Source organism: Arthrobacter sp. STN4 (genome assembly GCF_024539665.1).
Lineage (GTDB): Bacteria > Actinomycetota > Actinomycetes > Actinomycetales > Micrococcaceae > Specibacter.
On record NZ_JAKZGX010000014.1, the window covers coordinates 1 to 57,115 of the forward strand.

General features: G+C 67.7%; 54 protein-coding genes and 1 pseudogene (1 of these 55 cut by a window edge). 22 read left to right on the forward strand and 33 right to left on the reverse strand.

Annotated elements, in window-relative coordinates; genetic code table 11:
• Positions 1-321: pseudogene (locus MMF96_RS11410) on the forward strand (hypothetical protein); the annotation flags it as partial.
• Positions 322-386: 65 nt separating this feature from the next.
• Here the strand turns inward: MMF96_RS11410 and glgA are convergent.
• Positions 387-1,586 carry a glycogen synthase gene (gene glgA / locus MMF96_RS11415; RefSeq protein WP_256883605.1) on the reverse strand — a complete coding sequence of 400 codons (1,200 nt, stop codon included), beginning with the start codon at positions 1,584-1,586 and terminating at the stop codon, positions 387-389.
• Between the two features lie 103 nt (positions 1,587-1,689).
• Between glgA and glgC the strand changes: the two genes are divergently transcribed.
• Genes glgC through pepN form a run of 4 tightly spaced genes read left to right on the forward strand, consistent with a single transcriptional unit; the run spans position 1,690 to position 8,376 of the window.
• A complete protein-coding gene (glgC, locus tag MMF96_RS11420; RefSeq protein WP_306295854.1) occupies positions 1,690-3,168 on the forward strand; it encodes a glucose-1-phosphate adenylyltransferase in 1,479 nt (492 codons plus the stop codon).
• A complete protein-coding gene (locus tag MMF96_RS11425; protein ID WP_256883606.1) occupies positions 3,165-4,604 on the forward strand; it encodes an SDR family oxidoreductase in 1,440 nt (479 codons plus the stop codon). Before glgC ends, MMF96_RS11425 begins: the two co-directional genes overlap by 4 nt.
• Positions 4,598-5,665 carry a putative sulfate exporter family transporter gene (locus tag MMF96_RS11430; RefSeq protein WP_256883607.1) on the forward strand — a complete coding sequence of 356 codons (1,068 nt, stop codon included), beginning with the start codon at positions 4,598-4,600 and terminating at the stop codon, positions 5,663-5,665. Before MMF96_RS11425 ends, MMF96_RS11430 begins: the two co-directional genes overlap by 7 nt.
• 59 nt (positions 5,666-5,724) lie before the next feature.
• Positions 5,725-8,376, forward strand: coding sequence for an aminopeptidase N (gene pepN / locus MMF96_RS11435; RefSeq protein ID WP_256883608.1), 2,652 nt, complete (start codon positions 5,725-5,727; stop codon positions 8,374-8,376).
• Here pepN and MMF96_RS11440 read toward each other — a convergent pair.
• From MMF96_RS11440 to MMF96_RS11465, 6 genes are all read right to left on the reverse strand, one after another.
• Entirely contained in the window at positions 8,373-9,446 is a 1,074-nt protein-coding gene (locus MMF96_RS11440) for a tellurite resistance/C4-dicarboxylate transporter family protein (protein WP_256883609.1), read from the reverse strand. The two genes, pepN and MMF96_RS11440, sit on opposite strands and share 4 nt — an antisense overlap.
• Positions 9,443-10,504, reverse strand: coding sequence for a biotin/lipoate A/B protein ligase family protein (locus tag MMF96_RS11445; protein WP_256883610.1), 1,062 nt, complete (start codon positions 10,502-10,504; stop codon positions 9,443-9,445). Before MMF96_RS11445 ends, MMF96_RS11440 begins: the two co-directional genes overlap by 4 nt.
• Positions 10,505-10,688: 184 nt before the next feature.
• On the reverse strand, positions 10,689-10,943 hold the full coding sequence (locus tag MMF96_RS11450; RefSeq protein ID WP_176617152.1) for a type B 50S ribosomal protein L31: 255 nt from the start codon (positions 10,941-10,943) through the stop codon (positions 10,689-10,691).
• Between the two features lie 117 nt (positions 10,944-11,060).
• The gene (locus MMF96_RS11455) at positions 11,061-11,519 is read right to left on the reverse strand and encodes a peroxiredoxin (RefSeq protein ID WP_256883611.1); all 459 of its coding nucleotides are present in this window, start codon (positions 11,517-11,519) and stop codon (positions 11,061-11,063) included.
• 9 nt (positions 11,520-11,528) lie between these two features.
• Complete coding sequence (locus MMF96_RS11460; protein ID WP_256883612.1) at positions 11,529-12,347, reverse strand: RNA methyltransferase; 819 nt, start codon at positions 12,345-12,347, stop codon at positions 11,529-11,531.
• A gap of 37 nt (positions 12,348-12,384) precedes the next feature.
• Positions 12,385-13,170, reverse strand: coding sequence for an ABC transporter ATP-binding protein (locus MMF96_RS11465; RefSeq protein WP_176617154.1), 786 nt, complete (start codon positions 13,168-13,170; stop codon positions 12,385-12,387).
• A 111-nt stretch (positions 13,171-13,281) separates the two neighbouring features.
• Between MMF96_RS11465 and serB the strand changes: the two genes are divergently transcribed.
• Positions 13,282-14,187 (forward strand): phosphoserine phosphatase SerB, encoded by a 906-nt coding sequence (serB, locus tag MMF96_RS11470; RefSeq protein ID WP_256883613.1) that lies wholly within the window; start codon positions 13,282-13,284, stop codon positions 14,185-14,187.
• A gap of 7 nt (positions 14,188-14,194) precedes the next feature.
• On the opposite strand, the gene MMF96_RS11475 is transcribed toward serB, so the two are convergent.
• The gene (locus MMF96_RS11475) at positions 14,195-14,935 is read right to left on the reverse strand and encodes an SDR family oxidoreductase (RefSeq protein WP_176617156.1); all 741 of its coding nucleotides are present in this window, start codon (positions 14,933-14,935) and stop codon (positions 14,195-14,197) included.
• Between the two features lie 43 nt (positions 14,936-14,978).
• Positions 14,979-15,713 carry a beta-ketoacyl-ACP reductase gene (locus MMF96_RS11480; protein ID WP_256883614.1) on the reverse strand — a complete coding sequence of 245 codons (735 nt, stop codon included), beginning with the start codon at positions 15,711-15,713 and terminating at the stop codon, positions 14,979-14,981.
• Between the two features lie 121 nt (positions 15,714-15,834).
• Between MMF96_RS11480 and MMF96_RS11485 the strand changes: the two genes are divergently transcribed.
• The 4 genes from MMF96_RS11485 to MMF96_RS11500 are packed head-to-tail and all read left to right on the forward strand — an operon-like array spanning position 15,835 to position 17,961.
• Positions 15,835-16,299, forward strand: coding sequence for a DUF3099 domain-containing protein (locus tag MMF96_RS11485; protein WP_176617158.1), 465 nt, complete (start codon positions 15,835-15,837; stop codon positions 16,297-16,299).
• An 11-nt stretch (positions 16,300-16,310) separates the two neighbouring features.
• A complete protein-coding gene (locus tag MMF96_RS11490) occupies positions 16,311-16,529 on the forward strand; it encodes an acetone carboxylase (RefSeq protein ID WP_176617213.1) in 219 nt (72 codons plus the stop codon).
• Positions 16,530-16,532: 3 nt separating this feature from the next.
• Entirely contained in the window at positions 16,533-17,426 is an 894-nt protein-coding gene (locus tag MMF96_RS11495; protein WP_256883615.1) for an SURF1 family protein, read from the forward strand.
• A gap of 55 nt (positions 17,427-17,481) precedes the next feature.
• On the forward strand, positions 17,482-17,961 hold the full coding sequence (locus tag MMF96_RS11500; protein WP_176617214.1) for a YbaK/EbsC family protein: 480 nt from the start codon (positions 17,482-17,484) through the stop codon (positions 17,959-17,961).
• 6 nt (positions 17,962-17,967) lie between these two features.
• Here MMF96_RS11500 and abc-f read toward each other — a convergent pair whose 3' ends face one another.
• Positions 17,968-19,566, reverse strand: coding sequence for a ribosomal protection-like ABC-F family protein (abc-f, locus tag MMF96_RS11505; protein ID WP_176617160.1), 1,599 nt, complete (start codon positions 19,564-19,566; stop codon positions 17,968-17,970).
• Between the two features lie 135 nt (positions 19,567-19,701).
• On the opposite strand from abc-f, the gene MMF96_RS11510 reads away from it, so the two are divergent.
• Genes MMF96_RS11510 through MMF96_RS11520 form a run of 3 tightly spaced genes read left to right on the forward strand, consistent with a single transcriptional unit; the run spans position 19,702 to position 21,790 of the window.
• Positions 19,702-20,358, forward strand: coding sequence for a biotin transporter BioY (locus MMF96_RS11510; RefSeq protein WP_176617161.1), 657 nt, complete (start codon positions 19,702-19,704; stop codon positions 20,356-20,358).
• A 50-nt stretch (positions 20,359-20,408) separates the two neighbouring features.
• The gene (locus tag MMF96_RS11515) at positions 20,409-21,104 is read left to right on the forward strand and encodes an ABC transporter ATP-binding protein (RefSeq protein WP_176617215.1); all 696 of its coding nucleotides are present in this window, start codon (positions 20,409-20,411) and stop codon (positions 21,102-21,104) included.
• Positions 21,104-21,790: an energy-coupling factor transporter transmembrane protein EcfT gene (locus tag MMF96_RS11520; RefSeq protein ID WP_256883616.1), complete on the forward strand. Its 687-nt coding sequence runs from the start codon at positions 21,104-21,106 to the stop codon at positions 21,788-21,790. Before MMF96_RS11515 ends, MMF96_RS11520 begins: the two co-directional genes overlap by 1 nt.
• Here the strand turns inward: MMF96_RS11520 and MMF96_RS11525 are convergent.
• The 8 genes from MMF96_RS11525 to MMF96_RS11560 all read right to left on the reverse strand — a co-directional run bounded on the left by MMF96_RS11525 (position 21,787) and on the right by MMF96_RS11560 (position 29,614).
• Complete coding sequence (locus MMF96_RS11525) at positions 21,787-22,953, reverse strand: thiolase family protein (RefSeq protein ID WP_256883617.1); 1,167 nt, start codon at positions 22,951-22,953, stop codon at positions 21,787-21,789. The genes MMF96_RS11520 and MMF96_RS11525 overlap by 4 nt on opposite strands.
• Complete coding sequence (locus MMF96_RS11530) at positions 22,934-24,403, reverse strand: class I adenylate-forming enzyme family protein (protein WP_256883618.1); 1,470 nt, start codon at positions 24,401-24,403, stop codon at positions 22,934-22,936. The genes MMF96_RS11525 and MMF96_RS11530 overlap by 20 nt, the downstream gene beginning before the upstream one ends.
• 72 nt (positions 24,404-24,475) lie before the next feature.
• A complete protein-coding gene (locus tag MMF96_RS11535; RefSeq protein ID WP_176617165.1) occupies positions 24,476-24,826 on the reverse strand; it encodes a metal-sulfur cluster assembly factor in 351 nt (116 codons plus the stop codon).
• 38 nt (positions 24,827-24,864) lie between these two features.
• Positions 24,865-25,632 (reverse strand): Fe-S cluster assembly ATPase SufC, encoded by a 768-nt coding sequence (sufC, locus tag MMF96_RS11540; RefSeq protein ID WP_176617166.1) that lies wholly within the window; start codon positions 25,630-25,632, stop codon positions 24,865-24,867.
• Between the two features lie 51 nt (positions 25,633-25,683).
• Positions 25,684-26,046: a non-heme iron oxygenase ferredoxin subunit gene (locus tag MMF96_RS11545; protein ID WP_176617167.1), complete on the reverse strand. Its 363-nt coding sequence runs from the start codon at positions 26,044-26,046 to the stop codon at positions 25,684-25,686.
• Positions 26,046-27,368 carry a Fe-S cluster assembly protein SufD gene (sufD, locus tag MMF96_RS11550; RefSeq protein ID WP_256883619.1) on the reverse strand — a complete coding sequence of 441 codons (1,323 nt, stop codon included), beginning with the start codon at positions 27,366-27,368 and terminating at the stop codon, positions 26,046-26,048. Before sufD ends, MMF96_RS11545 begins: the two co-directional genes overlap by 1 nt.
• A complete protein-coding gene (sufB, locus tag MMF96_RS11555) occupies positions 27,369-28,844 on the reverse strand; it encodes a Fe-S cluster assembly protein SufB (protein ID WP_176617169.1) in 1,476 nt (491 codons plus the stop codon).
• Complete coding sequence (locus MMF96_RS11560; protein WP_256883620.1) at positions 28,844-29,614, reverse strand: metalloregulator ArsR/SmtB family transcription factor; 771 nt, start codon at positions 29,612-29,614, stop codon at positions 28,844-28,846. Before MMF96_RS11560 ends, sufB begins: the two co-directional genes overlap by 1 nt.
• A gap of 165 nt (positions 29,615-29,779) precedes the next feature.
• Here MMF96_RS11560 and MMF96_RS11565 point away from each other — a divergent pair, with 165 nt between their 5' ends.
• The 3 genes from MMF96_RS11565 to MMF96_RS11575 are packed head-to-tail and all read left to right on the forward strand — an operon-like array spanning position 29,780 to position 32,516.
• Positions 29,780-30,787: an ABC transporter ATP-binding protein gene (locus tag MMF96_RS11565; RefSeq protein WP_371130978.1), complete on the forward strand. Its 1,008-nt coding sequence runs from the start codon at positions 29,780-29,782 to the stop codon at positions 30,785-30,787.
• Positions 30,784-31,554, forward strand: a complete 771-nt coding sequence (locus MMF96_RS11570; RefSeq protein ID WP_176617171.1) for an ABC transporter permease — start codon at positions 30,784-30,786, stop codon at positions 31,552-31,554. The genes MMF96_RS11565 and MMF96_RS11570 overlap by 4 nt, the downstream gene beginning before the upstream one ends.
• 5 nt (positions 31,555-31,559) lie before the next feature.
• Positions 31,560-32,516 carry a COX15/CtaA family protein gene (locus MMF96_RS11575; protein WP_256883621.1) on the forward strand — a complete coding sequence of 319 codons (957 nt, stop codon included), beginning with the start codon at positions 31,560-31,562 and terminating at the stop codon, positions 32,514-32,516.
• 179 nt (positions 32,517-32,695) lie between these two features.
• Here the strand turns inward: MMF96_RS11575 and MMF96_RS11580 are convergent, their stop codons facing one another.
• The gene (locus MMF96_RS11580) at positions 32,696-33,676 is read right to left on the reverse strand and encodes a heme o synthase (RefSeq protein WP_371130983.1); all 981 of its coding nucleotides are present in this window, start codon (positions 33,674-33,676) and stop codon (positions 32,696-32,698) included.
• 360 nt (positions 33,677-34,036) lie between these two features.
• Here MMF96_RS11580 and tkt point away from each other — a divergent pair, with 360 nt between their 5' ends.
• From tkt to pgl, 6 genes are all read left to right on the forward strand, one after another.
• Positions 34,037-36,193 (forward strand): transketolase, encoded by a 2,157-nt coding sequence (tkt, locus tag MMF96_RS11585; protein ID WP_375141429.1) that lies wholly within the window; start codon positions 34,037-34,039, stop codon positions 36,191-36,193.
• 71 nt (positions 36,194-36,264) lie between these two features.
• The gene (gene tal, locus MMF96_RS11590; RefSeq protein WP_256883624.1) at positions 36,265-37,386 is read left to right on the forward strand and encodes a transaldolase; all 1,122 of its coding nucleotides are present in this window, start codon (positions 36,265-36,267) and stop codon (positions 37,384-37,386) included.
• Between the two features lie 2 nt (positions 37,387-37,388).
• Positions 37,389-39,026, forward strand: a complete 1,638-nt coding sequence (locus MMF96_RS11595) for a glucose-6-phosphate isomerase (protein WP_256883625.1) — start codon at positions 37,389-37,391, stop codon at positions 39,024-39,026.
• A 22-nt stretch (positions 39,027-39,048) separates the two neighbouring features.
• A complete protein-coding gene (zwf, locus tag MMF96_RS11600; RefSeq protein WP_256883626.1) occupies positions 39,049-40,587 on the forward strand; it encodes a glucose-6-phosphate dehydrogenase in 1,539 nt (512 codons plus the stop codon).
• Entirely contained in the window at positions 40,584-41,525 is a 942-nt protein-coding gene (locus tag MMF96_RS11605; RefSeq protein WP_176617178.1) for a glucose-6-phosphate dehydrogenase assembly protein OpcA, read from the forward strand. The genes zwf and MMF96_RS11605 overlap by 4 nt, the downstream gene beginning before the upstream one ends.
• Complete coding sequence (gene pgl, locus MMF96_RS11610) at positions 41,522-42,328, forward strand: 6-phosphogluconolactonase (protein ID WP_256883627.1); 807 nt, start codon at positions 41,522-41,524, stop codon at positions 42,326-42,328. Before MMF96_RS11605 ends, pgl begins: the two co-directional genes overlap by 4 nt.
• 166 nt (positions 42,329-42,494) lie before the next feature.
• Here pgl and secG read toward each other — a convergent pair whose 3' ends face one another.
• The 14 genes from secG to MMF96_RS11680 all read right to left on the reverse strand — a co-directional run.
• On the reverse strand, positions 42,495-42,740 hold the full coding sequence (secG, locus tag MMF96_RS11615) for a preprotein translocase subunit SecG (protein WP_176617180.1): 246 nt from the start codon (positions 42,738-42,740) through the stop codon (positions 42,495-42,497).
• A 129-nt stretch (positions 42,741-42,869) separates the two neighbouring features.
• Positions 42,870-43,685 carry a triose-phosphate isomerase gene (gene tpiA / locus MMF96_RS11620; RefSeq protein ID WP_256883628.1) on the reverse strand — a complete coding sequence of 272 codons (816 nt, stop codon included), beginning with the start codon at positions 43,683-43,685 and terminating at the stop codon, positions 42,870-42,872.
• 100 nt (positions 43,686-43,785) lie between these two features.
• The gene (locus tag MMF96_RS11625) at positions 43,786-45,024 is read right to left on the reverse strand and encodes a phosphoglycerate kinase (protein WP_256883629.1); all 1,239 of its coding nucleotides are present in this window, start codon (positions 45,022-45,024) and stop codon (positions 43,786-43,788) included.
• Positions 45,025-45,032: 8 nt separating this feature from the next.
• Positions 45,033-46,040, reverse strand: a complete 1,008-nt coding sequence (gene gap, locus MMF96_RS11630) for a type I glyceraldehyde-3-phosphate dehydrogenase (RefSeq protein WP_176617183.1) — start codon at positions 46,038-46,040, stop codon at positions 45,033-45,035.
• A 215-nt stretch (positions 46,041-46,255) separates the two neighbouring features.
• Positions 46,256-46,879 (reverse strand): superoxide dismutase, encoded by a 624-nt coding sequence (locus tag MMF96_RS11635; protein ID WP_176617184.1) that lies wholly within the window; start codon positions 46,877-46,879, stop codon positions 46,256-46,258.
• Between the two features lie 113 nt (positions 46,880-46,992).
• A complete protein-coding gene (whiA, locus tag MMF96_RS11640; protein WP_176617185.1) occupies positions 46,993-47,973 on the reverse strand; it encodes a DNA-binding protein WhiA in 981 nt (326 codons plus the stop codon).
• A 3-nt stretch (positions 47,974-47,976) separates the two neighbouring features.
• Positions 47,977-49,008: a uridine diphosphate-N-acetylglucosamine-binding protein YvcK gene (yvcK, locus tag MMF96_RS11645; protein WP_176617186.1), complete on the reverse strand. Its 1,032-nt coding sequence runs from the start codon at positions 49,006-49,008 to the stop codon at positions 47,977-47,979.
• A gap of 2 nt (positions 49,009-49,010) precedes the next feature.
• Entirely contained in the window at positions 49,011-49,931 is a 921-nt protein-coding gene (rapZ, locus tag MMF96_RS11650; RefSeq protein WP_176617187.1) for an RNase adapter RapZ, read from the reverse strand.
• 191 nt (positions 49,932-50,122) lie between these two features.
• A complete protein-coding gene (gene uvrC / locus MMF96_RS11655) occupies positions 50,123-52,093 on the reverse strand; it encodes an excinuclease ABC subunit UvrC (RefSeq protein ID WP_256883630.1) in 1,971 nt (656 codons plus the stop codon).
• 2 nt (positions 52,094-52,095) lie between these two features.
• Entirely contained in the window at positions 52,096-52,764 is a 669-nt protein-coding gene (locus tag MMF96_RS11660; protein ID WP_176617189.1) for a 1-acyl-sn-glycerol-3-phosphate acyltransferase, read from the reverse strand.
• Positions 52,751-53,539: an HAD hydrolase-like protein gene (locus MMF96_RS11665; RefSeq protein ID WP_256883631.1), complete on the reverse strand. Its 789-nt coding sequence runs from the start codon at positions 53,537-53,539 to the stop codon at positions 52,751-52,753. Before MMF96_RS11665 ends, MMF96_RS11660 begins: the two co-directional genes overlap by 14 nt.
• 95 nt (positions 53,540-53,634) lie before the next feature.
• Complete coding sequence (gene uvrA / locus MMF96_RS11670; RefSeq protein ID WP_176617190.1) at positions 53,635-56,523, reverse strand: excinuclease ABC subunit UvrA; 2,889 nt, start codon at positions 56,521-56,523, stop codon at positions 53,635-53,637.
• A 133-nt stretch (positions 56,524-56,656) separates the two neighbouring features.
• The gene (locus tag MMF96_RS11675) at positions 56,657-57,040 is read right to left on the reverse strand and encodes a GntR family transcriptional regulator (protein WP_176617218.1); all 384 of its coding nucleotides are present in this window, start codon (positions 57,038-57,040) and stop codon (positions 56,657-56,659) included.
• A gap of 5 nt (positions 57,041-57,045) precedes the next feature.
• A protein-coding gene (locus MMF96_RS11680) for an ABC transporter ATP-binding protein (RefSeq protein ID WP_176617191.1) crosses the window boundary here: on the reverse strand, positions 57,046-57,115 show its 3' end. Its footprint extends 1,862 nt past the window's final position; only the last 70 of its 1,932 coding nucleotides appear in the window; its start codon lies beyond the right edge, outside the window; the stop codon is at positions 57,046-57,048.

Below are 57,115 nucleotides of genomic sequence, written 5' to 3' on the forward strand. Positions count from 1 at the left end.
CACATCACCCCCTGGCAAGACGGCGGCGAAACCAACACCAACAACGGCACCCTCACCTGCCCCCTCCACCACCACCTCATCCACCAAGGCCTCTGGACCGTCCGCCTCCACAACGGCACCGCCCTCTACACCCCCACCAACACCCAAGACCCCCACCAAAAAGACCAATACAACCCCTACCACCACAACCTCCCCCACCCCTCAACCGAGCCAGCCACCACTGGCCGCAACGCCGCCGCAGAGCCAGCCGGGTGCAGGGCACCCGACCAACAGGGCGGCAAACCCAGGACCAGCCGGACGGCCAACTCAGGAAAGGCATGAATCGCGGACCCAAGGCTGAATACGGGCGCCGATCGATGGCCTGTTACCGGACGGGGGCTAGGAACCTACTTGGGGAGCACGCTTCGGTATACGTCCAGGGTCTTCTCAACAATGGACTCCCAAGAAAAGTTCTGTTGAGCCCGGACGCGGCCTTTCTCCCCCATCGAGCGGGCACGTACGGGGTCGCCCACCACTTCAACCAGGGCCTTGGCAAAGTCGGCAACAAACTTGTCCGGGTCCAGGGGCGTCCCGGTGCCATCGGCAAGCTGTTCCAAGGGCACCAGGAGCCCGGTCTCACCGTGGGCGACAACTTCCGGGATGCCACCAGTCGCGCTGGCCACGACAGCCGCGCCGCAGGCCATCGCCTCGAGATTCACGATGCCGAGGGGCTCGTAAATCGACGGGCAGGCAAAAACGGTCGCATGGCTGAGCACCTGGATCAGTTCATGGCGCGGCAGCATGCGTTCGATGACAATGACACCGTCGCGCTGGGCCTTGAGTCCGTCAATGAGCGAATTCACTTCTGCGCCCAGCTCAGGCGTGTCGGCGGCACCAGCGCACAGGACCAGCTGTACTTCCGGCGGAAGTTCCGCGGCCGCCTTCAACAAGTACGGAACACCTTTTTGCCGGGTGACCCGCCCCACCCACACCACGCTGGGACGGGAAGGATCAATGCCGAGGGAACGGACGACGTCGTCCTTCCCGTCCCGCTGCCAGGCCTCCACATCGATGCCGTTGTGGATCACCTTGACCTTGTCCGGGTCGACGTCGGGGTAGCTGCGCAGGATGTCCTGACGCATGCCATCGGACACGGCAATGATGGCCGCCGCTGCCTCGTAGGCGGTCTTCTCCACCCAGGACGAGAGGGCGTAGCCGCCGCCGAGCTGCTCCGCCTTCCAGGGGCGCAGCGGTTCCAGGCTGTGGGCGCTGAGTACGTGGGGAATTCCGTGGAGCAGCGACGCCAGATGCCCGGCCATGTTGGCGTACCAGGTGTGCGAGTGCACCAAGTCCGCTCCGGCAATGTCCGGCACGATCTGCAGGTCCACTCCCAGCGTCTGCATGGCGGGGTTGGCACCGTCCAGTTCGGGAAGGTTCCCATAACTCGACACGGTGGCGCCGTGGAAGTCAGGGTCGCGGTCCGCGCCAAAGGCATGGACCCGCAGGTCCACCTTCTCGGCCAGGACGCGGCTGAGCTCGGCGACGTGGACGCCGGCCCCGCCGTATATTTCGGGTGGAAATTCCTTAGTCACAATATCGATACGCACGATCCCAATGTAGTGTCTTCCAACACGTTGTTCTAGTGTGAAGGACATGGACCCGTTCGCGGGGACTAATTCTAGGCAATTTTAAGCTGTTGGAGGTTGGGGCATGTCTGTCAAAAAAGTACTTGCAATTGTATTGGCGGGCGGTGAGGGCAAACGTTTGATGCCCTTGACAACAGATCGGGCCAAGCCTGCAGTTCCTTTTGCAGGGTTCCGGCTCGTTGATTTCGCGCTGTCAAACTTGGTGAATTCCGGGTACTTGAAAATCGTGGTGCTGACGCAATATAAGTCCCACAGCATGGATCAGCACATCTCGCAGACGTGGCGGATGTCCACCCAGCTGGGCAACTACGTGGCCAGCGTGCCGGCGCAGCAGCGACGCGGCAAGAGCTGGTTTCTGGGAAGCGCCAATGCGATCTACCAGTCGATGAACCTGATTGTGGACGCGGCACCGGACATTGTGGTGGTGGTGGGAGCCGACCACGTGTACCGCATGGATTTTGAGCAGATGGTCCAAAGCCACATCAAGTCCGGGGCCCGGGCCACCGTTGCGGCCGTGCGGCAGCCGCTCAACATGGCCGACCAGTTCGGCGTCATCGAGGTGGACACCGCCACGGACACCGGCGTCACCGGGGCACACAAGATCTCAGCCTTCGTGGAAAAGCCGGCATCGACGCCGGGCCTGCCCGAAGCGCCCGACCAGTTCCTGGCGTCCATGGGCAATTATGTCTTTGACACCGATGCCCTGGTTGAGGCGCTTGAGGAGGACGCCATCAAGAGCGACACCAAAAATGACATGGGCGGGGACATCATCCCGCACTTCGTGGACCGCGGCGAAGCATACGTCTATGACTTCACCACCAACGACATCCCCGACGCCACGGACAGGGACCGCAACTATTGGCGGGACGTGGGGACAATCGACTCCTACTACGACGCCCACATGGACCTGATCTCGCCGCTGCCGGTCTTCAACCTCTACAACAGGTCCTGGCCGATCTACACCCGCAACACGACCTCGCCGCCGGCAAAGTTTGTCCATGGCCAGAACAACGAGGTGGGTACGGCCCTGGATTCAATCGTGGCGCCGGGCGTGGTGGTTTCCGGAGGCGTGGTGGAAAGCTCGGTGCTCTCCAAGGACGTGTTCGTCGGAGCCGGAGCACGCGTGATCGACTCGGTGGTCATGGACGGCGTGGTGGTGGGCGCAGGTGCCGTGGTGAGACGGGCCATCATCGACAAGGCCGTCCGCATTCCCGCCGGGGCCACGATCGGCGTGGACCCGAAACTGGACCTCGCCCGTGGCTTCGCGGTCACCGAATCGGGCCTGACCGTGCTCCGCAAGGGACAAGTGGTTCCGGCGCCGGATGAGCGCGAGCTGGCCCTGGGCAAGGCCGCCGCCGCCGGGCTGCCCGCCGCCCTGCAACAGGCCATTGCCGGGCACCGGGATCCGAACGAAAAGCTTGACGGGCAAGGGGAGGGGCAGCGGATGGCCAACGGCTCTGCGCCCCGGGCGGACGCCGGAGCCGGTGCCGGCGCAGCACGCGGGTCGGCAGCCAACGGTGAACGGGCTAAAATTGTGGAGTGAGCGCTGTTGAACTGACCCCCGAAGAAATCCAAAATTGCATTAAAGTTTTGGAAAACATTCATGTTTATGACGAAGAAAATCCGGACTATGTAAAAATCCGCCGGGCCACCGGGAAAATGTTCAAGGCCGTAAAAAGGTACCGCCGGAATGTTAAAAGGGATGCCGTAAATGATGCGGACCGGGCGGTGCTGGCAAAAACCGCCACCGCCGCCCCGGACCGCATTGACGACGAAACCCGGGGTAACAAACTCAAGCCTTCCGCGACCGGGGCGGTGGCGGGAACGCTGCAGCGTTCCCGCCCCTGCTACATCTGTAAACAGCACTACACGCAGGTGGACGCCTTCTACCACCAGCTCTGCCCGGAATGCGCAGCCTTCAACCATTCCAAGCGGGACGCCCGCACGGACCTCGGTGGCAAGCGCGCCCTGCTGACGGGCGGCCGGGCCAAGATCGGCATGCACATTGCCCTGCGGCTGTTGCGGGACGGCGCCCACACCACCATCACCACGCGCTTTCCCAAGGATGCCGCGCGCCGTTTCGCTGCCATGGAAGACAGCAGCGACTGGCTGCACCGGCTCCGCATTGTGGGAATCGACCTGCGCGATCCGGCACAGGTCATTGCCCTGACGGACTCCCTCAATGAGGCCGGCCCGCTGGACATCATCATCAACAATGCAGCACAGACCGTGAGGCGCTCCGGCAATGCCTACAAGCCCCTGGTCGACGCCGAGCTGGAGCCGCTGCCGGACGACTCCCCCATGCCCGAACTGCTGACCTTTGGGCACGCGCACGACAAGCATCCCCTTGCGCTGGCAGGCCAGATTGCCGCGCATCCGCAGCTGGGCGGGGATGAGATTGCCGCGCTGGCCCTGTCCATGGGCTCGGCTTCACTGGAACGCGTGGCGGCCGGCACCGCCATTGACGCCGGCGGGCTGGTGCCCGACGTCGCCACCGTCAACAGCTGGACCCAGGTGGTGGACGAGGTGGACCCGCTGGAAATGCTGGAAGTGCAGCTGTGCAACGTCACCGCGCCGTTCCTGCTGGTTTCCCGCCTGCGGCCGGCGATGGCGGCCTCCCCCGCCCGCCGCAAATACATTGTCAACGTCTCCGCCATGGAGGGCCAGTTCTCCCGTGCCTACAAGGGACCCGGCCACCCGCACACCAACATGGCCAAGGCCGCCCTCAACATGCTCACCCGCACCAGCGCCCAGGAAATGCTGGACACGGACGGCATCCTCATGACCGCCGTGGACACCGGCTGGATCACGGATGAACGCCCCCACTTCACGAAGGTCCGCCTCGCCGAGGAGGGCTTTCACGCGCCGCTGGACCTGGTCGACGGCGCGGCACGCGTCTACGACCCCATCGTCATGGGCGAGTCCGGGGAGGACCAATACGGCGTATTCCTCAAGGACTACAGGCCGAGCCCGTGGTAGGGGAGCTGAAGGCAGCCCCGGACACCCTGCGGGCACGCACCGCTCCCCTGTTCCCCGGGCTGGCGGCAGCACTCGCCGCCGTGGCCGTAGCGTTGGCCGTCCACGCCGTGGTGCCGATGATGCCGGCGATGACCATCGCCGTCGTGCTTGGCATTGTGGCGGTCAACCTTCCGGGAACCTCTGCCCTGTGCGAAGGGCCGCTGCGCGCCGGCCTGAACTTTGCCGGCAAACACCTCATGCGCGTGGGCATTGTCTTCCTGGGCCTGAAGCTGAGCCTGGGCGACATCGCGGCGCTGGGCTGGACCACGGTGGGAGTGGTGGTGGCCCTGGTGCTGCTCAGCTTTGCCGGCACCTATGCCCTGGGCAGGCTGTTCAGGCTCGACGGCGACCTCCCCCTCCTGATTGCCACCGGCTTTTCGATTTGCGGCGCTTCGGCGATCGGTGCCATGGCCGCCGTCAGGGGCACCAAGCACCGTGACACCGTGCTGCCGGTTGCCCTCGTCACGCTGTGCGGCACGCTCGCCATCGGTGTCCTCCCGCTGCTGATGAACCCCCTCGGCCTGGACGCGCTGCACTTTGGCCAGTGGGTGGGCGCCGGCGTCCACGACGTGGGACAGGTCGTGGCAACCGCCCAGACCGCCGGGCCGGTGGCGCTGGCCGCGGCCATCATCATCAAGCTCACCCGCGTGGTGCTGCTGGCCCCCATCGTCGGGGTCGTGGGCGTACTGGAACGACGCCGGCACCGGCTCCGCGGCAACGCGGCCCAGTCCGTGGCCGGGGCGGCCGGCAAGGTGAAGTTCCCGCCCGTCGTGCCGCTGTTCGTGCTGGGCTTTTTGGCCATGATCCTGCTGCGGACCAGCGGCTGGCTGCCGGCCTGCGCCGTGGCCGCCGGGTCCACGGCGCAGGACATTGCGCTGGGGGCGGCCCTCTTTGGCCTTGGTGCCTCGGTGCGCGTGCGCCAGCTCTTCAAGACCGGTGCGCGGGCCACCGTCATGGCGCTGTGCTCGTGGGCGCTCATTGCGGCTCTTGCCTTTGGGGCCGTCCGCCTCATGGGGCCGTAGGGTCCGCAGCGGGGGCCGCGCAGTGCGGGCGCGTCGGAGGTCCGTGGTTGAATGAACTGGTGTCGAATTCAAACCTCAGCCGTGACGAAGCGGCCACACGGAAATCCCTGGTCAGCGTCCATTCCTACGACGTCCGGGTGGACATCAGCAACGCAGAAAACCTGGCAGATCCCGGGTTTGCCACCCAAAGCACCATCTCCTTCAGCTGTGCCGAGGCAGGGGCCGGAACCTTCCTGGACTTCATCGGCCTGGGCATCGAGTCGGTGGTGCTCAACGGGGTTGAACTGGACGTTGCCAAGGTGGTGCAGGACGCCCGGATAGTCCTGCCCGGGCTCGCCCCGGAAAACGAGGTGGTTGTCCGCGCCACCGCCGCATACTCCACCAGCGGCGAAGGCCTGCACCGCTTCCAGGACCCCGCCGACGGCCGGATTTACACCTACACGCAATATGAACCGGCCGACGCCCGCCGCGTGTTCGCCAACTTTGAACAGCCCGACCTCAAGGCACCGTTCACCTTCCACGTCACGGCGCCCGCCCGCTGGGAAGTGGCGTCCAACCAAACCGTCGCCGGTTACGCCGACCTTGGCGCCGACGTCCAGGACGGCTCCGTTTCGGGATGCTGGGACTTTGCGCCCACGCTGCCGATCTCCACCTACATCACCACCCTGCTGGCCGGCCCCTATTTCAAGGTCTCGGACCATTTCTCCATGACGTTTGGCCCGGAGAGCGCCCACGCAGGCATGCAGCTGGACGTACCGCTGACCGCCTATTGCCGCACTTCACTGGCCGCCAACTTTGACACCGACCCGATTTTTGAGGTGACGAAGGCCGGCCTGGCCTATTTCAACGAGCTGTTTGACTACCCCTACCCGTTCGGCAAGTACGACCAGGCGTTCGTGCCCGAATACAACCTCGGTGCCATGGAAAATCCCGGCCTGGTCACCTTCACCGAGTCCTACATCCACACCTCGCGGGCCACGGACACCCAATACCAGCAGCGGGCCAACACCATCATGCACGAGATGGCGCACATGTGGTTTGGCGACCTGGTGACCATGGGCTGGTGGGACGACCTGTGGCTGAAGGAATCCTTCGCGGACTTGATGGGCCACCTGGCCGTTGCCGACGCAACCGGCTGGGGCAAGAAGTCCTGGACGCTCTTCGCCAGCCGCCGCAAGGCCTGGGCCTATGTCCAGGACCAGCTGCCCACCACGCACCCCATTGTCGCCGACATTGCGCACCTGGAGGCCGCCAAGCAGAACTTTGACGGCATCACCTACGCCAAGGGTGCCTCCGTGCTCAAGCAGCTGGTGGCCTACGTGGGCCGGGATGCCTTCATCGCGGGCTCACGCGAATACTTCCGCACCCACGAGTACGCCAACACCTCCCTGGACGACCTGCTGCAGCCACTGGGCGCCGCCTCGGGCCGCGACCTTGCCCGGTGGGCCGCCAGCTGGCTCCAGACCGCAGGGATCTCCACGCTCACGCCCGCCCTCACCGTCACGGACGGCACCGTCGCCTCCTTCTCCATTGCCCAGGAGGCCGTGGACCCTGTCACCGGACTTCCCGCCCTCCGCCCGCACCGCCTGTCCGTTGGCCTGTTTAACTTCGGTGCGTCCGTGGACGACGCCGGACGGCTGGTGCGCACCCATTCGGCCGTTGTGGACGTGGCCGGGCCGGTGACGGACGTGCCCGAACTGGCCGGACAGCCGGCACCGGCCCTCGTGGTGGTCAACGACCAGGACCTCAGCTATGCCAAGGTGCGCCTCGATCCCACGTCCCTGGCAACGTCGCTGGCCTCGCTGGGTGCCATCGAGGACCCGCTGGCACGCAGCCTGGTCTGGTCGGCCTTGTGGAACGCCGTCCGGGATGCGCTGCTGCCTGCCGGCACCTACATTGGGGCCGTGTGCCGGCACGCGGCCGGCGAAGCCGACATCGCGCTCCTGCAGACCCTGGCCGACAACGCGTGCTTCGCGGCCGGGAACTACGCCGCGCCCGCAGCGCGGGACGGGGTGCAGGCGCAACTGCTGGCCGCCGTCGAACACCACCTGGCGGCGGCAGCCCCGGGCAGCGACGAACAGCTGGTGTGGGCGCGGGCCCTGGCGGCGCTGGGACGCAGCACCGACGCTCCCACGGCACACATCAAGGCGCTGCTGGCCGGCGACCGCGTGCCTGACGGGCTGGATGTCGACACGGAGCTGCGCTGGCTGCTGTGGCAGGCCCTGGCTGCCCGCGGTGAAGCGGACATGGCGGAGCTGGATGGGGAATTGGCGCGCAGGATGACTGCGGAGACACGCGCCGCCTGGACCACGGCGGTGGCGGCGCGGCCCGAACCCGCTGCCAAGTCCGCGGCGTGGGCGGAGGCAGTGGCCGGCACGTCCCTGACCAACGAACTGCTCGGTGCCACCATCGAGGGCTTCATGGTGGGCGGCCATGGGCTGCCCGACCCGTACGTGGAACCGTATTTTGCGGCGTTGAACGAAGTGTGGGAATCCCGCAGCATTGAGATTGCCGGCAGGATTGTCAGGGGGCTGTTTCCGGCACACCAGGACCTGGCACCGGGGTCGGCCCCGCTGGCACACCCCGTGGTGCTGCGCACGGATGCCTGGCTGGCCGCCAACACGCACGCCGCCGCCGGGCTGCGCCGCCTGCTGTTGGAACAGCGGGACCACCTGGTCAGGTCCCTCAAGGCGCAGGCCGCAGCAAGCTAGGGTCCGGACCGGCGCAGCCGTGCCACACCCGCCGCCGCCCCGCCGGCCGCGACCAGCAGCCAGGCTGCCACGGCAACCCAGTCCGCCCACAGCCCCAGCTGCGCCATGAGCGGCAGGCGGTTCTCCTGGCCAAAGTGGAACGTGGCCACGGAGAACATCCCCAGGGGGAACACGATCAGCCACAGCGATCCGGCGTACTTCAACGGCACATGCCACAGGATGAGCCGGCACAGGCCGTAGGCCAGGAGCAACGGCGTCCACCACAGCCCGTACGCCCACAGCAGGTAGCTCACGCCGCCCACGGCCGGTGCCGTGAGCTCCACGACCGGGAGGTTCCCGGGCAGTCTCAGGATCAGGGCGCCGGCGAGCACCGTGATGGCGGTGGCACCCATGAAGATCCAGTTTGCCGGGACGATGCCCCCGTGCAGTTCCCTGGCCGTGAGCAGGTGCAGGATCACCAAGGTCGTCAGGGTCAGGTAGAGCATGACGCCGATGCCCCAGAAGGCGAGGGCTGCGGCACTGAGCAGGTGGATGGAACCGGAGCCGGTGGCCAGGGTGGCCGCGGCGACGGCCAGCGACTGGGTGGAGACCACCCACAGGAACCAGGTGCCATCCACGGGCAGCAGCCGCGAACGGCCACCCCTCCCCCGCTCCGTGCGCACAATCATGGACAGCGGAATCCCGTATGCCAGGAACAGCCACAGCGGGAGGCTGATGAGGCCCAGCGTCCACGTGACCGCCGGCAGGATGGGGTGGAAGCCCGCGCCCACCACGTTCAGGGCGGCAACGCTTGTCAGGTAGCCGAAACCGGCATGGGGGTTGCTGAAGTCGGCCACCGCATGGTTCCGGCGGGTGGCCAGCCGGCCGGCGAGGCCTGCGGACAGCACCACCAGCCCGGCGGCGGCCACCCAGAGCAGCACCGTGCCGGCGATGTCCCAGCCCGCGTCCTGCAGCGCCCCGGAGACAATGCCGGTCGCCATGACGAAGGCGAAGGCGCCCGGGGGCTGGTGCTGCCACCAGCTCCGGAGCAGCGCCGCCGCACGGGGCCCCGGGTGCGATCCGCCGTTCACGGGATCCGGTTCAGCCAGGCCTGCGTGCCAAACTTGCCTTCCACCCGCCGGGCGGCCTCGGCGAGCTCCCCGGCGGTCAGTTCCGACGGCGTGGCGTTGTAGCGTGCGGTGAAGGTGCCGGCCATGCGGGCCAGGATATCTGTCCGGGACAGCCCGGTCTGCCGCCTCAACGGGTCCACCCGCTTCTTCGCCGACCGGGTGCCCTTGTCGGAGAGCTTTTCCTTGCCAATGCGCAGGACCTGGACCATTTTGTCCGCGTCGATGTCATAGCTCATGGTGACATGGTGGAGCATCGCGCCGTTGCTGAAACGCTTTTGGGCCGCCCCGCCGATCTTGCCCTGGTCGGTGGCGATGTCGTTGAGCGGGACGTAAAACGCCTGCACGCCAATCGACTCCAGCGCTGCCATGACCCAGCTGTCCAGGAACTTGTAGGAATCCTCAAAGGACAGCCCGTCCACGAGGCCTTGCGGAAGATAGAGGGAATAGGTGATGCAGTTGCCGGCCTCCATGAACATGGCCCCGCCGCCGCTGATCCGGCGCACCACGTTGATGCCGTACTTTTCGACGCCGGCCGGGTCCAGTTCGTTGCGCACCGACTGGAAGCTGCCAATCACCACGGAGGGCTCGTCCCAGTCCCAGAACCGCAACGTGGGATTGCGGCGCCCGGCGCCCACTTCCTCCGCCAGCACCTCGTCAAGGGCAACGTTGACGGCCGTGGGCAGGACGGTGGGGGCGATGATGTCCCAGTCGTGGTCCAGCCAGCTGCTCGCCTTGGCCAGGGCGCGGCGCACGGCGATGGCGACGGCCTGGGCGGAAAAGCCGAAGAGCACCACGCCGTCGTCCAGGCCCGCCGTGACGGCTTCGGCGAGGTCTTGGGCCGGGAGGTCGGCGGACAGTCCGGTCAGCGCCGCGTTGATGTCCCCGAGGGCGTCGTCGGGTTCCAGGAAGAAGTCGCCGCTGACGGAAACGTTCGCCAGCCTCCCCTCCGCGACGTCAAGGTCGACCACCACCAATTTGCCGCCGTGGACCTTGTATTCCCCATGCAGTTGAGTTCCCATGACCTCAGTTTCCCAACTAAAGCCCTAACCGCGCAAAAGGGCGGCACGGCCGCCGGTGGCGGGCAGCAGGCAAGGCGCGCCTGGCCAACACATAAGGCTGGCACATGGACAAGGCAGGCCCACAGACAAGGCAGGCCCCCACCATGGTGGGGGCCTGCCTTGGGAAACGTGGGGGCGGAAGTATTTACTTCTTGCCGAAGCCTGCAAAGCGGGCGTTGAAGCGCTCCACGCGGCCGGCGCTGTCCATGATGCGCTGCTTGCCCGTGTAGAACGGGTGCGACTCGGAGGAGATTTCGACGTCGATGACGGGGTAGGTGTTGCCGTCTTCCCACTCGATGGTCTTCTCCGACGTGGCGGTGGAGCGCGTCAGGAACTTGGTGCCGGAGGCCAGGTCGTTGAAGACAATGGCTTCGTACTTGGGGTGGGTGTTCTGCTTCACGGTTTACCTCTGAATGTGATCGTCTGGTTTTTGCCAGACTGATGAATGTTATGGCCACACGGGCCAGCTGTAAACATTACCGGTTGCGGGCCGCATTTTCCAAGCCGGCGGCCAGGCTCAGCCACGTTCCGTCAGCGCGGCCAGGGCCTGGTCGGCGTGGACGTCCATGTTGGTCTCGCTCGAAACCTGGAACTGCACGGCCAGTGAAGGGTCCAGAATGAACGTTGCCCGCTTGGTGGGCAGTGACCTGGCCAGCAGGTGGCGGCGCACACCAAAGAGTTCGGCCACCTCCCCCCGGGGGTCGCTCAGCAGGGGAAAGCCCAGGTGGTTTTCGGTGGCAAAGGCCAGCTGCCGCTGCGGTGAATCGGTGCTGATGCCCACCACCGAGGCGCCCGCGGCGGCAAATTCCTGCGCCAGGTCCCGGAAATGGCAGGCCTCTTTGGTGCACCCGCCACTGCCGGCCAGGGGATAGAAAAAGATGACCAGGGGTCCGTTGGCGGCCAGCGCGGAGAGCCTGCGCGGCGTGCCGTGCTGGTCCTGCAGTTCAAAGTCTGCAATGACATCGCCGATTTTCATGCAGCCAGCCTACGCCTGCACGCCTGGCCCGGACTGCGTGGCGAAGAACGCCACGGCGCTGGCCGCGGCAACGTTCAGCGAGTCCACCCCGGCATACATGGGGATCAGGACGGTGTGGTCGGCCTCCGCCACCGTAGCCGCGCCGAGCCCGTCACCCTCGGTGCCCAGGATGAGGGCCAGCTTCGCATCGTGGCGGCCGGCGAGCTGGGAGATGGTGAGCGAATCGGGCTTCAGGGCCAGGGCCGCCGTCGTAAATCCCGCCGAGCGCAGCAGGTCCATCCCCGCGGGCCAGGCGGGCAGCCGGGCCCACGGCACCTGGAAGACGGCGCCCATGCTGACGCGGATGCTGCGGCGGTACAGCGGATCGCCGCAGCGGGGACTGACCAGCACGGCGTCCACGCCCAAGGCCGCTGCGGAGCGGAAGATGGCGCCGATGTTGGTGTGGTCCACGATGTCCTCCAGCACCGCCACCCGGCGGGCGCCAGCCAGCAGGGTGGGGATGTCCGCCGGGGCAGGGCGGTGCATGGCGGCCATGGCGCCGCGGTGCAGGTGGAAGCCGGTGATGTCCTCCAGCATGCGGGCCGTGCCCACAAAGACGGGGACGTCCGGGTGGGCGTCAATGACGTCGGCAAGTTCCGGGAGCCACTTCTCCGCCATGAAGAAGGAGCGCGGCCGGTGCCCGGCGTCGAGCGCGCGCCGCAGCACCCGCGAACTCTCGGCAATGTACATGCCTTCGGCCGGCTCTCGCATCTTGCGCAGCTGGACGTCCGTCAGCGACGTGTAGTCGCTGACGCGAGGATCCGCCGGGTCCTCCAGGTGGATGATCACGGTCGGGCTGTTCCGGGTCCGGTGGCGAACCGCACCGCTAGTGGCGGGCGGTGGCGGTGTAGCGGCCGCCGTTGCTGGTCACGGCCAGGGGCAGGCCGAACGTGGCGCTGAGGTTTTCCTCGGTCAGCACCGCGTCGATGGGGCCTTGGGCCACGATGCCGCCGTCGCGCAGCAGCAGGGCATGGGTGAAGCCCGGCGGGACTTCCTCCAGGTGGTGGGTGACCAGGACCGTGGACGGGGCCAGCGGATCGGCGGCCAGTTCGCTCAGGCGGTGGACCAGGTCCTCGCGGCCGGCCAGGTCAAGGCCTGCGCCTGGCTCGTCCAGTAACAGCAATTCGGGGTCGCTCATGAGGGCGCGGGCAATCTGGACACGCTTGCGCTCGCCCTCGCTGAGGGAGGCGAACGGCCGGTTCAGGAAGGTGGACATGCCCCAGTCCTCGAGCAGGCGGAAGGCCCGGCGTTCGTCGTCGCGCTCATACGCCTCACGCCAGCGCCCGGTCACGCCATAGGAGGCCGTCACCACCACGTTGAGGACCTTTTCGTGTTCCGGGATCTGGTTGGCCAGCGTGGCGGAGGCCAGGCCGATCCGCGGGCGAAGTTCAAAGACGTCGACGGCGCCGAGCACCTCGTCCAGGATGCCCGCCACGCCGCGGGTGGGGTGCATGCGGGCGCCGGCAATCTGTAGCAGGGTGCTCTTGCCCGCGCCGTTCGGCCCCAGGACCACCCAGCGTTCGCCCTCGGCCACCTGCCAATCAACGGAATCCAACAGTGTTTTGGTGCCGCGGACCACGCTGACACCGGCCAAACCCAAAACTTCACTCATAACCACTGAGCCTAGGGCACGCAGGCCAGCCAACGCGAACTGTGCGCCCCTGCCGGGCCGGCCCGCCACCGGCATGCGCCGGGCGGCCCGGGCCTTGGCTAGAATTGGCCCATGCCCTCCACCTTGACAGCGGTCAGCTACGGCCAGACGCTCCCTCCCGCAGCCCTCCAACAGATCCGCGCCGTGCTGGCGTCCAACGGCCTGGAAATCCGTGCCGAATGCGCCGAGGGCCACCCGGGCTTCGACTGCACCACCTTCGCCCTGGCGGCGGCCGGAAATGACACCGGCGACGTCGTCGCGCGCCTGCGCACTTCCCTGGCCGCGGCCGCCGTCGAGGGCGTGGACACGGCCGTGGTGCCGAACACCCTGCGCGACGCGGAGCGCAAGTTCATCATCATGGACGTCGATTCGACGCTGATCCAGCAGGAGGTCATCGAGCTGCTGGCCGCCCATGCAGGCATGGAGGCGGAGGTGGCGAAGGTGACCGCTGCCGCCATGCGCGGGGAACTGGATTTCGCCCAGAGCCTGCACCACCGCGTGGCCACGCTGGCCGGGCTGCCGGAAAGCGTGCTTGCCGAGGTGGGGGCGAAGATCCAATTGTCCGTCGGCGCGGAACGGCTGGTCGTGCGCGCGAAGGCGGCCGGACACACCGTGGCGGCGGTGTCCGGCGGCTTCTCGCAAATCCTGGCGCCGCTGGCGGCACGGCTGGGGCTGGACTTTGCCCTGGCCAACGACCTTGAAATTGTCGGGGGCAGGCTCACCGGCCGGGTTTCCGGCGCCGTGGTTGACCGCGCCGCCAAGGCGGCCTCGCTGCGTTCGTGGAGTGCAGCCGCGGGCATCGGCGCGGACGCCACCATGGCGATCGGCGACGGCGCCAACGACCTTGACATGATGGCCGCCGCCGCCCTGGGCGTCGCCTTCAACGCCAAGCCGGCCGTCCGCGCCGTGGCCGACGCCCAGATCAACCTGCCCAACCTGGACGTGGCGCTGGCGCTGGCCGGCATCCCCGGCGAGTAGCTGGCGCCTACTTGAAGTAGTCCGCGCCGCCCACGTATTCGGTGTGGCCGGTCTCGACGTCGGCCGTGGCCATCTTGGCGATTTCCGCGGCAAACTCCGCCACGGAGTACAGGCGGCCGGCCTCGGCCCGGCGGGCCTCAATGGCGCCGGGGTTGGCACGGTCCAGCAGCGTGGCGGTGACGGTGCCTTCAATCATGTCCCCGGAGACCACCACCAGGGAGATGTCCTCCTCGGACAGGCCCGGGATCAGTGCGCGCAGGGCGTCCTCGCCAGCGCGCTTGCTCTTGGCCACCGGCTCATACTCGGGCATGGTGGGCACGGTTTCAATGAAGTGCGCCTGGTGGCTGGTGACGAACACCACACGGGATCCCGGCTTCATGAGGGGCAGGGCGGACTTGAGCAGGTTGACCTGGGCATCGCGGTTGAGCTGCAGGGCGTAGTTCTCCGCCATGCCGGACTCCATGCCGCCGGAGGCATTGAGGACCAGCAGGTCCAGCGAGCCAAAGTTTTCCATGGCGGCGCTGACCAGTGCCTGCACGCCTTCCTGGGTGGTCAGGTCCGCGCCCACGGCCACGGCCCGGCCGCCGGCTTCGGTGATCTGGGCGACCACCTTGTTGGCCCGGGGTGCCTTCTGGCGGTAATTGACCACCACCGCGGCTCCTTCCGCGGCGAGGTACTTGGCCACGTCGGCACCGACCCCGCGGGAGGACCCGGTAACAATTGCTGTCTTTCCGTCAAGCTTTCCCATATGCATTCCTTTGTTTCGCAAAATTGGTGGGGTGTCGTGCGGCCTAGTGGCCCATGCCCAGTCCGCCGTCGACCGGGATGACGGCGCCGGAAATGTAGGCCGCCTCGTCGCTGGAAATCCATCGGACCACGTTGGCCACTTCCGCGGGGGATGCAAAGCGGCCGGCCGGGATGGTGGAGAGGTACTGCTTTTGGGTTTCCTCCGGCAGGGCGCCGGTCATGTCCGTGCTGATGAAGCCCGGTGCCACCACGTTGGCCGTGATGCCGCGGGATCCGAGTTCGCGGGTGAGCGAGCGGGCAATCCCGACCAGGCCGGCCTTGGACGCGGCGTAGTTGACCTGCCCCGGGGAACCGTACAGTCCCACGACCGAGGAAATCAGCACCACGCGGCCCTTTCGGAGCCGGATCATGCCCTTGGAGGCCCGCTTGATGACGCGGAAAGCGCCGGTGAGGTTTGTGTCCACGACCGAGGTGAAGTCGTCTTCACTCATGCGCAGCAGCAACGTGTCCTTGGTAATGCCGGCGTTGGCCACCAGCACCTCGACCGGTCCGTGGGCCGCCTCGACCTGCGTGAAGGCCGCGTCGATGGACGCGGCATCGGTCACGTCGGCCTGGACCCCCAGGATGCCGGCCGGCAGTTCGGACGGGCGCCTGAACGTGACGGCCACCTTGTCCCCGTTGGCCAGGAAGGCCTGCGCAATGGCCAGGCCGATCCCCCGGTTGCCGCCGGTGACCAGGACGCTGCGCCCCTGGGCGGGTGCACTTTGTGGTGCATTCATGTATTCCTCCAAGTTTTTTGGCTCGGATTGAATCCTACGGTGAAAGCGCCATGCCCACACACTTGGCCCTTTTGGCGGTGCACCGCGGCAGTGGGATGATGGAAGTGTCCCTTGGAGTGTGATGAAAGACCGATCAACCATGCCATCCCCCGGCGCCCCGCACCGGAAACGCTACCGGCACAGTTCCGCCGTACCCGAGGTGCAGTCGATCACCAATGCCCAGGAGGCGCACAGCCGGGAGATGCATGACAGGTTTGTCAAGTACTCCGTTGCGATGAGCATCCGCATGGTGTGCATCGGGCTGATCTTCGTCGTTGACGGCTGGTACAAGCTGGTGCCCATGGTCGGCGCCGTCGTCCTGCCGTGGATTGCAGTGATCATTGCCAACGGCGGCTCGGACACCAACCACCAGGAAACCGTCAGCCTGTTGGACGGCGCCCCCCTGTATGAACTCACCGACGAACTCGACGACGACGGGTCCCCCGAGGTGCTCCACGGTGAACTCGCGGACGACGACGAGGCGGACGGCGGGGCCGACGGACCGGTGCCAGGGAATGGATCCACTCCGGGAGGGACCTCGCATTGAACCTGTTGGACATGACCGGGCCGCAGCCTGCCGGGGCGGTGTGCTCCCGCAAGGGATGCCGCAACACGGCCACCACCTTGCTGCTGTGGAACAACCCGAAGATCCACACGCCGGAACGGCGCAAGACCTGGCTGGCCTGTGACGAACACGCCGCCTGGCTCCAGGACTACCTCCAGGAGCGTTCCCTGTGGAAAGAAACCCTGCCGATGACGCCCGAGGGGCCCGCCTGATCCATGAAGACCTACAAGTTCCTGTTTTCCAGCAAGTGGGCCGGCTATTTCGCCGTGGCCGTGGTGTTCGCCATTGCCTGCGTCGCACTGGGCAACTGGCAGATGAACCGCAACAACGAGACCATGGCCAACATTGCCAAGATCACCGACAACTATTCCGCCGCCCCGGTCGGCTACCAGGCGCTGAAATCGAACTTTGACCACCTGGACGCCGCCAAGGAATGGACGCCGGTCACCCTGAAGGGGACCTACCTGACGGCGGACCAGAGGGTGGTCCGCAACCGCCCCCTGAACGGCGCGCCCGGCTATGAAGTGATCGTGCCGCTCAAGCTGTCCAATGGCGACACCGTCATCATCGACCGCGGCTGGCTGCCCATTGGCAACAAGGTCCCCGGACATCCGGACGTGGTGCCCCAGCCGCAATCCGGGACGGTGACTGTCGTGGCCAGGTTGCGGCCGCCGGAGCCCAAGCTTGACCGTGGCGCCCCCGCCGGGCAAATAGCCTCCATTGACCTCAAGGACTACGCCTCGCAGCTGGGCTACCCGATCAAGACGGGGGCCTACGGCCAACTCGTCAGCGAGTCGCCGGCCGCCGCCGTGAACCCGACGCCGTTCCCGGCACCGTCCATCGACCCCGGCTCCCACCTCAGCTACGCCCTGCAGTGGGTCTGCTTTGGCGTGCTGGCCTTCGTCGGTTTTGGCTACGCTGCGCGCATGCAGCGCCGCAACGACGAGTATGACGCCCTGGAAGCAGCCGAGTCCGGGGTGCCGGTCGAGGAAGTTTATGGCCGTGGATCCCCATTCCACCCGCGCCCCAGGAAAAAGGTGCGCAAGCCCGGGGCCCGCCCCACGGCCGAAGAGGAAGAAGACGCCCTGTTGGACTCGCAGGGCTTCTAGCAGGGCCGCCGGTCCGGCCGGGGCCTAGACTGGGCCCGTGAACATTGATCCCAACATGGAAGCCCTGGACGCGGCCCCCGCCGTCGCCAAGGTCCGTGCGGCGCTGCTGGCCGCAGGCCTGCCGGACACCGTTGTGGTTGTGGGCGACAAGGTGGCGACGGCAGCCAGCGCGGCTGCCGTGCTGGGCTGCGACGTGGCAGCCATCGCCAACAGCCTGATTTTTGAGTGCGCCGGAGAGCCCCTGCTGATCCTTGCCAGCGGCGCCGCGAAGGTGGACGTCAAGCTTGTGGCGCGCCTGCACCAGCTGCCGAAAATCAGGCGGGCCACCCCCGAATTCGTGTTGGAACACGCCGGGCAGCCGGTGGGCGGGGTGGCCCCGGTAGGCCACCGCCACCCGATCCGTGCCCTGCTTGACACGGGGCTGGCGCACCATCCGGTGCTGTGGGCCGGCGCCGGCAGCCACCAAGCCATGCTGTCCATCAGCTATGCGGATCTCGCCCGCATCACGGGAGCCGTCCCCACGGCGGTCCGCTGAGGCGTCTCAGGCGAGCGTGATCAGGTCCAGGTAGTCCTGGCTCCACAGGTCCTCGTCGCCGTCAGGCAGCAGGACCACACGCTCAGGGTCCAGGGCCGCAACGGCCCCTTCGTCGTGGCTGACCAGCACCACGGCGCCCGTATAGTTCTTCAGCGCCCCCAGGATCTCGGCCCGGCTGGCCGGGTCAAGGTTGTTGGTGGGCTCATCGAGCAGCAGCACATTCGCCGAAGACGCAACGATCGTCGCCAGCGCCAGGCGCGTCTTCTCACCGCCGGAGAGGACCCCGGCAGGCTTGTTGACGTCGTCGCCGGAGAACAGGAAGGACCCGAGGATGCCGCGCACCTCGGCGTCGTTCATGTTCCCTGCCGAGGCGCGCATGTTTTCCAGCACCGTGCGGGAGGTGTCCAGGGTGTCGTGTTCCTGGGCGTAGTAGCCGATCTTCAGCCCGTGCCCGGGGATGATCCTGCCGGTGTCAGGGGCGGACACGCCGGCGAGCATGCGCAGCAGCGTGGTCTTGCCGGCACCGTTGAGGCCCAGGATGACCACCTTGGAGCCGCGGTCGACGGCGAGGCTGACATCGGTGAAGATCTCCAGCGAGCCGTAGGACTTGCTCAGCCCCTCGGCCATCAGCGGGGTCTTGCCGCACGGTGAAGGGTCGGGGAAGCGCAGCGCGGCCACCTTGTCCTGTGCGCGGACGTCCTCCAGCCCGGCGAGGAGCCGTTCGGCACGCTTGGCCATGTTTTGTGCTGCGACGGCCTTGGTGGCCTTGGCCCGCATCTTGTTGGCCTGGTCCATCAGCACGCCGGCCTTTTTTTCGGCATTGGCCCGTTCCCTGCGCCGGGCGCGTTCGTCCGTCTCGCGCTGGGCCAGGTACTTTTTCCAGCCCAGGTTGTATTGGTCGATCGTGGCCCGGTTGGCATCCAGGTGGAACACCTTGTTGACGGTCGCCTCCAGCAGCTCGGTGTCGTGGCTGATGACGATCAGCCCGCCCTGGTGGCTTTTGAGGAAGTCGCGCAGCCAGGCGATGGAGTCGGCGTCGAGGTGGTTGGTCGGTTCGTCCAGGAGCATGGTCTGGGCGCCGGAAAACAGGATCCGGGCCAGTTCCACGCGGCGTCGCTGGCCACCGGAAAGTGTCTTCAGCGGCTGGTTGAGGATCCGCTCGGGCAGGGCGAGGTTGGAGGAGATCGCGGCTGCCTCGGCCTCGGCGGCATACCCGCCGCCGGCCAGGAACTCATTCTCCAGGCGGTCGTAGCGCCGCATTGCCTTGTCGCGCACGCCAGGGTTGTCGCTGGCCATGTCCGCCTCGGCGGCCCGGAGCTTGGTGATGACCTTGTCCAGGTCCCGGGCCGCCAGGATGCGGTCGCGGGCCAGCTGCTCCATGTCGGGGGTGCGCGGATCCTGGGGCAGGTAGCCGATGTCGCCCGTGCGGGTGACCTTGCCTCCCGCCGGCAGGCCCTCGCCGGCCAGGACACGCGTCAATGTCGTCTTGCCGGCGCCGTTGCGCCCCACCAGGCCGATCTTGTCACCCTTGTCGATCCGAAATGACACTTCGTCCATGAGCAGGCGCGCCCCGGCGCGTAACTCAAGGTCTTGGACCGTAATCAACGTAGTAACCTTTCAAGTAAGCGGGCAGGTGGTGCAAAACGCACCCTGCCTGTGGTTGGGCACTCGCGGCGCAACCTATACAGTCTAGCGACGTCCGGGCCGCCCCTGGTCACGGCGCGAGGAAAGTCACTCCCAATGAATCGAACATCACGGCCGCACGCCGCCGCCGGGCACTTCCAGGGCACGGTGCCGGGCACGCCGGCGCCTCGGACCCCCGGCCGGGTGGCACGCCGCCGGCGCTGGGGCGCCGTGGACCTGTCCCTGATCGCCGTGTTCGCCGCCCTGCTGGCCGCCTCGATAGCGGTGCCCGGGATCAATGTGGGCCCCTTGGGCGTGGCCATCACGCTGCAGACGCTGGTGGTCAGCCTGTGCGGGCTGGTGCTGGGCCTGGGCCGCGGCACCGCCGCGACGGCCCTGTACATCCTGGTGGGGCTGGTCGGGCTGCCGATCTTCAGCGGCTTCCGGGCCGGCCCTGCCGTGCTGGCCAGCCCGTCGGCCGGCTACATCATCGGCTTCATCTTCGGTGCGGCCGCGGTGGGCCTGCTCGCCACCTGGGCCGTGCGCAGCCGGTACCGCGCCGCCGCCCTGTTCGGGGCCGCGCTCACCGGCATGGTGGTCATCCATGTTTGCGGCATCATCGGGTTTGTCCTGAAGGGCATGGCGCTGCCGGCCGCCATTGGCGCCGACGCCATCTTCCTGCCCGGCGACATCCTGAAGAACGTGGTGGCCGTGGCCATTGCGCTGAGCCTGCACCGCGCCTTCCCGGACCTGTTGGTGCGCCGGCGCCGGTGAAGCCCAGAACAGACTCCGCCCAGGACCGTGGTGCGCCTGCCGGAACGTCGATTGTCCTCGCCGGGGCGGGCGTCACGATTGACCCCGCCGACCCGGCCGCGGCCGGGCCCAAGACCATCCTCAGGCCGCTGGACCTGGAACTGTCCGACCGCCGCATAGCCGTCATCGGCGCCAATGGTTCAGGCAAGTCCACGTTGCTGCGCCTCCTCAACGGCCTGGTGCTCCCGTCCACCGGCTCCGTCCAGGTGAACGGACTGGACACGTCCCGGGACGGCGCCGCCGTCCGGCGCACCGTCGGCTTTGTCTTCACCGACCCGATCTCCCAGCTCGTCATGCCCACTCCCCTGGAGGACGTGGAGCTGTCCCTGCGCAGGCTCCGGCTGCCCAAAAGGGAACGCCGCCGCCTGGCCATGGAACTGCTGGAGAGCCACGGACTGGCGCACCTGGGCTCGAACAGCATCTATGAACTCTCCGGCGGGGAACGCCAGATGGTGGCCCTGGCCACCGTGCTGGCCGTGGAACCTGCCATCCTGGTCCTGGACGAACCCTCCACCCTGCTGGACCTGCGCAACACCAGGATGCTGCGCGAGTTGCTGGCCGGGCTGCCGCAGCAGGTCATCCTCTCCACCCACGACCTGGACCTGGCAGCCAGTTGCGGGCGGGTGCTGGTGGTGGACGACGGCGGCATCGCCTTCGACGGCCCGCCCGCGGCCGCCGTGGACCGGTACCGGGCCCTGGCGGGCTGATGCGCGGCCACGCCCACCTGGTGGCCGGATACATCCCGGGCCGCTCCCCCCTCCACCGCTGGCCGCTGTGGCTCAAGGCCTGCCTGCTGCTGGCCACCGCCGTGCTGTGCCTGGCCTCCCCCGCCGTCTCGGTGGCCGCGGGGGCCGCGATCACCACTGCGGTGCTGCTTCTCGTGGTGGCGGGCCATGCCCTGGCCGGGCTGCCCTGGGCGCGGTTGGGGCGGGCTGTGAAGCTGATGTGGATTTTTCTGGTGCTGATTGGCGCCTACCAGTGGTGGCAGCACGGCGGCCTGGTGGCGTGGCAGGTGGTGGGTGCCATCGTGGCCACGGTCCTGGCCGCCAACATCCTCACCGCCACGACCCCGGTGGATGAGCTGCTCGACGGCCTGGCGGCGGTGGTGCGCCCCCTGGAGCGCGTCGGCGCCGACCCGGAACGGTTTTCGCTCACCGTGGCCCTCATGCTGCGCAGCATTCCGTTTGTCATTGGGGCCTTCAGCGATGTCCGCGAGGCCGCCCGTGCACGGGGCCTTGAGCGGAACCTGCTGGCCCGCTCGCTGCCCGTGGTCATTGCCACCGTGGGTTACGCCCGTGCCACGGGCGAAGCGCTGTCAGCCCGCGGCCTGGGCGACCCCGATCTCCCCGGCGACCCCGGCTTCCCCGAGGATCCGGACTTCCCCGGCTCCTAAAACACGCGCCACTCAAAGGCGGCGCTGGTGCCCATCCCGCCGGCCGCACTCACCATGGCCACGGCCGTCACGCCCTGCTCGGCGCGCGCCGCCGCCTGGGCATACAGGCGGGTGACGAGGACGGCCCCGGAGGCACCGTAGGGGTGGCCCAGGGCGAGGGCCCCGCCGTCGCGGTTGAAGGCCCCAGGATCCAGGCCCAGCAGCCCGGCAGAGGCGATGACCTGGGCGGCAAACGCTTCATTGAACTCCAGCAGGCCGGCCTCCAGCCGGTCCGGGCCGGCCCCCAGCGCGTCCATCAGCGCCCGGGTGGAGCCGGCCGCGCCCACGCCCATCAGGGACGGGTCCGTGCCCGCCGTGGCGCTGCCCGTGAACACGAGCCCGTGGGCCGCCAGTCCGCGCGCCTTGGCCAGGGTGGTCACCACCACGGCGGCGGCGCCGTCGCTGTAGGGGCAGGAATTCCCTGCGGTCACGGTGCCGCCCGCCACAAACGCCGCCGGGAACCGGGCCATGAGCGGGGCCAGCGCCCTGCGGGGGCCCTGGTCGGCGCCGAGCCCGGCCAGGGGCACGATCTCCTGGCCAAACACGCCCCGGTCCGCGGCGGCGCAGGCCCTGCGGTGGCTCTCCAGGGCATAGGCGTCCTGGCGTTCCCGGCTGACGCCGTACCGGGCGGCCACGTTTTCCGCGGCCACCCCCGCATCGGGATCCCCAGGGTCCAGCGGCGCGAACTGGGCCCGGTCGTAGAACTCCAGCCCCCCGCCGGGCAGCCGGTGGGCGCGTGCCGGGGCGGTGCTGATGCTTTCCGCGCCGCCGGCCAGGTACAGCGTGCCGGCACCGGCCTGGACGAGCCGGCAGGCCAGGACCACTGCGTCCAGCCCGGAAGCGCACTGCCGGTCCACGCTCAGCCCGGGCACGGTGTCCGGCAGCCCTGCCGTCAGGGCGGACAGGCGTGCCAGGTTGCCGCCGCCGCCCGTGGCATTGCCGAGGATGACGTCGTCCACCGCGGCGCCGTCGACGCCGGCATCGTCCAGGACGGCCTGGAGCACGGGGGCTGCCAGTTCGTGGACCCGCAGCCCGCGGTAGGCCCCGCCCGCCTTGGCGTTTGCGAGCCGGCGGGCGGCTATGATGACCGGCGTGCGGTCCTCGTCAGTGGATGCGCCGGGCACGGGCGTCCCCTTCCGTGATCCAGGCCTGCAACAGGGCCCGGCTGATCTTCCCCCGGTCCGTCAGCGGCTGTTCGGACAGGGCATAGTAGCGGGTGGGGCGTTGGTGGCCCGGCAGGCCCGCCGCGTGCCGCCGGCAGGCGGCCACCAACTGTTCGACGGACAGGGGGGGCTCCCCCGCCGGGCCCGGGCCCGGAAAGAGGGCGGCAACCACGCGCTGCCCGCGTACGTCGTCAGGCAGTCCGGCCACCAGCACGGTGCCGGGGCCGCCCGCGGGTTCCAGGGCCGCCTCCACCTGTTGCGGATACACGTTGATGCCGCCCGTGACGATCATGTCCGAGGCCCGGCCCACCACGTGCAGCCGGCCGGCCGGGTCCACAAAGCCTTGGTCGTGGACCGTGTACCAGGGCCCCCCGGATTCTGCGGGGTCCGGCAGCAGGTTGAAGGCCAGGCCGTCGTCGCCCCAGGCGTAGCCGTTGCTGACGTAGGGCCCACGGACGTAAATGCTGCCGCACTCCCCCGCGCCGGCGGACAGTCCGTCGGAGCCGCGCACCGAAAGCTCGGCCCCCGGGAAGGCAGACCCGGCACACAGGGACCCGGGGACGTCCGGTTCGCCCGGCACCAGCCGGGAGGCTGCAACAAAGCCGAGCTCGGACGCACCGTAGTACTGGTGGATCACGGCGTGGGGCGCCCACCGCTGCGCCAGTTCCGTGACGTCCCCGGACAGCGCCGAGCCGGCGCACACGATGGATGTGAGCGCCCCGGCCCCCTGGCCCGTGTCCAGGCCGCGCCGGGCCAGCAGGGACAGGACCGTGGGTGTGGCGACCAGCCGGGTGGGGGCGTCGTGCCGGATGGCGTGCAGGGCGGCATCCGGGCTGAACTGCGGCAGCGACACAAAGGTTGATCCGGTGAAGAAGGCCTCGCCCAGGGCGTAGAGGTTCATGCTGGCGGCCATGGGTCCGGGTGCCAGGGTCACGTCCGCCGCGGTGAGGCCAAAGTGGCGTGCGCCTTCCCGGAAGGACGCCTCCCACGACGCACGCGACCGCGTAAACGCCTTGGGCACCCCGCTGGTGCCGGAGGAGAACCCCAGGAGGAAGGTGGAGGCGGGCGGGCCGTCGTGGAAGCCCGGGGGCCCGGCGGAGGTGGCGGGTTGGGCGGCGGCCCAGGCCCGCGCCCGTGCCGCAGTGGCCGCCTTCAGTGCATCGGGCCAGCCGGCGTCGAGCACGGCAGCGGTGCCGTGGCCGGCCACGGCACCGGCAAACCGGGCCGCCAGGCGCGTGCCGTTGGGCTCGTCAATGACCGCCAGTGCCGCGCCGGCGCCCGGCTGCGGAAGCAGGTGCTCCCGGGCCTCCGCAACAAGCTGGGCGAAGCTGAGCCGCGCCCCGCCCACTACGACGGCAGTCCGCTGCGGTTCCTTGCGGGCCCAGTGCTGGAGCTGGTCGGTAAAAGGCATGGGACCCATCTTTTTAAGCCCGGGAACCGCCGTCGTCGGTATTGCGACGACGGCGGTTCCCGGGGTGCCGTGCTAAATGTTGAAGCCGAGGGCGCGCATTTGGTCGCGGCCGTCGTCGGTGATCCGCTCGGGACCCCACGGCGGCATCCACACCCAGTTGATCCGCCATTCGTCCACGATGGGCCCGAGGCAGTTTTCAACCTGCTCCTCGATGACGTCCTGAAGCGGGCAGGCGGCCGTGGTGAGCGTCATGTCCAGCAGCAGGGCGCCGTCCTCGCCGTAGCGCAGGCCGTACAGCAGGCCAAGGTCGACGACGTTGACGCCCAGTTCGGGGTCAATGACGTCCTTGAGGGCCTCCTCGACGTCCTCGAGGCCTGCCTGCGCGCTGGGTGCGGCGGGGCTTGTTTCGCTGATCTCAGTCATGGTGTGTTTCTTCGCTTTCGCTTGAAGAGGGGCGGCGGCTAGGCCGTGGCCTGGGCATCGGCCAGGTACCGGTCGTAGCCTTCGTCCTCGAGGCGGTCGGCCAGCTCGGGGCCGCCCTGCTCGGCAATGTTTCCGTCGACAAAGACGTGCACAAAGTCGGGCTTGATGTACCGCAGGATGCGGGTGTAGTGAGTAATGAGCATGGTGCCCAGCCCGCCCTCGGCGATGGCGCGGTTGACGCCCTCGGAGACCACCTTCAGCGCATCAACGTCCAGGCCGGAGTCCGTCTCGTCCAGGATGGCGAACTTGGGCTTGAGCAGTTCGAGCTGGAGGATCTCGTGGCGCTTCTTTTCGCCGCCGGAGAAGCCTTCGTTGACGTTGCGCTGGGCGAATTCGGGTTCGATGCGCAGCTGGGCCATGGCTTCCTTGACGTCCTTTGTCCACGTGCGCAGCTTGGGGGCCTCGCCGTCGATTGCCGTCTTGGCGGTGCGCAGGAAGTTGGTCATGGTGACGCCGGGGATTTCGACGGGGTACTGCATGGCCAGGAACAGGCCGGCGCGGGCGCGCTGGTCGACGGTCATCGCCAGGACGTCTTCGCCGTCAAGCGTGATGGATCCGCTGTCCACGGTGTAGCGGGGGTGCCCTGCGATGGTGGAAGCCAGGGTGGACTTGCCCGAGCCGTTGGGGCCCATGATGGCGTGGGTTTCACCGGTCTTGATGGTCAGGCTGACACCCTTGAGGATGTTCTTGACGCCCTGCTCGGTGGTGATGCTGACGTGCAGGTCCTTGATTTCCAGAGTCGACATGCTCTCTCGTTTCTCGTAAAAAAGTTTGGTGGTGTGCTGGTGGGCCGGACGCTACTGCGTGCTGACGCCGTTGATGATGTTGGTGACGTCCACGTAGACGTCGCTGCCGTGGACTGACAGGGCAAAGACGGGCACCGGTTCGAAGGCGGGAAGGGTCAGCGGCTGGCCTGTCTTGAGGTCGAACGAGCTGCCGTGTGCCCAGCATTCGATGGTGCAGTCCTCCACATCGCCCTCGCTGAGCGAGATTTCCGCGTGTGAGCAGGTGTCGCCGATGGCGTGCAGTTCCCCGTAGGAGTCGCGGACGATGGCGATGGGGTAATCGTCAATCTCCACGAGCAGGGCGGACTTCACCTCGACGTCGCTGTCCTGGCAGACAACAACGCCGGTGGGCGTTGTGGTGGACGGTTCGGTCATTACAGTGTGCCTGCCGCCAACTCACGTTCCACGGCTTCGCGCATGCGCTCTTCCAGGGCGGGAACCTTGATGTGCTGGATGACTTCGTTGAGGAAGCCGCGCACCACCAGGCGCCGGGCAACATCCTCCGGGATGCCGCGCGCCTGCAGGTAGAACAGCTGCTCGTCGTCAAAACGGCCGGTGGCGCTGGCATGGCCGGCACCCTCGATCATGCCGGTCTCGATTTCCAGGTTCGGCACCGAGTCGGCCCGGGCACCCTGGGTCAGGATCAGGTTGCGGTTCATCTCGTAGGTGTCGGTGCCTTCGGCGGCCTTGCGGATCAGCACGTCGCCAATCCACACGGCATGGGCACCGTCGCCCTGAAGGGCGCCCTTGTACGTGACGCGGGACTTGCAGTTGTTGGTGGAGTGGTCCACGAACAGGCGCTGTTCCAGGTGCTGGCCGGCGTCGGCGAAGTACAGCCCGTACATCTCCACCTCGGCACCGGTGCCCGCGTAGCGGGCCGACGGGGTGGTGCGCAGCAGGTTGCCGCCCAGGTTGATGACAACGTGCTTGACCTTGGCGTCACGGCCCACCTGGATGTGCTGGGCGCTGGCGTGGACGGCGTCGTCGTCCCAGTCCTGGATGCTGACGACGGTCAGGTTGGCGCCGTCCTCCACCAGGATTTCGACGTTTTCGCTGAGCACGGCCGTGCCGCGGTGGTCCAGGACCACCACGCCGGTGGCGAACTGCTTCGCGTGCACCAGGATGTGGGACGCGGCCGGGGTGGTGCCGCCGCCCGTGAGGGTCAGCGTGGTGACGTCCTCGGCCGTGCCCTGGTATTCGGCAGGCAGGGTCACCACGGTGGCTTCTGCGAAGTTTTCCCATGCGGCGGCTGCCACGCGGTCCTCGGGGATGCCGGCGCGGCCGATGCGCGCGTCGCCGCGCCCTACGGTCTCCACCGTGACGGCGTCGGGCTTGGTGACTTCCACGGCGGGTGCCGGGCCGTCAAGCTGCTGGCCCTTGACACCGACGCGGTCCAGGCCGCGCAGGCGCTTGAGCGGGGTGAACCGCCAGTCTTCTTCCCGTCCGGTGATCAGCGGGAAGTCAGCCAGCTTGTAGGAGGTCAGGCGGCCTGCGCGGGAGCTGTCGGGGACGCCGACGCCGCCACCGTGGCTGTCGCCGTGGCTGTGCGCCTTGACGGCGCTGCCGCCCAGCGGGCCGCTTTCGGGGTTGAGGTCCGAAAGCTGCTCGCCTTCCTCCGTCATGCCCTTGATGAAGCCCTGTGACCAGACCTTGCCGTCGGCGGCGTCGATTGTTTTTTCTTCGGTGAGCTCGGTCATTTAGCCGACGGCCCCTTCCATCTGCAGTTCGATCAGGCGGTTCAGTTCCAGTGCGTATTCCATGGGCAGTTCCTTGGCGATCGGCTCGATGAAGCCGCGCACAATCATGGCCATGGCCTCGTCCTCGGGCATGCCGCGGGACTGCAGGTAGAACAGCTGTTCTTCGCTGACCTTGGAGACCGTGGCCTCGTGGCCCATGGAGACGTCGTCCTCGCGCACATCCACGTACGGGTAGGTGTCCGAGCGGGAGATGTTGTCCACCAGCAGGGCGTCACAGCGCACCGTGTTGGCGGAGTGGTTGGCGCCCTCGCGGATCTGGACGAGCCCGCGGTAGGCGGAGCGGCCGCCGCCGCGGGCCACCGACTTGGAGATGATGGAGGACTGCGTGTTCGGCGCAATGTGGACCATCTTCGACCCGGTGTCCTGGTGCTGGCCCTCGCCGGCAAACGCGACCGAGAGGGTCTCGCCCTTGGCGTGTTCGCCCACCAGGTACACGGCGGGGTACTTCATGGTGACCTTGGAGCCGATGTTGCCGTCGACCCATTCCATGGTGGCGCCCTCGTGGGCGATGGCCCGCTTGGTGACCAGGTTGTACACGTTGTTGGACCAGTTCTGGATGGTGGTGTAGCGGACGCGGGCGTTCTTCTTCACCACAATCTCAACGACGGCCGAGTGCAGCGAGTCCGAGGTGTAGATCGGGGCGGTGCAGCCTTCGATGTAGTGGACGTAGCTGCCCTCGTCGGCGATGATCAGCGTGCGCTCAAACTGGCCCATGTTCTCGGTGTTGATGCGGAAGTACGCCTGCAGCGGGATTTCCACGTGCACGCCCGGGGGGACGTAGACGAAGGATCCGCCGGACCAGACGGCCGTGTTCAGCGAGGCGAACTTGTTGTCGCCCACCGGGATCATGGTGCCGAAGTACTCCTGGAAGATTTCCGGGTAGTCGCGCAGGCCGGTATCGGTGTCGGTGAAGATGACGCCCTGGGCTTCGAGGTCCTCGCGGATCTGGTGGTAGACCACCTCGGATTCGTACTGGGCCGTGACGCCGCCGACGAGGCGGCTGCGCTCGGCCTCCGGGATGCCGATGCGCTCGTACGTGGTGCGGATGTCCTCGGGCAGGTCCTCCCAGGTCTGGGCCTGCTTCTCCGTGGAGCGGACGAAGTACTTGATGTTGTCGAAGTCGATGCCGGACAGGTCCGCACCCCACGTGGGCATGGGCTTGCGGTCAAAGTACTTCAGGCCCTTCAGGCGCATGTCCAGCATCCACTGGGGCTCGTTCTTCTTGGCTGAGATGTCGCGGACGACCTCTTCGCTCAAGCCGCGGCGGGCGTTGTCGCTGGCTGCGTTTTTGTCTGACCAGCCAAAAGCGTAGGAGCCCAGCCCCTCCAGCTCCGGGTTTCGTTGGAGGATATCGTGGTTGGTGGAGTCCTCCACCACGTCATTCGCGCGTACTTCCTGCGCCAATTGATCCGTCATCACGGCCTTTCTTGCTGATGGTTGGAAATATTTCCGTTCGTCCGCACGCTGCCCGCAGGCGCGCTGACGCGCTTGCGGACCACTGCGCGGCCCGTTGGTACGTGGGTGGTGCATACGTGGCCGCCGCTGGCCATGGTGGACAGCCGCCTCACGTCGACACCCAGGAGCCGGGAAAAAACTTCAGTCTCGGCGTCGCAAAACTCGGGGAAGGTGGTGGCCAGTTCCTGGATGGGGCAGTGTCCCTGGCACAGCTGTTCAGCAGCCATGGCGGAGTGCGGGTTCAGCGAGTCGGAGGTGGCCACAAAGCGGTCGGCGGTCAGGGCCCGGGCCAGCGCCTTGGAGCGTGCCGCGACGTCGGGCCCGGCTGCGTCCACGAGCGGCTGGTAGCTGGATTCCATGTGGGCGAAGCGCCGTTCGGCAAATTCCATGACGCCCTGGCCCCCGCGCGTGGCCGCCAGTTCCTTCAGGGCCAGCCGCGCAATCTCCAGGTAGTCGTCACCAATTTTCGTCTGCCCCTGGCGGGAGACAACGTAACGGCGGGCCGGGCGCCCGGCGCCGCTCTTGGCGTTGCTGATGAGCTTGACCTCAATGACGCCGTGCCGGGACAAGGTGTCCAGGTGGCGGCGGACGGCCGCCGGTGTCAGGCCCAGCAGTTTCCCCATCTGGGCTGCGCTTACGGGGCCGTGTTCGAGCACGGCCGTCAGCACACGGTCGCGCGTACGCTCGTCCGGATCAAGGACGGGGACCTGCCCCGCTTGGACTTCCGTCATTCCCGGCACCTCCGCCACCTCAATTGGGAACAGAACAATAAACAACACTATTATGTCGTAATTGTCGGCCGCATGCCAGTAAGGCGACCCTATACGCGCACCCCTGTCGGATGCATCGCCGTCGCACCTTCACGGATGGGGTACTACATCACGTAGAATAGGCCCGTGACGCTGACTCCCAACTCCGCTCCCGACGCCGCCCTGGTCATCACCGGGCTGGTCAAGGACGTTGGTCCCATCCCCGCCCTGGACGGGCGGATGAAGAGGATCATTTCCAATATTAGCCTGCAGGCCCGCTTTGGCGAGGTAACTGCGCTGCTTGGTGCCAACGGTGCCGGCAAGACCACCACCATCGAGTGTGCGCAGGGCCTGCAGAACCGCACCGCCGGCACCATCTCCCTGCTGGGCCAGGACCCGGAAAATGCCGGTGCCGCGCTGCGCGCCCGGGTGGGGGTGATGCTCCAGGACGGCGGCCTGCCACCGGCGGCTCGCCCCGTGGCGCTGCTGCGCCACGTGGCCAGGCTGTACAGCAATCCGCTGAGCGTGGATGCGCTCGTGGACAGGCTGGGGATTGCCGAATTTTCCGCCACCACCATCCGCAGGCTCTCCGGCGGCCAAAAGCAGCGGGTGGCCCTGGCCGCAAGCCTGCTGGGCAACCCCGAGGTCCTGTTCCTGGATGAGCCCAGCGCCGGCCTGGATCCGCAGTCCCGGCTGATGGTCTTTGAGCTCATCCGGGAACTGCGCGACGCCGGCAAGGCCATCGTGCTCACAACCCACCTGCTCGATGACGCCCAGCGGCTGGCCGACTACGTCTACATTGTCAACCACGGCGAATCCGTCACCGAGGGCACCGTGCCGGAACTGCTGAGCCAGTCGACGGCGTCGCAATCGCAGCGCACCATGACCTTCGAAGCGGGACCCGGGCTGGACACCTCGGCGCTGGCCCACGAACATGTGCACTGCGAGGAGACCCGGCCGGGCAGCTACCGGCTGGCCGGCGCGCTGGAACCGGCCGACCTGGCCCGCTTTGGCCAATGGTGTGCACGGCTGGGCGTCATGCCAACCTCGGTCCACCTGGCGTCACAGTCGCTGGAGGATGTGTTCCTGGCCATTGCCGCGTCGCGGGAACCTGCAACCGTGAAGCCGCACGCACTCAAGACGGAGATCCGATGAGCACCCTGTTCCACGACGCCCCCGCGGGGCTCCCGGCATCGCTCCCCCGCCGCGTGCTGAACCAGGGCCGGTACGAGGCCGCCGCCATGCTGCGCAACGGCGAGCAGCTGGTCCTGATGATCGTCATGCCGCTGCTGGGCCTGGTTGCCCTGGCCGTGACCCCCATCCTCAACGGCATGGGTGATTCCCGGATCAACATCGCCACCCCCGGCATCCTGGCCCTGTGCGCCCTCTCCACGGCCTTCACCGGACAGGGCATCGCCACCGGCTTCGACCGGCGCTACGGCGTGCTCCGCTTCCTCTCCACCACCCCGCTCGGCAAGGCCGGCCTCATCGCCGGCAAGGTCATTGCCGTCCTGGTGGCCCTCGCCATCCAGGTGGCCATCATCTCCACGGTGGCCGCGTTCATGGGCTGGCGGCCCTCGGCGGCCGGCGTCGCACTCGGCATTCCCCTGCTGATCCTCGGGGCCGCCACGTTTACGGCCCTGGGCCTGCTGATCGCCGGCACCGTCCGCCCCGAAGCCACCCTGGCGATCACGAACCTGGGCTGGATCCTGCTGGCCGCCCTGGGCGGCATTGTGCTGCCGGCGGCAAAGTTCTCCGCCACGATGGCCGGGATCGTGGCATGGCTGCCGTCCGGAGCCCTGGGCACCCTGATGCGGGCCGCGCTGCTGCAGGGCCGTATTGATGTTTTTTCAATTGTCATCCTGCTGGCCTGGGCCGTTGCCGGTTCCATCGCGGCAATCAAATGGTTCAAGTGGAACTGAAAGTTGTGAATGAAGTGAGTCAAAACAACACGATCAAGTCCGTGGCGCGCAAGCTGCCCACGACAGTCACACCCGCGATCCGGCGCCTCTCCGTGGGCCTGCTGATCGGCCAGGGCGTGCTGATCGTCTCCGGCGGGGTGGTGCGCCTGACCGGTTCCGGCCTGGGCTGCCCCACGTGGCCGAACTGCACGCCCGGATCGCTCACCAACACCCCGGCGATGGGCATCCACGGCGTCATTGAGTTCACCAACCGCACGCTGACGTTTGCGCTGGCCGCCGTGGCACTGGCCCTGCTCGTGGTGCTGTGGAACCTTCGCAAGGAACGCAAGGACCTGTTCTGGCTGACCTTCTCGCTGCTGGCCAGCATCCCTGTCCAGGCGGTCATTGGCGGGATCACCGTGCTGTCCGGGCTCAACCCCTACGTGGTGAGCCTGCACTTCCTGGTCTCGGCGGCCCTGGTGGTGTTCACCATGCTGCTGGTCAACCGTGCCTATGGCCGTGCGGGCCGGACTGCGCCGGCCGCGGCACTGCGTCCGCGGAAGACCATCCGCCAGCTCAGCGTTGTTGCAGCCGTGTGCACCTACCTGGCCGTCATCCTCGGCACCCTGGTGACCGGCACCGGCCCCCATTCCGGGGACGCCACATCCCCGCGCACCAACCTCGACGGCTACCTCGTCACCCGCATCCACGTGCTGCCGGTGTACGTCCTCGTGGCGGTTTCGGTGTTGCTCATGGTGCTGCTGTGGCGCCGCGGACGCGGTGACATCTTGCGCAACGCGGCCATCCTGCTCATCGTCAGCGTGGTCTACCAGGGCGCCATCGGCTACTGGCAGTACTTCACCGGCGTGCCCATCTTCCTGGTCGGGCTGCACATGGTGGGGGCCTCCCTGCTGCTGGCCACCGGCACCAACATCGTGGACCTGGCACTGCGCCGCGGCAAGGATCCCGTCCGGTCCGCGTAACGGCACCAGCCGTTGAATAACGCAGCAGGCCCCGCACCAAAGGTGCGGGGCCTGCTGCGTCCTGGGAGCCGCCGCCTGCGTCCTCGGGAGCCCACTACAGCGAAACGGCACCCGTCCGCATGGGGTGGGTGCCGCCGTCGATCAACAAGGACCGTGCCTCACGTGCCTCGCAGGAGAGGCTAGCCCATCAGGGCCCGGCCCACGAAGGGGTCCACGGCCAGGGACAGGAACACCAGCGTCAGGTAGGTGATCGAGGCGTGGAAGACCTTCATGGCGTTCTTCTTCGTGACCAGGTCCTTCTTGGAATTGTTGTACAGCGTGTGGGCCTCAACGAGGAACCAGGCGCCCGCGGCCACGGTCACCACGGTGTACACGATCCCGGCACCGCCCAGGGGCACCATGAGCAGCGAGCAGGCCACCATCGCCCACGTGTAAAGGACCACCTGCACGGCCACGGTGCGGGAACCGGCCACGGCGCCCAGCATGGGGACGTTGACGGCGTTGTAGTCGTCGCTGTAGCGCATGGACAGCGGCCAGTAGTGCGGCGGCGTCCAGAGGAAGATGATCATGAACAGGATCACGGCCGGCCACTGGACGGTGTCCGTGACGGCGGACCAGGCGATGAGCACCGGCATGCAGCCGGCCGCCCCGCCCCAGACGATGTTCTGCGTGGTGCGGCGCTTGAGGACCAGCGAGTAGACCACCACGTACAGGAAGATGGCGCCGATGCCCAGGACGCCCGTCAGCGGGTTGATGCTCCACAGCAGGCCCACGGCCAGGACGGTCAGGATCCAGGAAAAGACAAGTGCCTCACGCGGGGTGATGACGCCGGTGACCAGCGGCCGCTTTGACGTGCGGTGCATCACCTTGTCGATGTCGCGGTCAATGTAACAATTGAAGGCCCCCGATGCGCCGGCGGCCAACGCGCCGCCCACCATGGTGGCCACCATGAGCCACACGCCGGGAAGACCGCCCCGGCCGGAATAGCCTTGGGCGAAGAACATCGTGGGGAGCGTGGTGACCAACAGCAGTTCCACCACCCGCGGCTTGGTCAGGGCCAGGTACCCCTTGGCTTTGGCCGAAAATCCCAACCGTGCACGGGGTGCTTCCGGTGAAGTTCCAGCGATCGGGGCATGTGTTGCACTCACGTGTAATGTCACCATGTTCTAGTCGGTCGTTCTCATTCATTCTCCATGGCCCGCACGCCGCGCAGCCGGTGCACCGCACCAGCCGGACAACAGGGCCATGCCGGGCCAAGCCTCTAAATATCATAGCTGGCCGCACGTGAAAAGGCATGAACGCGCATAAGTCAAGTCTTTACGGGAATTTGACGGAAATTAGATCAAATGCCCTGCCGCCACCGGCTTTGTGAATTCCGGGGGCCTCCCTGGTTTGGCCCATGGCGGCACCCGTGGCACTAAGCTGAAGACAGATCAACGTTTCAACGCTGGACAGTGCGCAGTACCCGATGGCGGACGAGTTCACCCCCGCAGGCCATCCGTGTGCCCGGCACTTGTTTCATGCACGCACCCAACGAGAGGGAACTGTCAGTGTCACATCCTGAACCAGCAACATTTACGTGGACCGAAGCAGATGCGAAGGCAGTGGACACCGTCCGCGTCCTGGCCGCGGACGCCGTTGAGAAAGTGGGCAACGGGCACCCCGGAACCGCCATGTCCCTGGCCCCGGCCGCCTACCTCCTGTTCCAGAAGGCCATGCGCCACGACCCGAAGGACCCCGACTGGATCGGCCGCGACCGCTTCATCCTCTCCCCCGGCCACACCTCCCTGACCCTGTACATCCAGCTCTTCCTCTCCGGCTACGGCCTGGAACTAAAGGACCTGGAAGCACTGCGCACCTGGGGCTCCCTGACCCCGGGCCACCCCGAGTACAAGCACACCAAGGGTGTGGAAATCACCACCGGCCCGCTCGGCCAGGGCCTGGCCTCCGCCGTCGGCTTCGCCTACTCCCAGCGCCGGATGCGCGGGCTCATGGACCCCGACGCCGCCCCCGGCACCAGCCCGTTCGACCACACGGTGTGGGTCATCGCCTCCGACGGCGACCTCCAGGAAGGCGTCACCAGCGAGGCCTCCTCGCTGGCCGGCCACCAGGAACTGGGCAACATGGTCGTCATCTACGACTCCAACCACATCTCCATTGAGGACGACACCAACATCGCCTTCTCCGAAGACGTGCTCAAGCGCTACGAGTCCTACGGCTGGCACATCCAGCGCGTCGACTGGACCAAAACCGGAGAATACGTTGAGGACGTGGCGGAACTGAACGCCGCCCTCGAAACCGCCAAGGCCGAGACCACCAAACCGTCCATCATCCTGCTGCGCTCCATCATCGGCTACCCCTCGCCGAAGAAGCAGAACACCGGCGCCATCCACGGCTCCGCCCTGGGCGGCGGCGAAGTCGCCGCGCTGAAGGTGGAACTTGGTTTCGATCCGGAGAAGCACTTCGACGTCGATCCGGCCATCCTCGCCCACGCCCGCCAGGTCACCGACCGCGGCGCCGCAGCACACCAGGAATGGAGCGCCGGCTTCGAGGCCTGGAAGGCCGCCAACCCCGAGAATGCGGCCCTGCTGGAGCGCATTGAAAAGAAGGAGCTCCCGGCAGGCTGGGAGAAGAACCTGCCGGTGTTTGAGGCCGGCAAGGACGTCTCCACCCGCGTGGCCTCCGGCAAGGTCATCAACGGCGTCGCCGGAGTCCTCCCCGAGCTGTGGGGCGGCTCCTGCGACCTCGCCGGTTCCAACAACACGACCATCGAGGGTGCCGGCTCCTTTGTCCCGACGTCCAAGCAGACCGACACCTGGTCCGGCGGCCCCTACGGCCGCGTGCTGCACTTCGGCATCCGCGAGCATGCCGCGGCGTCGATCGTCAACGGCATCCACCTGGGCGGCCCCACCCGGGCGTTCTCCGGCACGTTCCTGATCTTCAGCGACTACCAGCGCCCGGCCATCCGCCTCTCCGCGCTCATGGGTGTCCCGTCGGTCTACGTCTGGACGCACGACTCCATCGGCCTGGGCGAGGACGGCCCCACCCACCAGCCGGTGGAACAGCTCGCCACCCTGCGCGCCATCCCGGGCCTGGACGTGGTCCGCCCCGGCGACGCCAACGAGGTCGCCGCAGGCTGGGCGAAGATCCTGGAAACCACGGACCACCCGGCCGGCATCGTGCTCACCCGCCAGAACATCCCCACCTACGCCCGCGGTGACGGCGCTGCCACGGCCACGGAGTTCGGCTCCGCCGCCGGGGTTGCCCAGGGCGGCTACGTGCTGGCCGAGGCCGTGCGCGACGGCGCCGTCGCCACGCCCGACGTGCTGCTGATCGCCACCGGCTCGGAGGTGCAGCTGGCCGTGGAGGCCCGCGAGGCGCTGGCCGCCGACGGCATTGCCGCCCGGGTCATCTCGATGCCGTGCGTCGAGTGGTTCCACGCCCAGCCGGCCGACTACCGCGAGTCGGTGCTCCCGGCAGCCGTCAAGGCCCGCGTCTCCGTCGAGGCCGGCCTGGCCCTGGGCTGGCGCGAGTTCGTCGGCGACGCCGGCCGCTCCATCTCCCTGGAGCACTTCGGCGCCTCCGCCGACTACAAGCGCCTGTTCCAGGAGTTCGGCATCACCGCCGGGGCCGTCACGGCCGCAGCCAAGGACTCGCTGGCCGCCGCCGGGGCCTGATCCCGGGACCGCAGCGCCGGCCCCGCGCCGGCTCCCACCCATCCATTTTTTGCAGGAAGAAGCACCAAGCCATGACCAACGCATCACCTACCGCCCAGCTCTCCGCCGCCGGAGTGTCCATCTGGCTCGACGACCTGTCCCGCACGCGCCTGACCACCGGCACGCTGCAAAAGCTCATCGAGGAAAAGAACGTGGTCGGCGTCACCACCAACCCCAGCATCTTTGAGGCCGCCATCACCAAGAGCGACGCCTACAAGACGGAGCTGAAGGACTTCTCCGCCAAGGGCGTCCACGCCGAGGCAGCCGTCTTTGAGATGACGACGGCGGACGTAGCGGCCGGCTGCGACCTGTTCGCCGGCGTGGCCGAGGCCACCCACGGCGTTGACGGCCGCGTCTCCATCGAAGTCGATCCCCGCAAGGCCTGGGACACGGAAGGCACCATCGCCGAGGCCAAGCGCCTGTACGCCAAGGTCAACAAGAAGAACGTCTACATCAAGATCCCGGCCACGGTCGAGGGTCTGGCAGCCATCACGGCGACCCTCGCCGAGGGCATCAGCGTCAACGTCACGCTGATCTTCTCCCTGGAGCGCTACCGCGCCGTGATGAACGCCTTCCTCAGCGGCCTTGAGCAGGCCAAGGCCAACGGCCACCAGCTGGCCGACATCCACTCCGTGGCCTCCTTCTTCGTTTCCCGCGTGGACACCGAAATCGACAAGCGCCTGGACGCGCTGGGCACCGACGAGGCCAAGGGCCTGAAGGGGAAGGCCGGCCTGGCCAATGCCCGCCTCGCCTACCAGGCCTTCGAGGAGGTCTTCTCCTCCGAGCGGTGGGCACTGCTGGCCGACGCCGGGGCCCTCCCCCAGCGCCCCCTGTGGGCCTCCACGGGCGTCAAGGACCCGGCCTACCCGGACACCCTGTACGTCACGGGCCTGGTTGCCAAGGACGTGGTGAACACCATGCCGGAGAAGACCCTCGACGCCACCTTCGACCACGGCGTGGTCACCGGCGACACCGTCACCGGCACCTACGAGGAGTCCAACGCGCTGCTCAACCAGCTCGAAGGCCTGGGCATCTCCTACAACGACGTCGTGGGGCTGCTTGAAACCGAGGGCCTGGACAAGTTCGTCGCCAGCTGGAAGGACCTGCTCAACCACGTGCAGGACGCCCTGGACGCCGCAGGCAAGGAGGCCTAGCCATGACCTCCCTGGCATTCGCCGCGACAGGCGCCGCACAGGCGGCCGGAACCATCCACCTGGAATCACTGGTCGCCGACAGGGTCGCCTCCAAGATCTTCGCCAAGGACGCCACGCTGTGGGGGCCGGACGCCGAATCCGAGTCCGCCAAACGGCTGGGCTGGGTGGAGACCCCCGAGGTCTCGGCACCGCTCGTCGCCGAGATCAATGCCCTCCGCGACGCCTTCGCGGCCGAGGGCATCAGCCACATCGTGCTCTGCGGCATGGGCGGCTCCTCGCTGGCCCCGGAAGTCATCACGGCCACCGCCGGCGTTGAGCTCACCGTGCTGGACAGCACCGAGCCGGGCCAGGTGCGTGCCGCCGTGCAGGACCGCCTCGCACAGACCGCCATCGTGGTCTCCTCCAAGTCCGGCTCCACCCTGGAGACGGACTCCCAGCGGCGCATCTTCGAGCAGGAGTTCACCGCCGCGGGCATCGACGCCAGGCAGCGCATCGTCATCGTCACCGACCCCGGCTCCCCGCTGGACAAGTCGGCCCGCGAGGCCGGCTACCGCAAGGTCTTCAACGCGGACCCCAACGTGGGCGGGCGCTATTCCGGCCTGACCGCGTTCGGGCTCGTTCCCTCCGGACTGGCCGGCGTGGACGTGCAGGCGCTGCTTGACTCCGCTGAGGAGGCCGCCGAGATCCTGCGCGATGACGACGCCGACAACATCGGACTGCGCCTCGGCGCAGCCCTGGGCGGCACCACCCCGCTGCGCAACAAGGTGGTCATCGTCGACGAAGGCTCCGGAATCATGGGCTTCGCCGACTGGGCCGAACAGCTCATTGCCGAATCCACCGGCAAGCTGGGCACCGGGCTGCTGCCCGTCGTGGCCGATCCGGCCTCGCCCGAGGTCACCGAAGGCCTCGCCGATGTCCTGGTGGTCCGGCTGGTGGCCGGGGATGCCGACGTCGAACTTCGGAACAATGAAGTGTCCATCGCCGGTGACCTCGGCGCGCAGATGATGGTGTGGGAATTCGCCACGGCCGTGGCCGGGCGCCTGCTGGGCATCAACCCCTTCGACCAGCCGGACGTGGAGGCCGCCAAGGCCGCTGCCCGCGGGCTGCTCGACGCCACGCCGCAGCCCACGCCGGCCCTGTTCACCGACGGTGCCATTGAGGTCCGCACGGCCAACGGCGACGCCGGCTGGCTGGCCGGTGCCTCGACCGTGGCCGGGGCGTTGTCCGCCCTGGCCGGGGCACTGCCGGCCGACGGCTACCTCAGCGTCCAGGCCTACCTGGACCGGCCCGCCAACGCGCCGCTGGCCGGAATCCGCGACGAACTGGCGGCCGCGACCGCCCGCCCCGTCACGTTCGGCTGGGGCCCGCGCTTCCTGCACTCCACCGGACAGTTCCACAAGGGCGGCCCGGCCATCGGCGTCTTCCTGCAGGTGACCGCAGCTGCTGCACAGGACCTGGCCATTCCGGACCGCCCGTTCACCTTTGGCCAGCTGATCGCAGCCCAGGCCGCCGGCGACGCCGGGGTCCTGGCCGACCACGGCCGCCCCGTGCTGCGCCTGCACCTGACGGACGTCGCCACCGGTGTTGAACAACTGAAAACTGCTGTGGCAGCCCTTGCCGGCCGCCGCACCGACGCATAAGGCCGAGCCACCCCACATGCCCATGAACACTGCAACACAACAAGCAAACCCGCTTCGGGACGGTCGCGACCGGCGGCTGTCCCGGGTGGCGGGTCCGTCGTCGCTGGTGCTCTTTGGAGTGACCGGTGACCTGTCCCGGAAGAAGTTGATGCCGGCCGTGTACGACCTGGCGAACCGGGGGCTGTTGCCGCCGAGTTTCGCGTTGGTGGGTTTTGCCCGGCGTGACTGGGACCGTGCGGATTTTGCCGCGGAGGTCAAGGCCTCCGTCCAGGCGCATTGCCGCACCCCCTTTGACGAGGCTGTCTGGAACCAGCTGGCCGAGGGCATCCGTTTCGTCCGCGGCACTTTTGACGACGACGAGGCCTTTGAGCGCCTGAAGGCGACGCTGGCGGGGTTGGATGAGCAGCGGGGCACGCAGGGCAACCATGCGTTTTACCTTTCGATCCCGCCGAAGGCCTTTGAGCTGGTGTGCCGGCAGTTGTCGCTGCATGGGCTGGCGCAGGGCGGGGAGGAGAATTGGCGCCGGGTGGTCATTGAGAAGCCGTTCGGGCACAACCTGGCTTCGGCGAGGGCGTTGAATGACATTGTGGAGTCGGTGTTCCCGGCGGATTCGGTGTTCCGGATTGATCATTACCTGGGCAAGGAGACGGTGCAGAACATCCTGGCGCTGCGTTTCGCGAACCAGTTTTTTGAGCCGTTGTGGAATGCGAATTATGTGGACCATGTGCAGATCACCATGGCGGAGGACATTGGCACGGGCGGCCGTGCCGGTTATTACGACGGCGTGGGCGCGGCCCGGGACGTGATCCAGAACCACTTGTTGCAGCTGTTGGCGTTGACGGCGATGGAGGAGCCGATTTCCTTCAATGCCGAGGACCTGCGGGCGGAGAAGGAGAAGGTGTTGGCGGCCGTGAAGCTGCCGGCGGACTTGACGGGGCATTCGGCCCGCGGGCAGTTCGCGGGCGGGTGGCAGGGCGGGGAGCAGGTGCTGGGGTACCTGGAGGAGGAGGGGATCCCCTCGGACTCCACGACGGAGACGTTTGCTGCGATCCGCCTGGACATCAACACCCGGCGCTGGTCCGGGGTGCCGTTTTACCTGCGGGCGGGCAAGCGCCTGGGCCGGCGGGTGACGGAGATCGCGGTGGTGTTCAAGCGGGCCCCGAACCTGTTGTTCACCGACCATGCCGAGGATGACTTTGGGCAGAACGCGGTGGTGATCCGGGTCCAGCCGGATGAGGGGGTGACGATCCGTTTTGGTTCCAAGGTGCCCGGGACGCAGATGGAGGTCCGGGATGTGACCATGGACTTTGGCTATGGGCATGCGTTTACCGAGTCGAGCCCCGAGGCGTATGAGCGGTTGATCCTGGACGTGCTCCTGGGTGAGCCGCCGCTGTTTCCGCGGCACCAGGAGGTGGAGCTGTCCTGGAAGATCCTGGATCCCTTTGAGGATTTCTGGGCGGCGGAAAACATCCAGCCGGAGGCGTACGCGCCCGGGAGCTGGGGGCCGACCTCGGCCGATGAACTGTTAAAGCGAGACGGAAGGACGTGGCGGCGACCGTGATCGTTGACCTACCCAACACCACCACCTCTAAGATCACCAAGCGGATTGTCACGATGCGTGAACAGGGCGGCGTGGTCACCCTGGGCCGTGTGCTGACCTTGGTGGTCATCACCCAAAACGGGCAGGAGGAGGAGGCCATTGCGGCCGCGAACCTGGCCAGCAGGGAACACCCGTGCCGCATCATCGTCCTGGCGGCCGGTTCGGCCGGGGAGCCGACCCGCCTGGACGGGGAAATCCGGGTGGGCGGGGATGCCGGCGCGTCGGAGGTGATCGTGCTGCGCGGCTTCGGCGAGCTGGCCCCGGAAAGTGAGTCCGTGGTCTCGGCCCTGCTGCTGCCCGACGCGCCCATCGTGGCCTGGTGGCCGAACAACGCGCCCGAGTCCGCGAGCCTGAGCCCGATCGGGCGCATCGCCCACCGCCGCATCACCGACTCCGCCGGCCAGGCGGACCCGCGCGCGGCGTTGGAGCACATTGGTGCCACCTATGCCGCCGGGGACACCGACCTGGCCTGGACCCGGCTGACGAACTGGCGGATCCAGCTGGCCGCGGTCCTGGACCAGCTGGACACGGCCGGGCCCATCACCGGGCTGCAGGTCGAGGGCGCCAGCGACTCCCCCAGCACGCTGCTGCTGGCCGCCTGGCTTCACCAGGCCCTGGACGTGCCGATCACGGTCACGGAGGACCCCCGCGGCACCGGGATCCGGCGCGTCGTGCTCGAACGCGATGGCGGCAACGTCGAACTCCACCGCCCCGGCTCCGTCGAGGCCGTGCTCACCCAGCCCGGCCAGCCCGACCAGCAAATTTCCCTGCCCCGCCGCACCCTCCAGGACTGCCTCGCCGAAGAATTGCGTAGGCTTGACCCCGACGAGGTCTTCGGCGAAGTGGTCACCGAAGGCATGAGCAAGCTGTTGGCGGAAGAGAAGGTAGTCACTGCATGAGCCGCAATGTACGCATCACCCTGCACCCCTCCTTTGACGTGCTGGCCGCCACCACGGCGGCCCGGCTCATTACGCGGCTCCTGGATGTCCAGGGCGAACGGGGCGAGGCCACCGTGGTCCTGACCGGCGGCAGCGTAGGCATTGCCACGCTGAAGGCGGTGGCCGCGTCGCCGGCCCGCCTCGCCGTCGACTGGGCCAAGGTGAACTTCTGGTTTGGCGACGAACGGTTCGTGCCGTCCGGCTCCCCTGACCGCAACGCCAACCAGGCCGCTGAGGCACTGTTGGACCACATCGGCACCGACCCCGCCCGGGTGCACATCATGGCCGCCTCCGATGCCGTGGACAGCCTGGATGCGGCCGTGGCCGACTACACGGACCAGCTCACCGCTGCGGCGAAGCTGCAATGGGAGAACGACGACGACGACCGGTCCGAAAGTGCCCCGGCCGTCCCCCGCTTCGACGTGCTGCTGCTGGGCCTGGGCCCGGACGCCCACATTGCCTCCCTGTTTCCCGACATGTCCGGCATCCGCAGCCAGGGCGTGCCCGTGGTGGGCGTGCGCAACTCCCCCAAGCCGCCCCCCACGCGCGTGTCGCTTGCGCTGGAAGCAATCAACACTGCCCAGGAAATTTGGATTGTGGCCGCCGGCGCGGACAAGGCGGCCGCCGTCGGGCTGGGCCTGGCCGGCGCCAACCCCGTCCAGGTGCCTGCGTCCGGTGCGCGCGGGGTCAACAAGACCCTGTGGCTCATCGACCAGGAGGCTGCCGCGAAGGTCCCCGAACAGCTTATGCGCCGCGACAGCTGATCACCGCCGGGTCAGCCGGCACGCAAAAAGGTCCCGTCCGGAAGAAGACTTACGGACGGGACCTTTGTGCGTTTGTGGCGCCGTTCCTAGACGACCCAGTTCCTAGACGACCCAGTTCCTAGACGACCCAGTTCCTAGACGACCCAGTTCCTATACGACCCAGTTCCTAGGTGGCGTACGACATGACCAGGCCCAGGCCGATGATCACGACGCCCCAGGTGATGCCCAGCACCACGGTGAAGCGGTTGAGGTTTCGTTCTGCCACGCCGGAGGACCCGAGGTTGGAGCTCATGCCGCCGCCAAACATGTCCGACAGCCCGCCGCCCCGGCCCTTGTGAAGCAGGATCAGCAGGGTCAGCAGCAGGCTGGTGATGCCCAACAGGATCTGCAGGGCAATTTTCAGTGCTTCCACTTGTGGCCTTTCAGCGCGGTTTGTCTCAGGGGTGGTGCAGGGCACCGTTTCGACCCAGTCTATCCGCCCCGGTCCGGTCTTTGCGAACCGGCGCGGCCGGCGGGACACTGGACGGGCCGGAGACGGGGCCTAGTTGGTGACGAGGTGGTTTTCGAATCGCGCAATGTTGGCAAACTCCCCCGCGTCCAGGCTGGCCCCGCCCACCAGGACCCCGTCGACGTCGCGCTCAGCCATGATGGCCGCCACGTTGGCCGCCTTGACGGAGCCGCCGTAGAGGAGGCGGGTCTTGGCGGCCGTGTCGGCGTCGAACAGCCCGGCCAGTTCGGCGCGGATGGCTGCGCACAGTTCCTGCGCATCGGCGGGGCCGGCAACCTCACCGGTGCCGATGGCCCAGATCGGTTCGTAGGCGATGACGAGCTGCGCTGCCTGTTCAGCGGTGAGTCCGGCGACGGCGGCACGCACCTGGGCGAGCGTGTGCTCCACGTGGGTGCCCGCCTGGCGGACTTCCAGGCCTTCGCCGGCACACAGCACGGGGGTCAGTTCGTGGCGGAACGCGGCCTTGACCTTGGCATTGAGCAGTTCGTCGCTTTCGCCGTGGATCTCGCGGCGTTCGCTGTGCCCCACCAACACGTACGTGCAGCCGAGCTTGTTCAGGAAGGCGCCGGAGATGTCGCCGGTGTAGGCGCCGGAGTCCTGGTCGGAGAGGTCCTGGGCGCCGTAGCTGAGCTTGAGCTTGTCGCCCTGCACGAGTGTCTGCACGCCGCGGATGTCGGTGAAGGGGGGAAAGACGGAAACCTCTATCCGGGAAAAGTCGTGGCGGGCGTCGGACAGCGTCCATGCCAGCTTCTGCAGGAGGGTGATGCCCTGGACATGGTCCATGTTCATCTTCCAGTTGCCGGCAATCAGCGGTGTGCGGTCAAATTTCCCGTTGGTCGAAGTCGTCATCGCTCTCTCGTTCCTTGCAGTGCTCAAAGTGAAAAATCTTCAGGGTGCGCCGGCAGGCGCACGAAGGTGGCGGCAGCGTTGCTGCCGCCACCTGGTGTGGCTAGCGCTCCAGGGCGCCCAGGCCCGGCAGTTCCTTGCCTTCAAGGAACTCCAGGCTGGCCCCGCCCCCGGTGGAGATGTGGCCAAAGGCGCTGTCGTCGAAGCCCAGCGTGCGCACTGCTGCGGCCGAGTCCCCGCCGCCGACGACCGTGAAGCCGCCGTTGGCGGTGTTCTTGGCCAGTGCCTCCGCAATGGCGCGCGTGCCGCCGGCAAATGCCGGGAACTCAAAGACGCCCATGGGCCCGTTCCAAAACACCGTCTTGGCGGGAGCGATGGCCGCAGCGAAGGCGGCCCCGGACTCGGGCCCGATGTCCAGGCCCAGCCCGGTGGCACCGAAGCTGGAGGCCTCGATGGCTTCCGCCGCGACGGTTTCGTGATCGGCGTCGGCGGCAAAGCCGGAGGCCACCACGATGTCGGTGGGCAGGACAAAGGTTGTCCCGGCTGCCGCCGCGCGCTTGAGGTACTCCTGGACCACGGGGATCTGGTCCTTCTCCAGCAGCGACGCCCCCACCTGGTGGCCCTGTGCGGCCAGGAACGTGAACAGCATGCCGCCGCCCACCAGGATGGTGTCGGCCTTGCCGAGCAGGTTGTCGATGACGGCCAGCTTGTCCGAGACCTTGGAGCCGCCCAGCACCACCACGTAGGGTCGGACCGTGTCCGTGGTGAGCCTGGTCAGCACCTCCAGCTCCGTCCGGACCAGGTCACCCTGGTAGGACGGGAGCAGCTTGGCGATGTCGTACACGCTGGCGTGCTTGCGGTGCACGGCGCCGAAGGCATCGTCCACGTACGCGCCGTTGTCCCCCGTGAGGGAGGCGAGCTCGGCGGCAAAGGCTGCCCGTTCGGCGTCGTCCTTGGAGGTCTCACGGGCGTCAAAGCGCACGTTTTCCAGGACCAGCACCGATCCGTCGGCCAACGCGGCGGCACCGGCCCGGGCCGCGGGGCCCGTGGTGTCCGCTGCGAGGGTGGCGTTCAGTTCCGGCGCGAGCTCCGCCAGGCGGGCCACGGCCGGTGCCAGCGAGTACTTCGCCTCGGGTGTCCCCTTGGGCCGTCCCAGGTGGGCGCTGACCAGGACGCGGGCACCGGCCTCGGCCAGTGTTTTGATCACGGGCAGCGAGGCCTTGATGCGGCCGTCATCAGTCACCAAAGCGCCGTCGAGCGGCACGTTCAAATCACTGCGGATAAGAACGTGCCGCCCGCGGACACCTTCATCGATGAGTTCGCTGAGGGTGTGGAGTGTCATGCGATTCCTTAGAGCTTGGCTGCTACGAGTTCGGTCAGGTCGACCAGGCGGTTGGAGTAGCCCCATTCGTTGTCGTACCAGGAGACCACCTTGACCTGGTTGCCGATGACCTTGGTCAGGCCCGAGTCAAAGATGGACGACGCCGGGTCGCCCACGATGTCCGAGGAGACAATCGGGTCTTCCGTGTACGTCAGGTAGCCGGAGAGCTTGCCTTCGGCCGCGGCGGCCTTGTAGGCGGCGTTGACTTCCTCCACCGTGACTTCGCGGCCGACCGTGGCGGTCAGGTCGGTGGCGGAGCCGGTGGGGACGGGGACGCGGATGGCGTAGCCGTCCAGTTTGCCCTTGAGCTCCGGCAGGACCAGGCCGATGGCCTTGGCGGCACCGGTGGAGGTGGGGATCATGTTGATGGCTGCGGCGCGGGCGCGGCGCAGGTCGCGGTGCGGGCCGTCCTGCAGGTTCTGGTCGGCCGTGTAGGCGTGCACCGTGGTCATCAGGCCGCGCTCGATGCCGAAGCTGTCGTTGAGGACCTTGGCCAGCGGGCCGAGGCAGTTGGTGGTGCAGGACGCGTTGGAGATGATGTGGTGCGCGGCGGGGTCGTACAACTCGTCGTTGACGCCCAGGACGATCGTGATGTCCTCGTCGGAGGCCGGCGCGGAGATCAGGACCTTCCTGGCGCCTGCGTCGATGTGCTTCTGGGCGTCCGAGGCCTTCGTGAAGAAGCCGGTGGACTCGATGACGATGTCAACGCCGAGCTCGCCCCAGGGCAGCTTGGCGGGGTCGCGCTCAGCCAGGACGGTGATGGTCTTGCCGTCCACCACGAGGTGGCCGTCGGCAACTTCCACGCCCACCGGAAGGCGGCCGCTGACGGAGTCGTACTTGAGCAGGTGGGCCAGGGCCTCCGGGCTGGTGAGGTCGTTCACCGCCACAATTTCAATGTCGGCAGCCTGGGCCAACGCTGCGCGGAAGTAGTTGCGGCCGATCCGGCCGAAACCGTTGATGCCAATACGTGTAGTCACTGTTTCTCTCTCCTTGGTGCCTGCGGCACCCGTTGTCTGGTTGGGTGTGGGCACTCAACCGGTGGTTCCCGCACGACGTTGGGCAGAGATTGACGCTGGCGCGCCTGCGATGCGCGCGCCGTGATCCATATTACGTTCCTAGGGCCCCGCCCCGCCAATGTGACGGCGGCGGGCACCCATGGACCGGCCGCCAGGCGGCCGGCAGGCAGGTCTGCTTACGGCAGGATCAGCCCGGTGGCGTTCTTGCGGGCGGCGTCAAAGCGCTTGGCGACGTCGGCCCAGTTGACAATGTTCCAGAACGCCTTGACGTAGTCGGCCTTGACGTTGACGTAGTCCAGGTAGAAGGCGTGCTCCCACATGTCCAGCATCAGCAGCGGGGTGGTGGCCACGGGGACGTTGCCCTGCTGGTCGAACAGCTGCTCGATCACGATGTTGCCGCCCAGGCCCTCGAAGGAGAGGAGCGCCCAGCCGGAGCCCTGGATGCCCAGGGCTGCTGCGGTGAAGTGGGCGCGGAAGGCGTCAAAGGAGCCGAAGGCGTCGTCGATGGCTGCCGCAAGCTCACCTTCGGGCTTGTCGCCGCCCTCGGGCGAGAGGTTGTTCCAGAAAATGGAGTGGTTGGTGTGGCCGCCCAGGTTGAAGGCCAGGTCCTTGGAGTACTTGGCCACGTTGGCGAAGTTGTTGGTGGAGCGGGCTTCGGCAAGCTGCTCAAGCGCCGTGTTGGCGCCGGCGACGTATGCTGCGTGGTGCTTGCTGTGGTGCAGCTCCATGATGCGGGCCGAAATGTTCGGCTCCAGGGCAGCGTAGTCATAGCTGAGTTCTGGAAGTGTGTACTTGGTCACGGTTCCTCCGATTGGATTCTACGGGTGGGTTGGCACCGGGTTTTCCAACCCCGTGCAAACTGCATAACCACTGTGGTGCCGGTTATGTTTCTACTCTTCCATACTAGGCACGTTTAGGATTCCAACATGTCGAACGTGACATTTGACTCCGTGCCGGGGATGCCTGTTTCCAGCGCCTTTTTGTCCGCCATGGCCAGCAGACGGCGGATGCGCCCGGCGATGGCGTCCTTCGTCAGTGGCGGGTCGGCCAGGCGGCCCAGCTCATCCAGGCTGGCCTGCTTGTGGGCCACACGCAGTTCGCCGGCGTACTTGAGGTGGTCGGGGACGTCGTCGCCGAGGATTTCCAGGGCCCGGTCCACACGGGCGCCGGCGGCCACGGCAGCCTGGGCCGAGCGCCGCAGGTTGGCGTCGTCAAAGTTCGCCAGCCGGTTGGCGGTTGCACGGACTTCCTTGCGCATGCGCCGTTCCTCCCAGACCAGCAGGGTTTCGTGGGCACCCATGCGGACCAGCAGTGCGGCGATGGTGTCGCCGTCGCGGATCACCACCCTGTCGATCCCGCGCACTTCACGGGCCTTGGCGGCAATGTCGATGCGGCGGGCCGCGCCCACCAGGGCCAGGGCGGCCTCGGGGCCGGGGCAGGTGACCTCCAGTGCGGAGGAGCGGCCGGGCTCGGTCAGTGAGCCGTGGGCCAGGAACGCGCCGCGCCACACCGCTTCGGCGTCGGCCGCGGAGCCGTTGACGACGACGGACGGGAGCCCGCGCACCGGCCGTCCCCGGCCGTCGAGCAGGCCGGTCTGGCGCGCCAGGGCCTCCCCGTCGCGGACCACCCGGACCACGTAGCGGCTGCCGCGGCGCAGCCCGCCGCCGGAGACCACAATGATTTCGCTTTGGTGGCCGTAGATTTCCGCGATGGCCGCCCGCAGGCGGCGGGCCGTGGCGGCGGAGTCCACCTCCGCCTCGATCACAATCCGCCCGGAAATGATGTGAAGTCCTCCGGCGAAGCGCAGCAGCGCCGAAACTTCCGCCTTGCGCACAGAGGACTTCTTGATGTCCAGCCTGGACAGTTCCTCTTTGACCGCCGCTGTCAGCGCCATGGTTCAGCCCTTCACTTTCGAATTCCAGTTGTCCCCAAAAATGTCCCGGTATGCCGCGGCCAGCCGCAGCGGGTCGTGGACGGAGGTCCTTGCGGAGCTCCCCACCTTACCGAACACCACCTCGGCGCCCAGCATCGCGGCCGCCTCGGTGAACCCCGCCACATCGGCAATGCCGGACGGGTCCGCCAGCACCACGTCAACTCCGAAGCCAGGCGCATAGCGGGAAATGACCCGCAGGTGGTCCGCCGCATCCAGTCCGGTGGCTTCCAGGTCGTTGACGTCCAGGTTCATGGTCAACAGGCGCCTGGCCTTGGTGGTGCACAGCGCCCGGCGCATCTCCGGCAGGAGCAGGTGGGGCAGCACGGAGGTGTACCAGGAACCGGGCCCCAGCACCACCCAGTCGGCCTCGTGGATGGCCGTGACGGCCTCGACGCAGGCGGGGGCGTCCTCGGGCAGCAGCCGGACGTTGTCCAGCCCCCCGGCCTTGGCCAGATGGGCCTGGCCGCGGATGACGGTGCCGTCCGGGTGTGTGGCGTCGGTCGCGGCCACCACGCGGCCTTCGATGGTCAGCGGCACACTGGCCATGGGCAGCACCTCGCCGCGGGCGCCCAGCAGGGCGCCGGCCCAGCGCAGTCCTGCCACGGTGTCCCCCAGCAGTTCCCACAGGGTCACGATCAGCAGGTTGCCGAGGGCGTGGTTGTCCAGTGAACCGGCCGTGCCGTTGCGGGAGGTGAAGCGGTGCTGCATGACGTCGCGCCAGGTGCGGCCCCAGTCGGTGTCGTCGCAGAGCGCGGCCAGGGCCATGCGCAGGTCGCCCGGCGGGAGGACGCCGAGCTCGTCGCGCAGGCGGCCGGAGGAACCGCCGTCGTCCGCCACGGTCACGACGGCGGTGAGGTTGCTCGTCAGCAGGCGCAAGGCGGACAGGGACGCGGCCAGGCCGTGGCCGCCGCCCAGTGCGGTGACCTGCACGCCGGATTCGAAGGCGGGCAGGCGCCCGCCGCCGGCCGGGACCACCGGCAAAATACCCGTGTACACCGTTACTCCCGGCCCAGGTCGCGGTGCCTGATGCTGGTGGTGACCCGCGGGTACTGGCTCAGGCGCCTGGCCAGCTCGATCGCCACGGCCACGGAGCGGTGCTTGCCGCCCGTGCAGCCGACGGCGATGGTGGCGTAGTGCTTGTTTTCCCGGCGGTACCCCTCCAGCACGGGTTCCAGGGCGTGCACGTAGCGTTGCACAAAGTCGGCGGCACCATGGTCCTTGAGCACAAAGTCGCTCACCGCCTTGTCCTCGCCCGTGAGGGGGCGCAGCTGCGGGACCCAGTGCGGGTTGGGGATGAAGCGGACGTCGGCGACGTAGTTGGCGTCCACGGGCAGCCCGTACTTGAAGCCGAAGCTCATGATGGTCAGGGCCAGGACCACGGGGCCGGATTCGGAGAACAGCTCCGTGACGGCCGCGCCGAGTTCGTGCACGTTCAGCACGGAGGTGTCCAGCACCATCTCCGCCTGCGACTTCATCTCGGCCAGCAGCTGTCGTTCGGCGCCAATGCCGTCCAGGATGCGCCCGTCCTTCTGCAGGGGGTGGGGGCGGCGGGCCAGCTCAAACCGGCGCACCAGCGTCTCGTCGCTCGCGTCCAGGAACAGCACCCGGTAGGCCACACCCGCGGCGGAGAGCGCGTTGAGCGATTCGCGGATGTCGGCAAAGAGGGCCTTGCCGCGCACGTCAACCACCACGGCCAGTTTCGGCAGGGCACCGGGCATGCGTGAGACCAGCTCGGACAGGGCTGCGAGCATTTGCGGGGGCAGGTTTTCGATGACGTACCAGCCCAGGTCCTCGAGGGCGTTGGCTGCCGTGCTGCGCCCGGCCCCCGACATTCCGGTGACCACCAACAGCTCCGGTTCGACCGGCTTGACCGGGGTCAGCGGACGTTCAGCGGTTGCTGGATCTTGGTGCCCTGGCATGGCGCTCCCTTGGAATCGGTGGTGTGGACGCCGCTTCCTGCGCGGCAGGGCGTCCGGCTTTGCTACCTGCAAGCCTAGAGGAATTTCCCGCCGGCCCGGAATCCCGGAGCCGGGCGGGGACGGCCCCGCGGCTGTCCCGCAGTGGTCCCCGGGGCGTCCCGGAGCCGTCCCCCAGCCGGTCCGCGGCCGGGTCAGTCGAGGATTTCCCCGGTGGCCATGTTGACGGCGGGCGCCGCCTCACCCTGGCCCCCGGCGGCCAGGGTGTCATGGACCGCCTGCGCCAGCACGGGGCCGATCCCCGGGGCCTGGGCCAGTTCGTCCACGGACGCGGCCCGCACCTTTTTGAGGGAGCCGAAGTGGCCCAGGAGCGCCTTTTGCTTCGCCGCGCCCAGGCCCGGGACGGCATCCAGCGCGGAGGCCGTCATGGCCTTGCCGCGCTTGGCCCGGTGGAAGGTGATGGCGAAGCGGTGGGCCTCGTCGCGGATGCGCTGGAGCAGGTAGAGCCCCTCGGAGGACCGGGGCAGGATGACCGGGAAGTCGCTGTCCGGCACCCAGACCTCCTCCAGGCGCTTGGCCAGCCCGACGACGGCAACGTCGGTGATGCCCAGTTCTGCCAGTGCGCGGGAGGCGGCGTTGACCTGGGGCACGCCACCGTCGACCACCACCAGGTTGGGCGGGTAGGCAAACTTGCGGGCCGGCTCGGGCGCGGCGTCGGCGGCGGAGATGTCCCCCGAGGCCGGCACGGCCTGGGCCCGCTCCGCCTGCTCGGCCAGGTAGTTGCGGAAGCGGCGGGTGATGACGTCGTGCATCGAGGCGGTGTCGTCGATGGCGGCGTCGCCGGTGATGGCGAACTTGCGGTATTCGCCCTTCTTGGCCAGCCCGTCCTCCACGACGACCATGGAGGCCACCACGTTGGTGCCCTGCACGTGGGAAATGTCATAGCATTCGATCCGCAGCAGCGGCATGGGCAGGTCCAGTGCCTCCTGCAGCTCGGCGAGTGCCAGGGAGCGGGTGGTGAGGTCCCCCGCCCGGCGGGACTTGTGCAGCGCCATGGCCTGCCGGGCATTTTGCCGGACCGTGTCCATGAGCGCTGCCTTTTCCCCCCGCTGGGGCACCTTGATCTCCACCTTGCCGTGGCGCAGCCCGCCCAGCCACTGCGCCAGGTCCAGGTGGTTGGCCGGCAGCTCGGGCACCAGGATTTGGCGCGGGATGGCGTCCTGCTGCTGGTCCCCGGCCCCGTAGACCTGCTGCATGAGGTGTTCCCAGAGGTCGGCGTCGGTGGCGTCCTCCACCTTTTCCACGACCCAGCCGCGCTGGCCGCGGATGCGCCCGCCGCGGACGTAAAACACCTGCACGGCGGCCTCCAGCTCGTCCTGTTCGACGGCGAAGATGTCGGCATTGGTGTCTTCCGCCAACACCACGGCGTTGCGTTCAAACACCTTCTTCAAGGCGATGATGTCGTCGCGCAGCCGGGCTGCCTGCTCGTAGTCGAGCGTGGCGACAGCGGCCTGCATCTCCTTCTCCAGGCGGCTGATGAAGCGCTTGGCCTCCCCGCCCATGAAGTCGCAGAAGTCCTGGGCGAGCGCCCGGTGGTCCTCCTCGCTGATGCGGCCCACGCAGGGTGCGGCGCACTTGTCGATGTAGCCGAGCAGGCAGGGGCGCCCGCTGCGTTCGGCGCGCCGCAGCACGCCGGGGCTGCAGCTGCGCACGGGGAAGACACGCAGCAGGGTGTCCATGGTTTCCCTGATGGCCCCCGCAGTGTAGGGGCCGAAGTACTTGGTGCCCTTGCGCCGTTCACCGCGCATGACCTGCACGCGAGGGAACTTCTCCCCCATGGACACTGCCAGGTACGGGTAGGTCTTGTCGTCCCGGAAGGCCAGGTTGTACCGGGGCGCGAATTCCTTGATCCAGGTGTATTCCAGCTGCAGGGCTTCCAGCTCGCTGCCCACCGTGGTCCACTGCACGCTGGCGGCATGGTGGACCATGGCGTGGGTCTTGGGCAGCAGGCCGGCCGGATTGGCGAAGTATGAGTTCAGCCGCGAGCGGAGGTTCTTGGCCTTGCCCACATAGATGATGCGGCCGTGTTCATCCCGGAACCTGTACACGCCGGGGTCGGTGGGGATCTCCCCGGGCTTGGGCCGGTAGCTGGAAGGATCTGCCACGACTACTCCGTGCCGGGGCTCTGGTTGTACTTGGAGCTGCGGGCCTGCCCTGTCAGTGCGGCGATGGCGTCCATGATGGTGTCGGTGACGGCGCGGCGGGCCGGCAGGGAATGGTCCGGGCCGGTCTTTTCAAAGCTGAGGGGCGTGCCGAACTTCAACGTGAACGGGGCCGGCTTGACGGTGTTCCGGCCGGCCGGCTGCAGCTTTTCGGTGCCGATGAGCCCCACCGGCACCACGGGGGCGCCCGTGGTCAGGGCCAGCCAGCCCACCCCGGTGCGGCCGCGGTACAGGACGCCGTCGCGGGAGCGCGTGCCCTCCGGGTAGATCCCGACGCCTTCGCCGCGGCCCAGGATGTCCAGCAGGGTCTTCAGGGCCTGCACGCTGGCCGCCTGTTCGCCGCGTTCAACCGGAATGGAGTGCACGGCCTCGAAGAACTGCTTCATGAGCCTGCCCTTGAGGCCCTTGCCGGTGAAGTACTCGGCCTTGGCAAAAAATGACACCGGCCGCGGCGTCAGGGCCTGGACGATGACCGAGTCAAAAAAGGACAGGTGGTTCGGCGCCACGATGAACGGCCCGTCGGCGGGGACGTTCTTCAGCCCCTCCACCGTGGGGTGGCACAAGCCGGCGATGGTACCGCGGGTCAGGGCGCGGGTGAGGTCATACAGCGCCATCGGCGGCCTCCCCGGCTGCTCGGGCCGGTTCCGCCGCCAGCGCCTGCAGCAGCCCCTCCGTGGAATGCACGACGCCGGCGGCCCCTGCCGCTTCCAGCTCACCGTCGGGGGCGAAGCCCCAGGCGACGCCGATGCAGTCCAGGCCGTTGGCGCGGGCCCCGTTGACGTCCTGGTGCCGGTCCCCCACCATGACGGCCCGGTCCGCGCCGGGCATTGCGTCAAGGGCTGCGGCAATGATCTCTGCCTTGCCGGCACGGTAGCCGGCGTCGCCGGGCATGAGGGTCTCGTCGGCGTGCGAGCCCCGGATGACGTCAAAGCATCCCGCGAGCCCGTGGTGCGCCAGCAGGGTTTGCGCCAGCGGCTCCGGTTTTTGGGTGGCGACGGCAAGCTGCGCGCCCCGGGCGCGCAGCAGCCCGAGCAGTTCCTTGATGCCGGGATACACGGCCGACATCGCCATGCCGCGTTCGGCGTACCAGCTGCGGTAGCTGGCGATCACCGCGGGGACCTGCGGTTCCGGGACGCCCAAAATGTTGACCAGCCCGTCGGCCAGCTTGGGTCCAACCATCCGGTCGAGCATTTCCGGGGCGGGAACCGGCAGGCCCAGGCTGTGCAGGGCGTGGGCGATCCCGCCGGTGATGCCGCCAGCCGGGTCCACCAGGGTCCCGTCAAGGTCAAAGACAACAGCATCATAAGAGACAGCTTCATGGACGGCAGCGCCGCCGGGGGCGTCGGGAACGGGCCGGCCGGCAGCCAGCGCGGGTTGGGCAGTAGTCACCCGCCCATTTTCTCATGTGCCGCCCGCCCTGCCGGACAAGCATGCCCCGGCGGGCATGTACGCCCGGCCGGGGCTGGACTTCCCTGCGCCGGCCGTCAGCCGGCCAGTGCCTCCCGCAGGAACGTCGCAGTGTAGCTTTCGGTGCTCTTGGCCACCTTCTCCGGGGTGCCCTGGGCCACCAGCTGGCCGCCGCCGGTGCCGCCGTCCGGGCCCAGGTCCACGATCCAGTCGGCACTCTTGATGACGTCCAGGTTGTGTTCAATCACGATCACCGTGTTGCCCTTGTCCACCAGGCCCTGCAGGACCAGCAGCAGCTTGCGGATGTCCTCGAAGTGCAGACCCGTGGTCGGCTCGTCCAGGACGTAGATGCTGCGCCCGTTGGAGCGCTTTTGCAGTTCCGCGGCCAGCTTCACGCGCTGCGCTTCCCCGCCGGAGAGCGTCGTGGAGGCCTGGCCCAGGCGGACGTAGCCGAGCCCCACGTCGACCAGGGTGCGCAGGTGCCGGGCGATGGGGGTGAACGCGGCGAAGAACTCCGCGCCCTCCTCAATGGGCATGTTTAGCACGTCGGCGATGGACTTGCCCTTGTAGTGGACCTCCAGGGTCTCCCTGTTGTAGCGGGCCCCGTGGCACACCTCGCAGGGGACGTAGACGTCCGGCAGGAAGTTCATTTCGATCTTCAGCGTGCCGTCGCCGGCGCAGGCCTCGCAGCGCCCGCCCTTGACGTTGAAGGAGAAGCGGCCCGGCTGGTAGCCGCGGACCTTGGCTTCGTTGGTTTCGGCGAACAGCTTGCGGATGTTGTCAAAGACGCCGGTGTACGTGGCGGGGTTGGAGCGCGGGGTACGGCCAATGGGGCTCTGGTCGACATGGACCACCTTGTCCAGGTGCTCCAGTCCGTCCACGCGCAGGTGGCGCCCGGCCACCTGCTTGGCGCCGTTGAGCTTGTTCGCAAGGACCTTGTACAGGATCTCATTGACCAGGGTGGACTTGCCGGAACCGCTGACGCCGGTGACGGCCGTCATGACGCCCAGGGGAAAGGCGACGTCGAGGTTTCGGAGGTTGTTTTCGCGGGCGCCCACCACCTTCAGCTGGCGTGCCTTGTCGTGTTTACGCCGCTTGGCCGGCACCGGGATGTTCTTGCGCCCGGAGAGGTAGTCCCCCGTCAGCGACCCGGTGTTTTCCAGCAGTCCCGCCACGGAGCCGGAGTGGACCACACGGCCGCCGTGCTCGCCGGCCCCGGGGCCGATGTCCACGATCCAGTCGGCCTCGTTGATGGTGTCCTCGTCGTGTTCGACCACAATGAGCGTGTTGCCCAGGTCCCGCAGCCGCGTCAACGTCTCGATGAGCCGCCGGTTGTCGCGTTGGTGCAGCCCGATGGACGGTTCGTCAAGCACATACAGCACGCCGACCAGGCCGGATCCGATCTGGGTGGCCAGCCGGATGCGCTGGGCCTCGCCGCCGGAGAGGGTGGCGGAAGCCCGCTCCAGGTTCAGGTACTCCAGACCCACGTCGAGCAGGAACTTCAGCCGGGCCTGGATCTCCTTCAGGACCTGGCTGGCGATTTGTGCCTCGCGGCCCGTCAGCACCAGGGTGGAGAGGAATTCGAAGCAGTCGCGCATGGACAGGGCGCAGGTCTCGGCGATGGACTTGCCGTTGATCAACACGGACAGCGACGCCGGGTTCAGCCGGGCACCGCCACAGGCCGGGCACGGAATCTGGCGCATGTACTCTTCGTAGCGGTCGCGGGCGGAGTCCGACTCCGTCTCCTGGTGCTTGCGCTGGATGTACTGCACGGCGCCCTCAAAGCCGGTGCTGTACTTGCGTTCGCGGCCAAAGCGGTTCCGGTACTGGACCACCACCTTGTGGTCCTTGCCGTAGAGGATGGCCTGGCGGGATTCGGTGCTGAGCTTGTTCCAGGAGTCCTCGAGGGAGAAGCCCAGCTCATCGGCGAGCCCTTCCAGGAGCCGGTTCCAGTATTCGGTGGTGGCCGTGCCCAGCGACCACGGGGCGATGGCGCCTTCGCGCAGCGAGAGGTAGGGGTTGGGGACCACCAGTTCCTCGTCCACCTCCAGCTTGGTGCCGATGCCGCTGCAGGCGCTGCAGGCGCCGAACGGGTTGTTGAAGGAAAAGGAGCGCGGCTCAATTTCGTCAATGGCCAGGGGGTGTTCGTTGGGGCAGGCGAGGTTCTCCGAGAATTGCCGCACGCGCCCGTCCTCGGACTCCCCGAGGTCCACCAGCTCGGCCAGGACCCGGCCCTCGGCCAGGCCGAGCGCCGTTTCGACGGAGTCGGTGAGTCGCTGGCGGATCCCGTCCTTGACCACCAGCCGGTCCACCACCACCTCGATGGTGTGCTTGAAGGTCTTCTTCAGCTGGGGCGGGTCGGAGAGCTGGACCTGCACGCCGTCCACCTTGGCGCGCGAATAGCCCTTTGCCGTCAGCTCGCGGAACAGCTCCACAAACTCACCCTTGCGGTCGCGCACCACGGGGGCCAGCACCTGGAAGCGGGTGCCCTCGGGCATTTCCAGCAGCTGGTCCACGATCTGCTGGGGTGTCTGCTTGGTGATGGGCTCGCCGCACACGGGGCAGTGCGGGATGCCCACGCGCGCCCACAGCAGGCGCATGTAGTCATAAATTTCGGTGATGGTGCCGACGGTGGAGCGCGGATTTTTTGACGTCGACTTTTGGTCGATGGACACGGCCGGGGACAGGCCCTCGATGAAATCCACATCCGGTTTGTCCACCTGGCCCAGGAACTGCCGGGCGTAGGCGGAGAGGGATTCCACGTAGCGGCGCTGGCCCTCGGCGAAGATGGTGTCAAAGGCCAGGGAGGACTTGCCGGAGCCGGACAGGCCGGTAAAGACGATCATGGCGTCACGCGGCAGGTCCAGGTCGACGTTGCGCAGGTTGTGTTCCCGGGCGCCCTTCACCACGAGGCGGGAGAGGTCGGGACGCTTGATTTCCGGGGTCACGGTGGCAGGCTGGTACATTGTTTCCTTCGCTTTTCGCGGCGTCCGGACAGGTGTCGGCAACGCGGTGCTGCGGTGGCACCACGTAACAGTATAGTCGAATCTTCGTTCGAACAAGGCTTCTCGAACAGGCTTTCCGGCGACGCCTTTGCGACTAGTGCCGGGAGCCGCGCTCCAGCGCGGCAATGACAATCGCCAGGGCCTTGGGGCCGGGGATGCCGAGGTCACGCACGACGCCGGCATAGGCCTCCGCCGCTTCCGCCGCCTTGGCGCCGAGCACGTCCCCGCCGGAGGCGATGGCGGTGCCGCTGCGGCCGGCCGTCACCACGATGCCGGCCTGTTCGAGCTCGCGGTACGAACGGGCCACGGTGTTGGCCGCCACCCCGAGGATCGTGGCGAGCGAGCGCACCGACGGCAGCCTGGCACCGACGGCCAGGGCGCCGGAGGCGGCCAGGTCCAGGATGCGCATCCTGATCTGTTCATAGGGCGGCACCGAGGAGGTGGTGTCCAGTTTCCACTTGCGCACAATGGCGTCCATGGCGTTCACGCCGTGCCCACTTCCTCCACCAGGGGATCGCCAAATTGTGACATGTACAAATCGTAGTAGAAGGTG

Excerpts from the sequence above, each read along its gene's own strand:
- MMF96_RS11545 (WP_176617167.1), bottom strand. The coding sequence starts at position 26,046 with ATGACCGAACCGTCCACCACAACGCCCACCGGCGTTGTTGTCTGCCAG.
- glgC (WP_306295854.1), top strand. The coding sequence starts at position 1,690 with ATGTCTGTCAAAAAAGTACTTGCAATTGTATTGGCGGGCGGTGAGGGC.
- MMF96_RS11560 (WP_256883620.1), bottom strand. The coding sequence starts at position 29,614 with ATGACGGAAGTCCAAGCGGGGCAGGTCCCCGTCCTTGATCCGGACGAG.
- MMF96_RS11510 (WP_176617161.1), top strand. The coding sequence starts at position 19,702 with ATGAATCGAACATCACGGCCGCACGCCGCCGCCGGGCACTTCCAGGGC.
- MMF96_RS11660 (WP_176617189.1), bottom strand. The coding sequence starts at position 52,764 with ATGGCGCTGTATGACCTCACCCGCGCCCTGACCCGCGGTACCATCGCC.
- MMF96_RS11625 (WP_256883629.1), bottom strand. The coding sequence starts at position 45,024 with ATGACACTCCACACCCTCAGCGAACTCATCGATGAAGGTGTCCGCGGG.
- uvrA (WP_176617190.1), bottom strand. The coding sequence starts at position 56,523 with ATGTACCAGCCTGCCACCGTGACCCCGGAAATCAAGCGTCCCGACCTC.
- MMF96_RS11485 (WP_176617158.1), top strand. The coding sequence starts at position 15,835 with ATGAAAGACCGATCAACCATGCCATCCCCCGGCGCCCCGCACCGGAAA.
- sufB (WP_176617169.1), bottom strand. The coding sequence starts at position 28,844 with ATGACGGATCAATTGGCGCAGGAAGTACGCGCGAATGACGTGGTGGAG.
- rapZ (WP_176617187.1), bottom strand. The coding sequence starts at position 49,931 with ATGCCAGGGCACCAAGATCCAGCAACCGCTGAACGTCCGCTGACCCCG.
- MMF96_RS11480 (WP_256883614.1), bottom strand. The coding sequence starts at position 15,713 with ATGAATGCACCACAAAGTGCACCCGCCCAGGGGCGCAGCGTCCTGGTC.
- MMF96_RS11495 (WP_256883615.1), top strand. The coding sequence starts at position 16,533 with ATGAAGACCTACAAGTTCCTGTTTTCCAGCAAGTGGGCCGGCTATTTC.
- serB (WP_256883613.1), top strand. The coding sequence starts at position 13,282 with ATGCCCTCCACCTTGACAGCGGTCAGCTACGGCCAGACGCTCCCTCCC.
- MMF96_RS11530 (WP_256883618.1), bottom strand. The coding sequence starts at position 24,403 with ATGCCTTTTACCGACCAGCTCCAGCACTGGGCCCGCAAGGAACCGCAG.
- MMF96_RS11475 (WP_176617156.1), bottom strand. The coding sequence starts at position 14,935 with ATGGGAAAGCTTGACGGAAAGACAGCAATTGTTACCGGGTCCTCCCGC.
- MMF96_RS11500 (WP_176617214.1), top strand. The coding sequence starts at position 17,482 with ATGGAAGCCCTGGACGCGGCCCCCGCCGTCGCCAAGGTCCGTGCGGCG.
- MMF96_RS11570 (WP_176617171.1), top strand. The coding sequence starts at position 30,784 with ATGAGCACCCTGTTCCACGACGCCCCCGCGGGGCTCCCGGCATCGCTC.
- MMF96_RS11675 (WP_176617218.1), bottom strand. The coding sequence starts at position 57,040 with ATGGACGCCATTGTGCGCAAGTGGAAACTGGACACCACCTCCTCGGTG.
- sufD (WP_256883619.1), bottom strand. The coding sequence starts at position 27,368 with ATGACCGAGCTCACCGAAGAAAAAACAATCGACGCCGCCGACGGCAAG.
- MMF96_RS11445 (WP_256883610.1), bottom strand. The coding sequence starts at position 10,504 with ATGGGAACTCAACTGCATGGGGAATACAAGGTCCACGGCGGCAAATTG.
- sufC (WP_176617166.1), bottom strand. The coding sequence starts at position 25,632 with ATGTCGACTCTGGAAATCAAGGACCTGCACGTCAGCATCACCACCGAG.
- MMF96_RS11595 (WP_256883625.1), top strand. The coding sequence starts at position 37,389 with ATGACCTCCCTGGCATTCGCCGCGACAGGCGCCGCACAGGCGGCCGGA.
- MMF96_RS11465 (WP_176617154.1), bottom strand. The coding sequence starts at position 13,170 with ATGAGTGAAGTTTTGGGTTTGGCCGGTGTCAGCGTGGTCCGCGGCACC.
- whiA (WP_176617185.1), bottom strand. The coding sequence starts at position 47,973 with ATGGCGCTGACAGCGGCGGTCAAAGAGGAACTGTCCAGGCTGGACATC.
- tpiA (WP_256883628.1), bottom strand. The coding sequence starts at position 43,685 with ATGACGACTTCGACCAACGGGAAATTTGACCGCACACCGCTGATTGCC.
- MMF96_RS11535 (WP_176617165.1), bottom strand. The coding sequence starts at position 24,826 with ATGACTGAGATCAGCGAAACAAGCCCCGCCGCACCCAGCGCGCAGGCA.
- tkt (WP_375141429.1), top strand. The coding sequence starts at position 34,037 with ATGCACGCACCCAACGAGAGGGAACTGTCAGTGTCACATCCTGAACCA.
- tal (WP_256883624.1), top strand. The coding sequence starts at position 36,265 with ATGACCAACGCATCACCTACCGCCCAGCTCTCCGCCGCCGGAGTGTCC.
- MMF96_RS11455 (WP_256883611.1), bottom strand. The coding sequence starts at position 11,519 with ATGAAAATCGGCGATGTCATTGCAGACTTTGAACTGCAGGACCAGCAC.
- MMF96_RS11520 (WP_256883616.1), top strand. The coding sequence starts at position 21,104 with ATGCGCGGCCACGCCCACCTGGTGGCCGGATACATCCCGGGCCGCTCC.
- zwf (WP_256883626.1), top strand. The coding sequence starts at position 39,049 with ATGAACACTGCAACACAACAAGCAAACCCGCTTCGGGACGGTCGCGAC.
- pgl (WP_256883627.1), top strand. The coding sequence starts at position 41,522 with ATGAGCCGCAATGTACGCATCACCCTGCACCCCTCCTTTGACGTGCTG.
- MMF96_RS11490 (WP_176617213.1), top strand. The coding sequence starts at position 16,311 with ATGACCGGGCCGCAGCCTGCCGGGGCGGTGTGCTCCCGCAAGGGATGC.